The following is a 56,197-nucleotide window of genomic DNA, read 5'->3' as shown; positions in this document are numbered from 1 at the left end:
CGCAGAAAGTGGCAAAGAGGCCATTTCTGCCGGTTATTTCCGCCTGATCCGCAACTATTACCGCTTTGGTTGGGTTATCCCTTATTTGTTCGGTGCTTCTCCGGCTATTTGCTCTTCATTCCTGCAGGGCAAAGAGAGCGCGTTGCCGTTTGAGAAAACCGAATGCGGCATGTATTACCTGCCGTATGCCACGTCATTACGCCTGAGCGATCTGGGTTACACCAACAAGTCGCAGAGCAATCTGGGCATTACCTTCAACGATCTGAACACCTATGTCGATGCGCTGAAGCGGGCGATTAAAACCCCGTCAGAAGAGTACGCTCAGATTGGTTTGATGAAGGACGGCAAGCACCTGCAGCTCAACACCAACGTGCTGCAAATTGAAAACGAACTCTATGCGCCGATTCGTCCAAAGCGCGTGACGCGTGACGGAGAATCGCCGTCGGATGCGCTGCTGCGCGGCGGCATCGAGTATATCGAAGTGCGTTCGCTGGATATCAACCCGTTCTCGCCAATCGGCGTGGATGAGCAGCAGGTTCGCTTCCTCGACCTGTTTATGATTTGGTGCGTACTGGCGGATGCGCCGGAGATGAGCAGCGACGAGCTGCTGTGTACCCGCACCAACTGGAACCGAGTGATTCTGGAAGGGCGCAAACCTGGACTTACCCTTGGTATTGGCTGTGAAACGGCTCAGCACCCACTGTCAAAAGTAGGCAAAGATCTGTTTACCGATTTACGCCGCGTGGCGGAAACGTTGGACGGCATGACCGACAGCCAGGAATACCAGCAAGTTTGTGACCAACTGGTTGCCAGCTTTGACGATCCAGAATTGACGTATTCAGCACGTATTTTACGTTCTATGATTGATAACGGGATTGGTGGCACCGGCCTTGCGCTGGCGGAACAATACCGTCAGATGCTGATTCAGGAGCCGTTGGAGATTTTAACCGCGGATGCCCTGCAGAAAGAGCATGATGCCTCATGGCAGCGCCAGCGGGATATTGAGGCGGCGGATACGGAGTCGTTCGATAGCTGGCTGGAGAAGAATGCCTGACAGAAAAGAAAATGGCCACATACTTGTGGCCAAATATTCATCTCTGAATAACAGGGATGATGATAACAAATGCGCGTCTTTCATATATTCAGACTCGCGTGCGTAAAAATAGTTTCAATTATTTTTAAAAAAAATCATTTTATCGGAGGTGACCAGATGCCGTTGTTGGATAGCTTCACAGTCGACCATACTCGTATGGGTGCGCCTGCAGTCCGTGTAGCCAAAACTATGCACACGCCACACGGTGACACCATTACGGTGTTTGACCTGCGCTTTTGTGTCCCAAACAAGGAAGTGATGCCGGAAAAAGGGATCCATACTCTGGAGCACCTGTTCGCCGGTTTTATGCGTGACCACCTGAACGGGAACGGGGTAGAGATCATCGACATCTCCCCAATGGGCTGCCGCACAGGGTTCTACATGAGCCTGATCGGTGTCCCGGCAGAGCAGCGCGTGGCGGATGCCTGGAAAGCGGCGATGCAGGATGTGCTGAAAGTGAAAGAGCAAAACCAGATCCCAGAGCTGAACGTTTACCAGTGCGGGACTTATCAGATGCACTCTCTGCAGGAAGCGCAGGATATCGCGCGCCACATCATTGAGCATGGCGTCAGCGTCAACAGCAATGATGAGCTGGCTCTGCCTAAAGAGAAGCTGCAGGAGCTGCACATCTAGTTTTGTGCACACAGTAAAAAGGAGCCATATGGCTCCTTTTTTTACGCCTGCGGTATGCTATCGTCATCTTTTGGCTCACGAAATGAACTATGTCCACCAGCCTGAAATTCAGTTTTGCCACGCGGCCGCTGGTTCCTTTTGCCCATGATTACAGCCATGGTGCCTCGGAGCCCTGGCACAGTCACGACTGCGCTCAACTGCTGCATACGCTGAGCGGCGTCGTGCGCGTCGAAACCGGGCAGGGGATTTGGGTGGTTCCGCCGGGGCGCGGCGTCTGGTTACCCGCTGGCACTCAGCACCGCCTGCAAATCATCGGCCACGTAGCGGCGCGCACATTGTTTATTGATCCGTTTGCCCGGGCTGACTTACCGTCGGTTTGCCAGGTCGTGCAGATATCCACTTTACTGCGCGAGCTGATTATCTGCTCGCTCCAGTTACCGGAGGCTTACCCGGCGGGAAGTCGGGCTGAGCGAATTTACGAGCTTATCCTCGATGAAATTCGGGGCACCGCCGCGCTGCCGTTTAATCTGCCCGAGCCGCAGTCGCCGGGGTTACTAGCGCTGTGTCGCCAGATTCAGGCGGAACCCGGTCAGCCCTGGACAAACGCGCTGGCCGCCGAACGGCTTAACGTCAGTGAGAGAACCTTGCTGCGCCATTTTCGTCAGCAAACGGGTCTGGCGTTTAGCGAATGGCTGCGTAGGGCAAGGCTGATGGAGGCGCTTGAGCGTCTTGCCCAAGGGCAGTCCGTGCTGCGCGTTGCCTTGGATCTGGGGTATGAAAGCCACAGCGCCTTCAGCGCTATGTTTCGGCGAACGCTCGGCGTTTCACCGAGCGAGTATTTCTTCTCTGATTAACCCTCGGACAGCGCGTTTAACAGCGCCTGTAGCGACGCGCGCGAGACATCATTATCAATGCCGGTTCCCCAGCGGCTCACGCCTTCCCTGAAGGTGCAGCGGATATAAGCCGCCGAGCGGCTTTCGCTGTGCCTGCCGAGCGTATGCTCATGATAATCCTCAATAGAAAATACCAGGTTAAAACGAGATTTGAGGGCATCGGCTGCGGCGGAAAGTAAACCGTTGCCTTTGCCCTGCAGAGCGATAACGCCACCGTGCGTCTGAACGTGGGCCCACAGCCGGAGTGAACCATCGGCCTGGCTCTCCGTCCGGTAATCCAGCAACTGACGCGGGGCGGTTTGATGCGGGCCGTAAAGTGTGCGGAACAGCTGCCACAGGGCGCTCAGCGTCATCTCGTTGCCCTCCCTGTCGGTTTGCGCCTGAACGTGGCGACTAAAGTCCTGCTGTAAACCGCGCGGCAGCGCCAGGCCGTGGTTTTGCTCCAGCATCCAGGCGGCACCGCTTTTCCCGGACTGGCTGTTGACGCGGATCACGGCTTCGTAGCTGCAGCCAATATCGTTCGGATCAACGGGCAAATAGGGCATTTCCCACCGCGCTGAGCTGGACTCGCCCCGCGCGGTAAAACCTTTCTTAATGGCATCCTGATGCGACCCGGAAAAAGCGGTAAAAGCGAGCTTCCCGGCATAAGGATGGCGAGGGTGCACCGGCAATTGATTGCATTGCTCGACCAGTTCCACCACCTGCTTCATATCGCTGAAATCCAGCTGCGGCGAAATCCCCTGGCTATAAAGATTCAGCGCCAGCGTGACCAGGCAGACGTTCCCTGTACGCTCGCCGTTGCCAAACAGGCAGCCTTCCACCCGATCCGCACCGGCGAGGATCGCGAGTTCGGCGCTGGCCACGCCGCTGCCGCGATCGTTATGTGGATGTACGCTGATGCACACCGCATCCCGGCGGGAGAAATGGCGGCAGAAATACTCAATCTGGTCGGCATAGACGTTGGGCGTGTTCACCTCCACGGTGGCGGGCAAATTGATAATCATTGGTCGATCGGGGGATGGCTCCCAGACATCCGCCACCGCTTCACAAATTTGCAGGGCAAAGTCCGGTTCGGTGAAGCAAAAGGTTTCCGGGGAATATTCATAGCGCCAGCGCGTCTGCGGGTTAGCCTCACACAGTGCTCGCACCTGGCGCGTGGCGGTGACCGCCAACTGAACGATCTCTTCTTTGCTCTGGCGGAAGACCAGCCTGCGGAACAGCGGGGCGGTGGCGTTGTACAGGTGCACCGTGGCGCAGTGTACGCCTGCCAGGGATGCAAAAGTGCGTTCAATCAGGTCGCTGCGCGCCTGGGTCAGCACCTGAATGGTGACATCTTCAGGAATACGATTTTCTTCAATCAGCTGACGCACAAACTGGAAGTCGGTTTCTGAGGCGGCAGGGAAGGCGACCTCGATCTCTTTGAAGCCGCACTTCAGCAGTAAATCCCAGAAGCGCAGCTTGCGGGCCGCGTCCATCGGCTCGGCCAGCGCCTGATTGCCGTCGCGCAGGTCAGTGGAAAGCCAGCGAGGAGCGTGCGTCAGGGTTCTATCCGGCCACTGTCGATCGGGTAACGAAATCGGCGCATGGGCGAGGTATTTTTGCGATGGGTTGGTCAGCATCAGAATTCTCCAGGTCATGTGGTCTGTTTATCCTGGCGAATAATCTGGGCAGGGGCTGGCGCAAAGCTGACAACCTGTGTGGCGAAACCGCCAGGTTGAGGCAAAGAAAAAGGAGCCCGAAGGCTCCTAAGGTTGCTGACAAAGAGGGAAAAAGCGTGGCTTTTCCCTCTTTGTGGTTATCAGCCGAAAATCAATGAATTGATTTTCCTGTTTTATTTAACGAGCCGTCAGGTATTTCTTCTATCGCCAGAGGTTTGCCGGCTGTCTGAGGAGCCCGAAGGCTCCTTTAGGGAGGAATGTCAGTGTGCGCCACCGCCACCACCACCCGCCCCGAAAGGCGGTTTGGCAAACCACACCAGCCCAAGCAGCAGAATAAACACCCCTGCCGAGAACCAGAAAATTTCGTTGGCGGAGATAATCAGCCCCTGGTTGGTGATCTGCTGGGCGATGTAGCCGGAAGCCTGTTGGTGCGACATGCCTAAGCCCTGAAGCTGGTTGTAGGTTTCAACCGAGTTCGGGTTATACGGCGTGACAGACTCCGTCAGTTGCGCATGGTGCAGCGACTCGCGGTTCGTCCACAGCGTGGTGGTTATCGACGTCCCAATCGAACCCGCCAGCGTCCGGGTAAAGTTCGACAGGCTCGACGCCGCGGCAAGGCGCTCCGGCGGCAGGCCAGACAGGGTAATCGTGGTCAGCGGCATGAAGAAGCACGCAACCGCAAAGCCCTGAATAAACTGCGGCCAGGCCGACGCGGCAAAGTCCATCCCCGGCTCAAAGGTATAGGCGCGCCAGTAGAAGCACACCGCATACATAATGAAGCTGAAGGTGACCAAACGGCGCATATCGAGCTTGTGCGCGAAGCGGCCGATAATCGGCGACAGCAGCACCGGGATGACCCCCACCGGCGCGGACGCAAGCCCGGCCCAGGTCGCGGTATAGCCATACACTTCCTGCAACAACTGCGGCAGCAGAACAATCGCGCCGAAGTAGAGCATGTAGGCGAGACTGATACACAGGCAGCCGATGGTAAAGTTTCGCGACTTAAACAGCGACAGGTCGACTATCGGGTTATCGTCGGTCAGTTCCCAGACAATCAGGAAGCTGATGGTGACCACCGCAATCACCGTCAACACGATGATTTCCGTCGAGTTAAACCAGTCCAGCTCTTTACCCCGGTCGAGCATGATCTGCAGGCTGCCGATCCCTAGTACCAGCAAGGCCAGCCCCACGCCGTCAATACGGCGCTGCTCGGTGCGGGTTTCGCGGCCTCGCAGGGCCTGCAGGCTCATCAGCACCACAACGATACCAATCGGCACGTTGATGAAGAAGATCCAGCCCCAGTGATAGTTGTCGCTGATATAGCCGCCCAGAATCGGGCCGCAAATCGGCGCCACGATCACCGTCATCGACCACAGAGCCAGCGCAATGCTGCGCTTGGCGGGCGGGTAGTTGCTCAGCAACAGGCTCTGGGACAGCGGAATCAGCGGCCCAGCAACGATCCCCTGGATAACGCGGAAAAAGATCAGCATCGTCAGGCTGTTCGACATGCCGCACGCCCAGGAGGCGATAGCAAACAGCACTGTCGACCACATGAAGAGCCTGACTTCCCCGAAGCGTTTTGCCAGCCAGCCGGTGATCGGGATTGAGATGGCGTTTGCCACCCCAAACGAGGTGATAACCCACGTCCCCTGGCTCAGGGATGAGCCCAGGTTACCGGCAATCGTCGGGATAGCCACGTTAGCGATGGTGGAGTCCAGCACCTGCATAAAGGTCGCCAGCGACAGGGCGATGGTCATAATGACCAGCTGGGCACCTTCTAGCGGTTTTTGTTGTGCCATACACCCTCCGCTTTATTAACCCGCATTGGCCTGAATAATCTGGTCAATAAGCTGGTTAGCCGGCGTTAGATTCAGCTCACGCGCGTTACTTTCGTAAACCGGTGTGGTGCGGGTCTGAGAGGACAGTACGCTTCCGTCACGGTTGCTGGTATCCACATTCACCAGCGTGGACAGGCCGATACGCAGCGGATGCTGTTCAACCTGTTTGGCGTCCAGTTCAATACGTACCGGCAGGCGCTGAACCACTTTGATCCAGTTCCCGGTGGCGTTCTGCGCTGGCAGCAATGAGAAGGCGCTGCCGGTGCCCATATCCAGGCCGACAACTTTCCCGGTGTACTTCACGTCGTCGCCGTAGATATCGCTGACGATGGTGGCCGACTGACCAATACGCATATGCGCTAGCTGGGTTTCTTTAAAGTTAGCGTCAACCCACATACCGCTGGCCGGTACGATGGCCATCAGCGCCGTGGACGGGCTAATTTGGGCGCCAACCTGCACGGCACGGCGGGAAACATAGCCGGTCATTGGGCTGACGATGGTGGTACGCTGCAGCGCCATCCAGCTGTTACGCACTTCGGTCGCCGCCTGTTGAACTGCAGGCTGCTCTTCCAGTTTGGTGCCGAGAATCATGGCCTGGTTAGCATTGTATTGCTGCACTGCTACATCCAACTGAGCCTGAGCACTGGTGACGGCATCGCGGGCGTGCTGCAGTTCTTCGCGGCCAATCAGGTTGGCGCTGCCCAGCGGAATACGGCGGTTCAGGTCGCTTTGCGCCTGCGCCAGAGCCGTTTTCTGCAGTTCGATATTGGCCTGATATTGCTTGCTGTTGATCATCAGCTGGCGAGTCTGACGCACGCTGGAGGCCAGTTGGGTTTTGGCCTTCTCGAAAGCCTGCTCAGCGTCGGCGCGGTCGAGGCTGACCAGCACATCACCCTGTTTCACAAAATCGGTATTGTCCGCCCAGACTTTGGTGACGCTGCCGGAGACCTGGGCCATGATCTGCACCTGGTTTCCTGCCACATAAGCATCATCGGTCTCTTCAAAGTGACGCAGCACCAAAAACCAATAGATTCCATATGCCACAGCAATAATGACAAAGAGCAAGGTCAACAAGATCAGGGCGCTTTTACGTTTCCCCTTCTTGTTAGCCGGTTGCTGCGGGGCTTGAGTCTCCGCATTTGCGCTCATGCTAATCTCCACCTGGTTATTATTATTTCCGGTCAGCTGAGCCGACCTGTTAGACCTGACAGGCCAGCAAGGAGATTGCTGGCCTGAAAGTAGTTTTGAAATCGGATTGTTGTCAGACGTACAGATGGTGAAAGCTTAGCTCAGAGCTTCAAGAATCACTTTGTCCTCTTCCATCTGGTCGAGGCGGTTGAGCAGCTTACGGGTGATTGTTTCCAGCTGTGTTTTTTCGTCAGCATCCAGAGCGGACCACAGTTGATGCAGGCAGTTATGCTGCGGTGGCAGTACCTGGCTCAGGAATTCGTGACCTTTTTCGGTCAAATGCAAATGCAGGCAGCGGCGGTCATTGTCGCTTTCACGGCGCTCAATCCAGCCGCGTTTTTCCAGCTCATCGGCAATACGCGTGGCGTTGGTGCGGGATGAACCCAGCGCGCAGCTCAGCTCTGAAGGCTGGATGCTGTGATTTTCCTGGGACTCAAGGGTAATGAGTGCCATGAATAAGGTCTCGTTGATCCCCTGCGCCTTCAGCATCTTATTGCGGTTTTCCAGCAGTTTACCCTGCATGTGCATACAAAGACGCGTCAACAGAACTTCCTGGTACGGGAACTCCTGATAACGTTTGGCGCGGAACTTCAGCATTTGTTCTATGGGCGTGAACGAACTATCCATTTTGGCATAACCTCATTAGTTGCAGCCGATATAGTAACGATGGTGACAAATAAAGTAAATGTATTATTTATACGTTTGTATACGTTTGTATACGTTTGGTTGTTGCCACCATCGGCGTAAACCACGCTAAGCCGTAGCCCAGAGTGCTAAGCAGCGTGGGGAGAGAAAATGGGTTTCGAGTGGTATAACGGCGTTTAGCGGCAGCGAAGCCGGAGGCTTTGTGCCTTGAGGACAGGAGAAATGGCAATGGAAACGCTGCTTTCAGACTGAAGAACAATTCCGCCCCGTGGCGGTTGTCGGCTGAAACAGTTGCGGGTCTATCCATATAGGGTGTTAATAAATAACCTGCGTTAATGTCACTCGAATTAGTAAACGGGGACAACCTTAACAGACTGTCCCCGCCATTACATCTTCAATTTCCCTTACGGGAAGCGACAATATTGCGCTAATCGGCCTGCCGCTGGTATCCGCGCCACCACACTACCAAATTTAGTAGGGCGACGCTGGCGCCGGCAATGCACACCCCGTTCCAGCCGGCATGTTGGTAAGCGCTAGCTGAAATCAAAGAACCCGCCGCGCCGCCGATGAAGTAGCTGGTCATGTACCCGGCGGTCAGTCGGTTACGGGCTTCCGGCATCATGCGGTATATCAGGCTCTGGTTGGTGATGTGGACGCCCTGGACGGTGAGATCCAGCACCAGGATACCCACAATCAGAGCGAGGGCTGAGAACTGACCAAAAGCGATCGCGGCCCAGGAGAGCAGCAGCAGCAGCAGGCCAATAGTGGTGGTGTGGTGCCCCTTGCCTTTATCAACCAGCCCGCCTGCGGGCCGAGCGCCGAGCGCGCCAGCGGCTCCCGCAAGGCCGAACAGGCCGATAACCCCTTCGGAATAGTTAAACGGCGGCGAGGCCAGCAGGAATGCCATCGACGTCCAGAGAATGCTGAAGTTGGCGAAGGTCAGGCAGCCGAGCAAGGCACGGGTGCGCAGCAGGCTGTTTTTAATAAACAGGCTAAAGATTGAGGTCAGCAGTTGCGGGTAGTTGAGGTGGCTGTCCTGCTTCACCTGCGGCAGCCCGCGCCACAGGGCCAGCGCCATCAGCGCCATCAGCACGCTGGCAACCCAATAAACGGTGCGCCAGCCGCCAAGGCTTGCCAATAAACCCGCGACGGTTCGCGCCAGCAGAATCCCGAGCAGCAGCCCGCTCATGATAGTCCCGACAACTTTCCCGCGCTTTTCCGGTGCCGCGAGCGTCGCGGCAAACGGCACAAGAATCTGCGCGACCACGGAGAAGAGCCCGGTCAGCGCGGTGCCCAGAATCATCATCCACAGGGACTGGCTGGTGGCGGTGATTAGCATCCCACCGGCTGCCAGCAGCGTCATAAAGACGATCAGTCCCCGGCGCTCGAACATATCCCCAAGCGGCACCAGCAGCAACAGCCCTGCGGCATAGCCGAGCTGTGCAGTGGTAACGATAAATCCGGCCTGATTCACCGAGAGCGAAAAGGCGTTTGCGATGGTGTCGAGCAGCGGCTGCGCGTAGTAGTTGCTGGCAACCGCGAGGCCGGTCGCGACGGACATCAGGACGATCAGCGCCGGGCTGAGTCCGTGAGTATTGTTTTTCATTATTATCTTCAACTTGCCAAAGAGAGGTCTGAATAATAGCGAAAAATGATGACAGCAGAAGCGAAGGCGGGTGTCGGATCGTGCGGTTATTGACCCTCACCCCGGCCCTCTCCCTGGAAGGGAGAGGGAGAATAGAAGGAGAAGAGAAAAGGTGTTTGTCTGTTTCTCCCCTCTCTCCTTTGGGGAGCGGGTCAGGGTGAGGGGCGGTTTATTTCGCCGCCAGTGCCTCTTTCACCCAGCCGTCAAACTGCGCCTGGTGCGCTTTAATCCAGCCGTCGACGTGGCCGTTAATGTCGGCCTCAGAAGACTTACCGTTATGCATCATCGCATTCTGGGCATTGATATCTGCCAGCGGCAATTTCATGACGGCAAACAGCTTCGCCGCCTGTGGGTTTTTCTCGGCCCAGGCCTTGTTGGCAACAATGTGCATGGTGTTCACCGGGAAGCCGTAGTTCGCCCCGTTAGGCAGTTTAGTATCAATATCTTTCTGCTCGCCCGGCAGGGAAGAGAACGGCACCTGCAGCCACACCACGTCTTTGCCTGGCTTCAGCACATCGCTCACCCAGTACGGTGTCCAGGTGTAATACAGCACCGGCTTACCTTCTTTGAAGCGCGCGATAGTGTCGGCCATCATCGCCGAGTAGTTGCCGTGGTTCACGGTCACGGTGTTCGCCAGCTTATAAGCTTCATTCTGGTGATTAATCACCGCCTCGCAGCCCCAGCCTGGCGTACAGCCCATCATGTCAGCTTTGCCGTCGCCGTTGCTGTCGAACAGTTTGGCGATTTTTGGATCTTTAAGCTGCTCGATATTGGTGATGTGGTACTGGTCAGCGGTTTTCTTATCAATAAGGTATCCCTGAGCCGCGCCGGTCACGAAGGTGCCCTCCCGGTAGAATTTCTTGCTCCCGCCCGCAGCGGCGTACATATCATCATGCAGCGGCTGCCAGTTAACGGCGGTGAAGGTGGCGTCGCCGGAGGCGATGGAGGTGTAGCCGACGTTATAGTCAACTTCACTTGGCTTGTTCACGGTGTAGCCCATTTTCTCCAGCGCGCGGCTGACCAGCAGCGTCTGGAAGGTTTCTTCAGCAATGGTGCTCTGTACCGGCTGAACGGTAATGCCTTTGCCCGGCAGGTCTGCGGCAAAAGCGCTGGTGGTAACGAGTGTCGCAAGAGCTGTGGCTAAAATAGCGTTGTGTCGCATCGTTATTCCTTTTTAATGGTGATGGGGCGAGGGGCGACCGAAGCCGCCGCCAGGCTTATTTCATGAAGGGACGGGTCACAAGACCCAGCGGGCCGGTGGTATACCAGCGGCGGTTGCCACGGGAGCGGGAATCGCGCCCAATGGACTGAGTCAGGCGGTCGAGAATAATGGCCAGGATCACGATCCCCACGCCACCGACCGTTGCCAGACCCATATCAAGGCGGCCAATGCCGCGCAGAACCATCTGGCCGAGCCCGCCCACGGCAATCATCGACGCGATAACCACCATCGACAGCGCCAGCATCAGCGTCTGGTTAACGCCGGCCATAATGGTTGGCATCGCCAGCGGGAGCTGCACTTTGAACAACATCTGGCGCGGGCTGGCACCGAATGAGCGCGCCGCTTCGACCAAATCTTCCGGCACCTGCTTAATGCCCAGGATAGTCAGGCGCACGATAGGCGGCAGGGCAAAGATAATCGTCACCACCACGCCAGGCACGTTGCCGATGCCGAACAGCATCACGATAGGCACCAGGTAAACAAACGCCGGGGTGGTCTGCATGGCATCCAGCAAGGGGCGAACGATTTTCGCTGCACGTTCGCTGCGCGCCAGCCAAATCCCGAGAGGCAGGCCGAGTACCATACAAAACAGCAGGGCCGTCAGCACCAGCGCGAGAGTGACCATCGCCTGCGACCAGGCCCCAATCGCGCCAATGGCGACCAGCGAAATCAGCGTGGCAACGCCCATGCCGAGGCTGGACATTTGCCAGGCAATCAGCGCAAAGACGATAATCGCGACCGGCGCGGGCATCCCCAAAAGCAGCTGCTGGAAGCCGCTGAGAATATAATCCACCGGCACGCGAATGCCCTGGAACACCGGGCGGAAATGGGTCACCACCCAGTCGATCCCCTCCGTCACCCAGCTGTCGAGAGGGATCAGCGTTTTGTGGAACGGATCCAGAATATTGAAATGTTCTGGCGCGGCCGCCGGGGCCGAATTCAGCCAGTCAGCGCCTCCGCTGGTGGCCGCATCCGACGCCGGAGCGCCCCATGCGTCTGCAGAACCTGTTGCCTGACTGGTTGCGGCGTCTGTTGCCGCGCTGCCGGTATCCCATGGATTAGTTGCGTCACTCATTGACTTGCCCCCTCACGATCTAATGCCTGCAGCAGCACCCCTTTTGAGATGATGCCCACGTACTGCCCCTCTTCGCTGACCACCGGCACCGCGCACGGAGCCTGGCCGACATGAGAGAGCAGATCGCTCAGCGAGGTTTCGGCGGAAACCGCCTCCGGGGAAGCCAGGAAAGCATGGTCCAGACCTTCGCCCGCTGCCAGTGCCGCTTTTAGCGAATCGGTGGAGACGATGCCAAGGAATTTTTGCCCGCGCTCAATGACATAGCCATATTCGCGGTCGTCATCCTGCAGTAGTTTCAACGCCGAGCGAGGGCCAAAGCCGCTGGTTTTACGCAGTAACCCAGCCGGGCTGCGGCGGGCAATATCTTTGGCGCTAAAGACCTGGCTGATGTCCACGCCGCGGAAGAAGGTGCGCACGTAATCGTTGGCCGGATTATTTAAGATTTCATCCGGCGTACCGACCTGCACCACTTCGCCGCCCTGCATAATGGCAATGCGATCGCCAATACGCATGGCTTCGTCGAGATCGTGGGAAATAAACACGATGGTGCGCTGATGTTTTGCCTGTAGCTTAATTAATTCGTCCTGCATTTCGGTCCGAATTAAGGGGTCAAGCGCGGAGAAGGCTTCATCCATAAGTAATATGTCTGGATTTATGGCCAGCGCACGGGCTAGACCTACGCGCTGACGCATCCCGCCGGACAATTCATCGGGGTAAGCATGGGCATAATTCTCAAGTCCGACCTGACGTAGCGCATCCAGCGCTTTTTCATGCCGTTCTTTGACCGGAATTCCCGCAAGCTCCATACCGAAAGCGGCATTATTTAACACCGTCATATGCGGCATTAAAGCAAAGGACTGGAAGACCATTGCGATCTTTTTTTTGCGCACCTCGCGGAGTTCTGAGTCTGATATTTTGGCAATATCAATGCCGTCAATCAGTACCTGTCCACGGGTGGGTTCAATCAGGCGATTGAGAAGGCGAACCATGGTGGATTTTCCTGAGCCGGACAACCCCATGATGACAAAAATCTCGCCTTCTTCAATGGCCAGACTGGCGTCTTTTACGCCAAGCGATAGACCCGTTTTTTCCAGTAATTCACTCTTGGAAATGCCCTTCTCAATGTATTTGAACGCGCGCTGTGGATGTTCGCCAAATACTTTATATAAATTCTTCACTTCTAATTTAATTGCCATGCAATAAACGGCTTCCTGTATTTAATTTATTTATAGATGATTCCTGATGGAAATAATGACCGGTATATACCCTAACATACTAAGAATCTGAGGCAACCCTCGATTCTGTGATGTCAAAATATCCGCGCGATGAATGTGGGAGAAATTTCCCATGAGCACTGGCCTGAGAGGGAATAAGTGCGGTGGAATATTTTTTGTCAATGAGGTGAATATTCAGCCTGAATTTGGGTGATTCAGGCTGAAATGACAGGCGTATTACGGCTGAGCAATTAAATTAATGACGGCAGTTTTATTCCGGTTAAGCAGCCATTGGGCTTTGTCTTTAAATGTATTATTTTCCCGCCAGGCATGTGCCGCGGTCACCATATTTTCCAGCGCCTCATCGGGCTTGAACGGCTCGATATTGGGGTACGGCCACGAGGTTTGGCTATCGACAAACTGGGCGATGTACAGGTAGCCATTTTGCAGGCGGTGTTCACCGCTTTTGGCCTGCCAGACGTTGACCCCAACTTTTTCACCCAACAGCCCTAACGGGTTCCAGGCATCGAGAATAAAGTTGCTGTAGTGCCAGGAACGCGTGCGCTCAATTTCCGTCACCGGCACGCCTTTGGCGTCAAACTGCACCGGAATGCGCTGGGTGGCAGAAATCAAACGCTGTTTGGCCGCGTCCTTATCCCCCAGCCACAGGGCAATCGCGGCGGCCTGAACGTCGTACCAGGTGCCATGATTATTTTCAGCCGCAGCCTCTTTTTGGCCGTTTTCGCTGGTGGTCAGCCACTGGTAATAATCCCGATACCACTGCCTGAGCGAGCGCCAGGTTTTATCATCCAGCTTGCCGCCGTCGTGCAGCAGCTCAATGGAGTCGATAAGCCGCACAAAGCCGCGTCCGTCGAGAATACCAGTGCCGCGCACGCCTTTTCGCCCGGGAATGGTTTGGGCGTGAGCGAGATTCGGCGTCATCCGGGTTTCCGGCGTGATAAACCAGTTCACCAGCTGCTGGCGGGCTTTATCCGCGTAGGCATCTTTGCCGGATAGCTGCCAGGCCAGCGCCAGATTCCATACGTCATCGGTCATGCTGTTCAGGCGGGCTTTGTCGCTTTGCTTGCCGACGGCGACGGGATTGATCTGGCCATCTTTTCGCACCCACGGCAGGCCGTCGGGGCTTTTAGGATCGGGCCACCAGTAGTCAGAAAAGCTGTAATAGTCGTGAGGATCGCCTGCCGGTGCACCGGGGCTTTTTTGGGTGATGCTGTAGAGCGGATGAATTAGCGCCTGGTCGGCTTTATGCTTAAGGGCTTGCCAGGCGGGCATCAGGGCCGGGTTTTGCTGGCTAATCTCTTGCTTACTGTGCGCCAGCTGTGCCGTGTCCAGCAGCAGCGGGGCGCCAAAGGCTAACGGTGCGCTGCCGCAAAGCAGCGCCAAAACAGAACAACGAAATAACGACATAGGCCACCTCGCAAAATGCTCAACGGCCAGATTACTAGAAATCCCAGTCCTCGTCCTCGGTTTCCACCGCCTTGCCCATTACGTAGGAGGAGCCTGAGCCGGAGAAAAAATCATGGTTCTCATCGGCATTGGGGGACAACGCCGCGAGAATGGCCGGGTTAACTTCCGCCATCTCCGCCGGGAACAGCGCCTGGTAGCCCAGGTTCATTAGCGCTTTATTGGCGTTGTAGCTCAGAAACGCCTTCACTTCGTCTTCCCAGCCCAGTTCACGGTAAAGCGTTTCGCTGTACGCCAGCTCGTTATCGTAGAGATCCATCAGCAGATCGAGGGCAAAGTTTTGCAGCTCGGTCTGGCGCTCGGGGCTCTGCTGCACTAACGCTTTCTGGTACTTGTAGCCGATGTAATAGCCGTGCACCGCCTCGTCGCGGATGATCAGCCGAATGAGATCGGCGGTGTTGGTCAGCTTGCCGCGGCTTGAGTAATACATCGGCAGCCAGAAGCCGGAGTAAAACAGGAAGGACTCGAGAAACACGCTGGCAATTTTCTTCTTCAGCGGGTCGTTGTCCCGGTAATGGCCCAGAATAATCGAGGCTTTACGCTGCAGGGCTTCGTTCTGCTCGCTCCAGTCGTAGGCGGCGTCCACATCTTTGGTCTGGCAGAGCGTGGAAAATATCGAGCTGTAGGAACGGGCATGCACTGCTTCCATAAAGCTGATATTCGACATCACTGCCTCTTCGTGTGGCGTCAGCGAATCGGCCATCAGCGCGGGGGCACCCACGGTATTCTGAATAGTGTCCAGCAGCGTCAGTCCGGTAAACACGCGGATAACGAGCTGCTGCTCCTGCTCGCTGAGCGATTGCCAGGCCGGAATATCATTAGAGAGCGGCACCTTCTCCGGCAGCCAGAAGTTACTGGTCAGGCGGTTCCAGACCTCGAGGTCTTTATCGTCCTCGATTTTGTTCCAGTTGATGGCGCTTACGCGCGTCAGTTGCGTCATTTTCTTTCCTTGTCCTTTAGCCTGGTACTTTGCGTTATAGCGCGCAGGACACGCAGCCCTGCACCTCGGTGCCTTCCAGCGCCAGCTGCCGCAGACGAATGTAGTAGAGCGTTTTAATGCCTTTCTTCCAGGCATAAATCTGCGCTTTATTAATGTCGCGGGTGGTGGCGGTATCGCGGAAGAACAGCGTCAGCGAAAGCCCCTGGTCAACGTGTCGGGTGGCCTCGGCGTAGGTGTCGATGATCTTTTCCGGGCCGATATCGTAGGCGTCCTGGTAAAACTCAAGATTGCCGTTGGTCATAAACGGGGCGGGGTAGTACACACGCCCGGTTTTACCCTCTTTACGGATCTCAATCCGGGAGACAATCGGGTGGATGCTCGAAGTCGCGTGATTGATGTAAGAGATTGATCCCGTCGGCGGGATAGCTTGCAAATTCTGGTTATACAGGCCGTGCTCGCGTACGTCGTCGCATAGCTGCTGCCACTGTTCGCGCCCTGGAATCGCAATCCCTGCTTTAGCAAACAGCGCCCGGACTTTCTCCGTTTTTGGCTCCCACGTTTGTTCGAGGTACTGTCGGAAATATTCGCCGCTGGCATAGCGCGACTGTTCGAAACCGGCAAAACGCTGCTGTCGCTCCCGGGCTAAAGCATTGGAAGCGCGAAGCGCGTGCCAGGTGATGGTGTAGAAATAGATATTGGTGAAATCCAGCCCTTCGGCTGAACCGTAGGCAATGCCCTCGCGCGCCAGGTAGCCGTGCAGGTTCATTTGCCCGAGGCCAATAGCGTGGGAGGCGGCATTCCCGGCTTCAACCGACGGCACCGAGCGAATATGGCTCATATCAGACACCGCCGTCAGGCCGCGAATGGCGGTCTCCACGGTGCGGCCAAAATCTTCAGAATCCATGGTATGGGCGATGTTCAGCGAGCCAAGGTTGCAGGATATGTCTTTGCCCGTTTGCGCGTAATCCAGGTTTTCATCGTAGGTCGAGGCGCTGTTTACCTGCAAAATTTCCGAGCAGAGGTTGCTCATGTTAATACGCCCGGCAATCGGGTTGGCCCGGTTAACCGTGTCCTCAAACATGATGTACGGGTAGCCGGACTCAAACTGGATCTCCGCCAGCGTCTGGAAGAAGTCGCGGGCGCTGATCCAGCTCTTACGAATCCGATCGTCCTCCACCATTTGCTGATAAAGGTCGTTGACGCTGATGTCGCTAAACGGCTTGCCGTAGATTCTTTCCACGTCGTAAGGCGAAAACAGCGCCATCTGCTGATTGGTTTTGGCGAGCTGGAAGGTGATATCCGGAATAGTCACCCCGAGCGACAGCGTTTTAATGCGGATCTTCTCATCGGCATTTTCCCGCTTGGTATCGAGGAAGCGCAGGATATCCGGGTGGTGCGCGTTGAGGTAAACCGCCCCCGCGCCCTGGCGTGCGCCAAGCTGGTTGGCATAGGAAAAAGCGTCTTCCAGCATCTTCATTACCGGGATCACGCCCGATGACTGGTTTTCAATGCGTTTGATGGGCGCTCCGGCTTCACGAAGGTTGGAAAGCAGGAAGGCAACGCCGCCGCCACGTTTGGACAGCTGAAGCGCCGAGTTAACCGCGCGGCCAATCGACTCCATATTGTCCTCAATCCGCAGCAGGAAGCAGGAAACCAGCTCGCCCCGCTGCTTCTTACCGCAGTTGAGGAACGTTGGCGTGGCGGGCTGGAAACGGCCGCTGAGCATCTCTTCCATCAGGCGTGTGGCAAGCGGCTCATCTCCCTGCGCCAGGGTCAGGGCCACCATGCAAACACGGTCCGGGAAATGTTCCAGATATTGCTTCCCATCCCAGGTTTTCAGGGTGTAGCTGGTGTAGTACTTCCAGGCCCCTAAAAAGGTCTGGAACTGAAAGCCGCTGCCGTGCGCTCTGTCGAAAAGTTCAAGGATAAACGGGCGCGAATAGCGGGTTAGCACGGCATCGTCGTAATAGTGCTCGGCCACCAGGTAGTCCAGCTTCGCCTGCCGGCTGGGGAAGCTGACGGTGTTCGGTAAGACGTGCTGTGCAAAGAAGCTTTCCACTGCCTGTTTGTCTTTATCAAACTGGATGTTTCCCTCTTTGTCATAGAGGTTGAGCATGGCGTTCAGGGCGTGATAGTCCACGCTTTCCGTTGCTAAACGGACTGCTTCTGTCGTTGCCAAAATTCGCTTACTCCCTTACGCACGTTGTCGATGTCTTGCGGGGTGCCCAGTAGCTCAAAACGATAGAGGTAAGGCACCTGGCATTTTTGTGAAATGACGTCCCCGGCCCGGCAAAACCCTTCGCCAAAACTGCGGTTACCGCTGGCGATCACGCCGCGGATCAGCGCGCGATTGTTCGGGTTGTTCAAGAAGCGGATCACCTGCGGCGGTACCGCCCCGGCAATGCCGCCGCCGCCATAGCTGGGCACGATTAAAATGTAGGGTTCCGTCACTTCCAGGCGCGCTTTTACCTCCAGGGGAATGCGTAAGGCAGGCAGTCCCAGGCGTTCGATAAAACGCAAGGTGTTTTCCGACTCGCTGGAGAAGTAGACGAGGGTGCTCATGCGCTGGCAGCAACGCACAGGCGATTGATCATATCCGGGCGAAAACCACTCCAGCTTTCGGCTTCGGTCACCACCACCGGCAGCTGACGGAAGCCTTTGGCCCGCAGGTCGTCAGCCGCTTCCGGATACTGATCGAGGTTGATCATGTCGAAGGCAAAACCCCGGCTCTCCATCGCCCGTTTTGTAGCATGACACTGAACACAGTCATCTTTAGTGTAAATAGTAATGCGCATGATTCGTATTTCCCTTTAGAATAATGGAACGCCGCATAAAGTGGACTGCGGGTGGTGTGTTCGTACTGAAAGAAATACTAGATGTTGATTTTAAAATTTGCAACCACGCAAGATATAGTGTTTTTGTGGTTTTTTGTAGGGGGTTGAAAAGTGTAGGGGAAGGGGGATCTTTTTCAGCAGAAAGAGCTTTATCTATGAAAGAACGGTTGAGATTCCGTTCACTTGTAATCCTGTTTCCTCTGCACGTTCAAAGCACGTGAACGTGTCAGGTGGCATTACGCCATGCCCCCTGACAACCCACGGCGCCCGGCGAGCTCATCGCCGCTGAAGCGGTAAACCCACCGGTTATCACCCAAACATTCGGGGTCGTTCGCGATTCGTTCCCGACGATCGCTCTCTTTCGCTGTTCCCGACAGCTCAACCCCGTCAGAGTTGGGTCATAACCGGGGGCAATGAGAGCCGGGAACAAGGGAGTGGCTTGTAGGACTTGCAGCAACGTTAACGTTCCGTGTGGCTGCGGGTATAAAGCGAGGCACGGTTCCGGCTTAAATCGCCTCCGTTTTCTCTCCGACTGGCCAGGGTCCAGCCGTCGGGAACGGCCGGAGGCTGAGAGCGTCGGGAACGCATCTCAGCCGACCCAGGACTAGGATATAAAACGGAGGTCTGCCGCTCACGCGGTCGATTTATTTGGCCGGGAGTCCGGGGTCTTGGGGGAGCGACGGTGGCTCCCCCGAGACGTTCACCGGTACAGTGGCTGCATATCAAACAGGCCTGGAAGTGAACGTAATATTCTCCAGGCTACATAGAACGTGTTTGTGTCTCAAAGACAAAAAACTCTCTTACTGCCGCATTCCAATCGCAACGCGGTTAAACGCATTCATCATGCTGGCCGCCAGGGTCAAATCAACAATCTCCTCGGCGCTGAAAAACTGCAGCAGCGGCTGGTACACATCATCTTCGGCATTGCTGTCGGCAATCAGGGTGAGCGCCTCTGCCCATGCCAGCGCCGCACGCTCTTTCTCCGTGAACTGGTGGCTGACTTTCCAGCCCGCCAGTGAATCCAGCTTCACCTGGTCAACGCCGGATTTACGCAGCGCTTTGGCATGCATCTCCAGGCAATATGCGCAGCCGTTAATCTGCGACACGCGCAGGAAAACCAGCTCGATCAGCTCGTTGCTCAGGGGGCCATTTTCCAGCCCCTGCAGTGCCTGCCGCATCGGTTTGATCACGTTGGGGGAGAGTTCATAGTAAGGCTGACGTAATTCGATCATGGCGTGACTCCTCAGGTTGGTGTGAGGGCAATTTACCACTATGATGGACTATCAAAGAGAGCCATAAATTAACTAAAAAACCAGACCATGAAACAAAAATTTGCGCCGCTTACCGTGGCCTCTCATCCCGCTCAGCCGCGCTACCAGCAAATTGCCCGTCAGCTAAAGCAGGCGATAAACAGCGGTGAACTGGCGGCAGGGAGTCGCCTGCCGTCCAGCCGGACGCTGGCGCTGGAGCTGGGGGTTGCCAGAGCCACGGTTGAGAACGCGTATGGCGACCTGGTGGCTCAGGGCTGGCTGGAGCGACGTGGGCAGGCGGGCACTTTTGTGAGTCCATCGGTGAAGCACGATCCCGGTGGTCAAAACATTTCGGCCGCTCACCCGCAGGGCGCGCCCAGGCCTTTTCAGATGGGGCTGCCCGCGCTGGATCTCTTCCCTCGGGCTATTTGGGCGAGGCTTATGGGGCGGCGTTTGCGGCAGCAAACTCGTTTTGACATGATGCTGCCGGAACCCAGCGGGGAAGCCTCATTGAAGCAGGCGATTGTGGATTACCTACGCTTCTCCCGCAGCATTGACTGCCAGCCAGAGCAAATCTTTATTACCCCCGGCTTCCAGGCTGGTATTGCCCTGATACTCGCCACGCTTGCGCGGCCCGGGGATGGCATCTGGCTGGAAGATCCGGGCTACCGCTTTGTTCGGCCTGATTTTGTAAAAGCGGGGATGGCGATCCGGGCGATCCCCGTGGACGATGAGGGCATGCAGGTTGATTACGGCGTGAACCATTTTCCCAATGCCCGTTTTGCACTTTTGACGCCTGCGCACCAAAGCCCGTCAGGTGTGGCGCTCTCTCTTTCACGGCGACATGCGCTGCTGGAATGGGCCAGTCGGGAACAAAGCTGGATCATTGAAGATGATTACGACAGCGAGTTTCGCTACCACGGCAAGCCCTTGCCGCCGCTAAAAAGTCTGGACAGCCCGCAGAGGGTTATTTATGCGGGGACTTTCAGTAAGTCGATGTTTCCGGCCCTGCGTGTTGCATGGCTGGTGGTGCCTTCCCACGCGGTAGAAGATTTTCAGCGTCAGGCTCGCAGGCAACCCTGTACCGCTCCAATTCTTATTCAGCAGGCTATCGCCGACTTCTTGCGGGAAGGGCATTTCTGGCGGCACTTAAAAAAAATGCGTCAGTGCTACGCCGAACGCCGGTTATGGCTCGAGGAGGCGCTACGTGAGCAAGGGTTTACGGTTGTGCCTCAGGAAGGCGGCATTCAGATGGTGATGCAAGTCGAAGGTGACGAGTTGATCATCGAGGGCAAAGCCAGAGCCGCAGGACTTGCCGTGCAGGCACTCAGCCACTGGCGAATTGAACATCATGGGCCCGGTGGTTTGCTGCTGAGTTTTACCAATATCAGTTCGTATGAAATGGCCCAGCGCTATGCGATTCAACTGCGGTTGGCCATAAAGTAAAAACCCCGGCGGAAGGGGCCGGGGTTACAACGCGCATTTAGTCTCATTTATCGACTGTTAAACGCCTGAGGTTAGCGGCGTGACACCAGCAATGCCCCAAGGACAATACCTACTGCCGCGCCAATCCCCACGCTATGCCAGGGTTTGTCGCGAACATAGGAATCTGCGCAGCCAACAGCATCTCGCGCGGCTTGCGTCACTCGACCCTGATTGCCGTTAATCCTTGCACGGGTCTCTTTCAGAAGCGCTTCGGCTTTTTTACGTGCGGCATCAACTTCATCTTTCGCATCGCTACCGAAGGATTTCAGCACATCTTCCAGCGTATCTGCCAGCTGACTGACATCGTTATTGATTTCGTCTACCTGATCGTCAACGTTATTTTTGTTTGCTCGGCTAGCCATTATTGTCTCCCTTTCTAAGATGTAACGTTAAGTGTAGACCATGGATTTTAGTTATGGGGCGGCACAAAGCCTTTGCCGGCCTTTCTGGACAATTCCGAAAGCGTTGTCAATGCTGCTTATTGTATGGTTGCGATGCAGTAAATGATGACGAGGAAAATCTATGTATTTACGACCGGATGAGGTGGCCCGAGTGCTTGAGAAATCGGGTTTTACCATGGATGTGGTAACGGCAAAAACCTACGGCTACCGTCGTGGTGAGAATTACGTTTATGTTAACCGCGAAGCGCGCATGGGGCGCACCGCTCTGATTATTCACCCTACCCTGAGAGAGCGCAGCCAGTCGCTGGCCGAACCGGCTTCAGAGATGAAAACCTGCGATCACTACCAGCAGTTCCCGCTCTATCTTGCCGGCGAAACGCACGAGCACTACGGTATTCCGCATGGTTTCAGTTCCCGTATTGCGCTGGAAAGATATCTGACAGGGTTATTTGGCGAGTCTGAATAAGTGAACGACTGGCTTTAGGCCAGTCGCCTTTGTACGTTGGGGCTCAGGCGCCCGCTTTCACGCCCATCTGGCCGCTGACGCGAAACAGTCGGCGGCAGAAATCCAGGAAGTAGCCGTAAGCGGCACCCATCATCATCGACACCAACAGGTTCGAGGTCACGGCAGCCACAATCTGGTGCCAGTCAGCGCCCACGCTCCATAAAATCAGCACGTAAACCGGGGACTGGAAAGTCACATAAGCCAGCACGTCAGCCAGGTTTTTCGCCCAGCTCGCCGGGGTCAGGCGGCGCGCGGTACGCATAAAGGCATCGCGGTAGAAGCCATAGGGCCAGGCGATAATAATGTTGACCGGCGCGGCGACCAGGCGGGAAGAGAGCGACTGCTCGAAGGTCATGCCTGAGAGGAAGATCTCAATCATCATGTTCACTACCGAGCAATACACTACCATTGCAAAAATATCTGCGGCGGCATGGCGTAAGCGTGACTCAGGGGAAAACATAATGTTGACTCCGATTTAAAAGTAGTCGCTTGCGCTACTTTTATGGCTAATTATTGGTGTTATAAAACATGTAAATCACTGGGTGTAGAGTATGTCACTGCAATGTTTTCATCAATTAGCTATAAATTTTTATTTATAGGTTTTTTGTCGATAAAGTGCGTTGAAACACACTTTGCCGCTGGCATTTCCTGATTTTGTGGTTCCGTTTTTAATTTCTTATTGATTATCAACGAGATGATTTAATTACGTCTTAATGCACAACATCCCCCAAAAACTCCGGGTTTTAGGGATATCCATCGCGCTTAGAATCGTTATATAATTGTTTATATAGCGAGTGATAAGGAGTCGCTGATGGATAACCATTTTGGTAAGGGCCTGATGGCCGGAATGAAAGCCCGACAGGCCGACAGCGCAGTTAACGTGGAGCGTTTCTGCGCGGATTACAAACGCGGCTTTGTGCTGGGCTTTACTCACCATATGGCCGAGCAGACCGGCGATCGCCAGCGTGCAGCCTGGGAAGCCGGGGTGTTAACTCGTCGCTATCAGCTGGATAAAGAGTCGGTGGCTGACTTTCTGAAAGAGGTCAACGCGGACGTTGTGGTTCGATGTTTCTTTGCGGGTTATGAGAAGGGCTATTGATTGCTGGCCTGGATTGCCGCCGTGCCCGGTTGTTTATGAATGGCGACGACAAGGATAGGGGCACTTTTATTGAGAAGAACGGCGTGATTAACCCCACGCCGTTTTTATTGTTGCTTAGCAAACGCCGAAATCGCCTTCTTCCTGGTACAGCGAAACCGAATCTGCTTTCAGCGTCAGTTGATCCGCACCTAAGGTCGCGGCCGGGACGCAAATCAAATCCTCTCCCTGAACCTCAACCACCTGTAGCTTAGGGCCGCCCTGTTTGGGCTGCACCACATCACCTGGTTTGAACATAGAAAAACCTCTGAATGCTAAGGGAATTTAATGCGGTTTTGCCGCCTGATAACCATAGATCAGAAATCGAGGCGGATAAAGCAAGATACGCTATCGCCGGTTCCACGGCAGCCAGGCCAGTAGACGTGCCATACCGCAAAATCCGCTGATACCTGCGAACAATAAACCGGCTCCAACAAAGCCGGAAAGCAGGAAAAATCCGCTATTAACGCTGTATCCGAGCACGACCCCAAGTAGGATTAACGTCCCCGCCACAATTTGTACCTGTCGCATAATTGGCAGAGGCTGGCTTTTATCCTCCAGAATCTCCTGCCCGCCTTTTTTCCATGCTTCGAGGCCCCCGGCCAGCAGCATGACCTGGGCCGGTTCGGCAAGCGCCGCCAGCTTTTGGGCATGCTGAGAAGAACGCATTCCGGACTGACAGTGGAAAATCACCACGTCGTGAGGATCTAGCGGCCCCAGCCTGGCGCCGTTTTCAATGGCGGAAAGCGGCATCAGATGCGCCTCTGGAATGTTCTCACGGGCATGTTCATCCGGCTCGCGGATGTCGATCAGCGCGGCACCGCCGGCAATGAGCTTTTTCGCTTCTTCTGGCAAGATGGATGAAATAGTCATGATGTTCCTCAGGGGCAGTAAATGGTTTTCAGCGTCGCGATCACTTCGCGTACCGCGCTATTTTTGATGAAATAGAGCACACGCTGAGCATTACGCTGGTGCTCTATGAGCCCTTCATCCTTCATTTTCGTCAGATGCTGGGAGGTCGCTGAGGGGCTCAATCCTGCGGCGGCAGCAAGTTCTCCTGCTCCGGTGCCTGGGGAGTCGAGCAGCAGGCAGAGGATCAGTAAACGCCGGGGATTGCTCATGGCTTTTAGCAATTTGGCGGCTTCGTCCGCACTAGACTGAAGCTGGGAGAGTTCAGGTGTCATGATTTTTACTTTAGGTAACTCTAAATTTAGTAAATGCTAAATTAAATTTTCAACAAAGGAAAGAGCGTGCGGGCAATTCTGGTACGGCATGGCGAAAGTGAGGGGAATCAACAAGGGATTATTCAGGGAAGGCTGGAAAGCCAGCTCACGGCGCGGGGGCTCCGGCAGAGCTTTGCGCTAGCTGCCGAGTTGGCCGATTTATCCGTCCCCCATATTTACACGTCACCGGCGCTGCGTGCACAGGGCACGGCTAATGTGCTGGCCAGTGAATTGCGCAGCCAGACAACCGTGGATGAACGTCTACAGGAACGTGATTTTGGCCCACTCCAGGGGCTAAATATTATCGAGGCGCAAAAAACACATCCTGAGCTGTTTAATACCCTTCTATCGGGCGAGCCGCACCGGGTGACTCCTGAAGGGGAGTGGCTGGATAACGTTAGTCGCCGTCTGTTTTCCTGCCTGAACGATTTGAATGAACGCCACCGGAACGACACGGTGATTATTGTCACTCACGGCCATGCTTTGGAAATTGTCATCTGGCAATTGAAAGGCGCTTTAATTACCGACGATCTCAGACAATATGGACATCAAAACTGCAGTTATAGCATCATGAATATTGAAGGTGAATGTATCAAATTGGTTAAATGGGGAATTGCGACGCATTTACGTGATATTAAATAGACTTTGCTGGGGCTTTTTAAGCTTATTAATGGCTTATTTGTTGCACTGAAGGCAGGGTTTTTATTCGTGTTTTTTTGATAACTAAATTGATTCTTTGCTTTCAAAAACAAAATTAATGCTCACTTGCTAATAGGATTAATCTGTAAGCTGTTGTTTTTGATTATTTCACGATTATATGTGTTCAATGGTTTTAAGATTAATAAAAACAATCGGTTACTCAGTATTTTTTGTCTAAGATTATCAGTTTTTATCCTCGATCAAATTCCCCTTATTATTAATTCCATGCGTCAAATCAAATTGTAATACAATTTAATTTTGCTTAAGTCTATTTTTGTGGTGTTAAAATTATTAACCAAAATAAACTTCTTTCATGAAATACATGGCCCTGAAAGGTTAATTTCATCATCGTTTTGGTGTTTTTGTAATTACATTAAATTAACACCGGAAACATTTTTAGTGATTTTATCTTTCGTTTGAAAGTTGTTTTCGTTCGTCTTTTAAAACCCGAAGGTAATTTTAAATAAATTGTTGCACGCCTGTTTCTGATATTTCGAATCAACAGACTCCGCAGAGTTAAAGAGGATGCAAATGCCCCGTATATTACAGAACCCCGGCAAGCGACGCTTGATAGCCACCGCTATCAGTGCCGCCTTATTAAGCGCTATTCCACAGCTAACGTTTGCCGCAGATGGCCAGACCGGTGGCCCGGCGACCTCTTCTGACAGCGCTCAGGGCGGCGGTGGCGGCACAATGGATACCACAACGGGCATCGGCGGCAACGGCGGCGACGGTGGTTCCGGTGAGCGTGGGCAGGGGAGCAGCCAGGGGGAAAATGGCGGCGCAGGAAGCGTAAATGGCGTGGATAATTCACTCCCTCCTGGCACCGCTACCGGAGGTACAGGCCAGCAGCCAGACGGGACAGCCACCAACGGCAGCGGTTCTGCCGGCGGCGGTGGCGGTGGCGGCTCAGCCGGGTCGGTGCTGAACAGCAGCAGCGGTAGCAATAGCGGCGATATCACAGGCGGAAATGGTGGTCGGGGAGGCAACGGCGGCAGCAATACCACGGACGTGGCCGATGCGGGCAACGGGGGTAACGGCGGTGACGGTGGTGACGGTGGCGCTGGCGTGCTGATCACCGGCACGGGCAGCTATACCAACGGCGGTTCTATCACCGGCGGCGATGGTGGTACCGGGGGTAACACCGGAAGCGCAGCGGCAAACGACCAAACGACGGCGGGAGAAACGCTCCACGGCGGCAGCGGTGGAGCAGGCGGCGCGGGCGGGGATGGCGTCATGTTGACCCTGGGCGGGAACGTCACTAACACCGGAGAAATTACCGGTGGGCGGGGTGCCACGGGCGGCCTGGCGGCTAATGCCGACACCAAAAACAATGCTAATGTGATCGGCGTTGGCGGGAGCGGCGGTGAGGCGGCTGAAGGCGGGAGCGGGGTCTCGCTGAGCGACACCAGTACGATAACTAACAGCGGCAGAATCTTGGGCGGCGGCGGCGGCGACGGCGGTAACGGCGGGGCGGTTGAGTCTGGCCAGGGAACAGGCGTTGTAGGTTATGGTTCTGCAGGCGGCAACGGCGGCTGTGGGATTACGGTTAAAGGCAGCGGCAACGTCATTAATAACAATGGCGGCCATGTTATCGGTGGCAACGCCGGGACAGGTGGCGGCGGTAACTCTAACAGTTCCGGGGATAATCTCAGCGGTGGTGACGGCGGTGACGGCGGGAAAGGCGGCAGCGGGATCGAGCTTGAAGGCGGCGGCAGCGTCAGCAACTTTGGTGAAGTGACCGGCGGGCTCGGCAACCGCGGCGGCGGTAGCGGCAATTTAAGTACCTCGCAGGGCGGTGACTCCGGTGCCGGGGGCATTGGGATTGAAATCAACGGCGGCGGCGATGTTATCAATGAATCCAGCGGCGTCGTCACCGGCGGTAAAGGTGGGGATGATTCTGCCGGCGGCGGCGGCGTAGGTGGCGCAGGTGGTGATGCAGTCTCCATTGTCGGAACCGGGAACGTGACTAACCACGGTGCGTTTGTGGGCGGTAACGGCGGTGCGGGGGCGAACGGTAACAGCCCGACGTCCGACGGCGGAACCGGCGCAAAAGGTGGGAACGGTTTGTCCATCGAAGGCAACGGCACGCTGACCAACGACGCTGGCGCCAGTATTACCGGCGGGCTCGGCGGTACCGGTGGCGGCAGCGGCGGTGATACCAGCCACGGCGGCAGCGGCGGTACCGGTGGCGCAGGTGGGGCTGGGATCAGTATTACCTCCGGTGGCGGCAGCGTTGTAAATACCGGTACGATTTCGGGCGGTAACGGCGGTGAACCCGGTACTGCAGGCGGAATAAACGGCGTTGGGGATATCGGTGTCGGCGGAGTCGGGATCAGCGGCAGCGATATGACTATCGTCAACAGCGGAACCATCAGCGGCGGGCTGGATTTCAACGGGCAAAACCGCTCGCAGGCCATTCTGTTTACCGGCGGAACCAACTCCCTGGAGCTGCGCGATGGCTATAACGTGCAGGGCACCGTGCAGGCTATCGGCGGTGATGGCACGCTTATTTTGGGCGGTGATGCCAATAGCCAGTTCGATGCCGCCAATATTGGCGACAGCATCCAGTATGAAGGGTTCGAACATTTCCATAAAACGGGGGCAAGTACCTGGGTGCTGAACAACACTACGGTTGCCTCAACGTCCTGGACTTTGTATGACGGCATTCTGCAGGTGGCTGAGAACGACGCGCTGGGGTCAGACACCAGCCTGCTGACCTTTGCCGGCGGTACGCTGCAATTAAGCAATAGCTTTGATTTAGAGCGCCCCATCACGCTGGAAAACGCGGGTGGGACGCTGGACACTCAGGGGTTCAATACGACCATCAATCAGGGCGTGACCGGCAGCGGGGCGTTGACCAAGCTTGGCAGCGGGGCGTTGACCCTGACCGGGGACAGCACATACACCGGCGCGACCACGCTGGCGGAAGGGAGCCTGGACGTGACGGGATCTTTGGTCAGCGATGTTACGGCTAAGAGCGCGACCCTGCTTTCCGGGACTGGTGGCATCGGCGCAGCCACGCTGGAAACCGGCAGTACCTTAACCGTCGGCAGCCCGCGGCAGGCGAACGACGATGCAGCCAGTTTCACTGTGAACGGCGATCTGAATAACAGCGGGATTGTGAATCTTTCTCGCCGTGCCGATATCGTCGGTAACACACTGAATGTCGGCGGCGATTATACAGGCGGCACCGACAGCCAACTGAACGTGAATACCGTGTTGGGGGATGATGCATCTGTCACTGACAAGCTAGTGATTCAGGGGGCGACGTCTGGTTCAACCGTGCTGGCGGTCAACAACGTTGGCGGCCAGGGGGCTGAAACTCAGCAGGGGATAGAAGTGGTGACCGTGGGCGGCAGCTCTGCGGCGGGGGCGTTTGCCCAGTCCGGGCGTATTGTTGCCGGGGCATGGGACTACAGCCTGGTGCAGAAGGGGCAGAATTGGTATCTGACCTCTATGAGCAATCTACCTCCGGAACCGCCTGTTGATCCTGTGATACCACCAGTCGACCCGGTTACACCACCAGTCGATCCTGTGACACCACCAGTCGATCCTGTTGGGCCTACGGCACCACCGACCCAGCCCGATCCGGTGCCGGTTTATCGGCCTGAGGCGGGCAGCTATCTGATAAACCTGACGGCGGCGAATACGCTTTTCAACCTGACGCTAGACGATCGCGAAGGTGCCACCGAATACCGTGCCCCGCTGGATGAACGCGGCATGTCCCGCAGCACTTTCTGGCTGCGTCAGGAAGGCGGGCAGAACCGCTTCCACACCGGGGAAGGCCAGGTAAGCTCCAGCGCCAACCGCTACGCTGCGCAGCTGGGGAATGAATTCCTGCACGGCACCAGCAATCAGACCGATCGCTGGGGCGCGGGGCTGATGGCAGGCTATGGCAACGTGCAGGGCAACTCACGTTCAAATTTGACCGGCTATCGCTCTGAGTCCGAGCTGGACGGTTACAGCGTCGGGGCTTACGGCACCTGGTACCATAACGCGGTTTCCCGCGAAGGCGTCTATGTTGACGGCTGGGTGATGTACAACTGGTTTAACAACCGCGTCAGCGGTGACGATTTGCCGAATGAGGATTACAAGAGCCGCGGCTTCACCGCGTCGCTTGAAAGCGGCTATAACATGCTGCTTAGCGAAAGCGAGCGTCAGGCCGTCTATCTTGAACCTCAGGCGCAGCTGACCTGGATGGGCGTTCACAGCGCTGAACATACGGAAGCTAACGGCACTCGCGTGCAGGACAGCGGCCAGGGTAACCTGCAGTCTCGCCTTGGCGTGCGGTTATACCTGCGCGGCCACCGCACAGAGGACGACGGCAAAGGGCGTGAATTCAAGCCTTACGTGGAAGCAGACTGGCTGCATAACACCAAAAACTTTGGCGTGAGAATGGGAAATAAGCTGCTCAATGAAGAGGGGGCCCGCAACATCGGCCAGCTTAAACTTGGCGTGCAAGGGCAGATTTCCCATGATCTCAACATGTGGGGCGGCGTCGCGCAGCAAATCGGCGATAAAGGCTACCACGACACCTCCGCGATGATTGGCGTGAAATACGGGTTCTGATTCAACCCAAAAACGGCCGGGATAATCTGGCCGTTTTTTCATAAAAAGACTATTTGTTCCCCCTCTTTTTCATTTTTCTTTTTATTATTCAATCAGTATCTCTCTCATAGATAATTCCCATCTAAATAATCTACTTAAAAAATAAATCCGTCTGGCTATGCTACACAAGTGCCTACAGCGCTGGTGCATTTCTTTTTTCTCATCACGACGCGGAAATATATTGTTATGGCCACATTCGACAGAAGAGATTTTATTAAATCGGTCCTTGCAGCAGGGGCCGGAATAGCGCTCACCCCAGCTCGTGGTTGGGCCAGTTCGAGGGTAACACCTGAAGCCACAATAATTACGGCCAACGGCTGGGTACCTAATAATGCAAAGCTGCCGGTGCTGCATTACAGAAACGTAGTGATGCAGGGCGATATTGCCTCGCAAATGGAGGCCATCTTCGCGGCGAATCAGTGGTTTCCGCAATGGCGTAACGGGGTTTATGACTACCACCATTATCACTCCACGGCACATGAAGTTCTGGGGTTTGCAGGCGGTACGGCTCGCCTGATGCTGGGGGGACCAGAGGGGCATGAAGTTACGGTTAATGCCGGAGATGTGGTGCTTTTACCTGCCGGTATCGGACATTGTCGGCTGTCGGCTAGCGACGATTTTCTGGTCGTTGGGGCTTACCCGGCAGGGCAAAGTTTCGATATTTGCCGGGAAGCACCTACAGCCGAAATGAAGACGCGTATGGCCTCCCTGTCGTTTCCAAAAAACGATCCGGTGAATGGGCTGGCACCAGATATTACCACCTACTGGAAGGCGTAATGCCTTTAATTTTCAGTTAATTAATTTTTTACGGGAGTCTCTATGCAGTATGTCAATCTGGGTCAGTCCGGCCTGCAGGTTTCGCAGTATGTGCTCGGCACCCTGACTTTTGGCGGTGATTTTGGTTTTGATCGGGCCGGAAGCGTTGATGTGAAGCAGGCTGCCTCGATGATCGCGCTGTCCCGCGACGCGGGGATTAATGCGATTGATACCGCCAATCTGTACTCTTTTGGCCAGGCGGAAAGCATCCTTGGCGAGGTTTTACTGGGGCAGCGCGATGACTGGCTGCTGTTCAGCAAAGCACGGTTTCGCATGCATGAAGGGCCGAACGGCAGCGGTGCCTCTCGCCAGCATCTCATTCCTCAGGTGAATGAGTCCCTCCGTCGCCTCAAAACGGACTGGCTGGATTTCTTTTGGATTCATGGCTGGGACGGTGTGACGCCGGTGGAAGAGACGCTGGAAGTCATGGATTCGCTGGTCCTGGCCGGTAAAATTCGTTACTGGGGTGTGTCTAACTACAGCGGCTGGCAGCTGGCGAAAACCAAATATCTTGCGGAAAAACTGGGCTATACCGCGCCGGTTGCCCAGCAGATTTATTACACTGCGGAAGGGCGTGATGCCGAATATGAACTGCTGCCCGGCGGTAAAGAAATGGGTATTGGGTCGATGATCTGGAGCCCGTTGGGTGAAGGCTTGTTGACCGGGCTTATTGACCGGGAAACGCCGCCGCAGGATGGAACGCGCCAGGGATCGACCTGGACCGAGCCACACATCAGCGATCGCGAACGGTTATACCAGGTGATCGACGTGCTGAAAGAGGTTGCGGCGGAATGTGGTAAAACCGTTCCACAGGTCGCATTGGCGTGGGTCAGGCAGCGTCCGAACGTAGATACTCTAGTTTTAGGGGCGCGTAACGAAGCGCAGCTCAAGGAAAATATTGCCTCTATCCACCTGACGCTGACGGAAGCACAGATGTTGAAAATCGAAGCAGCGGGGCGCCCGGCGGCCATTTATCCGTTCTGGCATCGTGCCCAGCTGGCATTAGATCTGCCGTCTCCGGCGGAAAAAACGTATCTGGAAGGATGGCGCGAAATTCAGGGATTGTAGGTTGCAGGGAGGACTTTGTTGTTCATGAGAGGCCATTGGCCTCTCTTTTCTGCTCTGGGATTTAAGTCAAAAAATGATGCAGCCATATAAGAAATCAATGTTAACGCTGTTTGCGCTCTATTTTATTAACGGTGTTATTTTCTCGACCTGGGGCGTCTTTATTCCCTGGCTGAAACAGGCCCATCATGTGAGTAACAGCGTCTTGTCTGTCGCGCTGTTTTCGATGTCGTTAGGCGCGATTCTGGCGATGAAACGGCTGGGGTTATGGGTCTCATCGCTGGGGGCCCAAAAGGCTATTGGGACGTTCAGCGTACTCTACCCCTTAAGCTTATGGCTGGTTTTTCTGAGTCCTTATTTCGCTGTTTCCTGCCTGCTGCTGATGGTTTTTGGCCTGTCTCTGGCGGCACTTGACGTGGCAACTAATGTGGAGGCCACTGCGGTGGAACGCGCCAGTGGACATAAATTTATGTCGAAGCTACACGGCATGTTTAGCCTTGGAGGGATAATCGGATCGTTGGCAGGATTGTTGTCGCATCACCTCACATTCTCTTCGCTTTACTCTCTGTCAGTCATGCTGATCGCGGCCACGATAATCTCTTTGCTGCTCGCCAGAACACTGCCAGAAACGGTTCCCCCTAAGAAAGAAGAGAAAGCTGAAGAAAAGACTACCGGCAGTAAACTGCCGCTTTGGATATTAGGGCTGTTGGCCTTTCTGGCTTTGCTATGTGAGGGGGCCATTTACGACTGGAGCACGCTCTACATGCAGGAGTTTCTGCATCCAGAACAGAGTCGGGCTTACCTTGGCTACGCCTTTTCCTCCGTGGGAATGACGGCAGGGCGTTTTAGCGGGGATATGTTACGTCGTGCCGTGCGTGAGAGAACCCTGCTGTCGCTGATGGCCTCGGTTGGATTTATCGGGATGAGTATCGTGCTGCTCTCTTCTTCATCGGGCAATGCGCTGATGGGTTTTTTACTGCTGGGGCTGGGGGTTTCCACCCTCGTACCGCTGATGTTTATTATCGTCGCCTCGCTGGGGGAAGGCGATGCCAGTCAGGAGATTGCACTTGTCACCCGCATGGCCTACACCGGCATGCTGCTGGGGCCGGTGATTATTGGGGCGTTGAGCGGCTGGTTTGGGCTACAGCTCTCTTTGTGGCTGGTGGCTCTGCTGTTGGCCGGTATTGCGCTGGCCGCCAGAACGTTGCGAATATCTGTCCCGCCAACGGCAGCGGGTTCCTGACGGGCCGGGGCGTTCAGGCTTCCTCACCCTCTGGATCCAGAATATCCAAAAACTCTTGTACGGGGCGGTCGTGAACCTTCAGGCTGCCCGGGGTGTCACTTAGCCAGACCACGGCCAACTCCCAGCATAAATCCGCGTTACTGATTTTCAGTCGCGCCAGCTTGTCGCCCCGGGCCAGCACCACCTCTTCCGGCAGCAGTGCAACCCCCATTTTCCGCTCTACAAGGCTCAGTAGCGTATCAAGATCGCTTACTTCAAAGGTGATTTTTCGAGTTAAGCCCTGTAGCGCAAAGCATCCGTCGTTGACCTTTCGTGTCCCCTGGCCTGACTCAAAATCAATAAATGACAGGCCGGCCAGCGCCTCCATCGCGATGGTTTCCCCTTCTGCGGGCAGGCCAGGAAAATCGTGGGCGAAGGCCAGCACCATTTCATCGCAGGCAATGATACGCGAGGCCAGCCGGTCAGAGACTTCCTCCACCGGCATAATCGCGAGATCGATTTGCTGGTTTTGGATTTTTTCATTCAGTCTTTCAGAAGAGCCCTGGCAAAGCTTGACCTCGAAATCGGGAAACTTACGGATAAATGTTTCCAGAAGTTCCGGTAAATCAATAAACGGCGGCACGCTTTGCACCGTGCCAATGGAGAGCGTCCCGGTTTTCAATGACACAATCGCCTCCACTTCCTGCACCGCCTTATCCACGTAATGGCCGATGGTGTGGGCATAGTGCAAAAACACTTTTCCGGCCATCGTCAGGCGGACTTTCCGCGTGGAGCGTATAAACAGCGGTGTCCCCAGCTCTTCTTCTAGTTGCTTGATGGAGGTGGACAGCGCCGACTGCACAATATGCATGCTGAGTGCGGCGCGGGTAAAATTTTCGTGTTCCGCAACGGCAATAAAATGCCGAATCTGGCGCAGCTCCATCATTTATCTCCAGTAAAGATTAATTCAATCTCAATAATGAATTTTACAGATTAACGATACGCTGAGAAAATAGATTTCGCAATGGATATTTATCGTGCCCAAAATAGCTATTCATTGGTTAATTTCCTTTTTATTACGTTGATGAATTATCGTCGGTTATAAACCTCTGCTTTATGAGTTTTGCTTTATTAATCTAATGCGAACTTGTCGTTGATATTTTTCTTCACCATGAGGAATGCGTTATGAATTACAGTGCTGCACCATCTCGTTACAGCAATAATATGCAATACCGTAAAACGGGAAAAAGTGGCCTGGCGTTACCGCTTATTTCGTTGGGGCTGTGGCAAAACTTCGGCGGTGTAGATGTTTTTGAAACCGGCAGAGCCATTCTGCGTCATGCTTTTGATAATGGTATTACCCACTTTGATCTCGCCAACAACTATGGCCCACCAGCGGGATCGGCGGAAGAGAACTTCGGACGCTGGATGGCAAAAGACTTTGCCCCTTACCGTGACGAACTTATTATTTCCACCAAAGCCGGGTGGGATATGTGGCCAGGTCCTTACGGTGGTCCAACGGGCACAAAAAAACACCTGATTGCCAGCTGCGAGCAAAGCCTGAAGCGCATGGGACTGGATTATGTCGATATTTTCTACAGCCATCGCGTGGATGCCGATACGCCGCTTGAGGAAACAATGGGGGCGTTGGTACAGCTGCATCGCCAGGGCAAAGCGCTTTACGTGGGAATATCTTCTTACTCCCCAGAGCTGACTCGCCAGGCGGCGCAAATTCTGGCTGAAGAGAAAGTTCCGCTGTTCATTCACCAGCCGAACTATTCAATGCTGAATCGGACCATTGAAAACGGGTTGCTGGATACGCTGGCAGAGATCGGCAGCGGCTGCATTGCTTTCTCCCCGCTGGCTCAGGGCATGCTGACGTCGAAATACCTGAATGGTGTGCCGCAGGGCGCGCGTGCGGCCGGAGAAGGCTCTCGGGTGGCTGGCATGTTAAATACGGAGAACCTCAATAAGATCCGCGCGCTGAATGCCGTGGCGGAAAGCCGTGGGCAAACGCTGGCGCAAATGGCGATTGCCTGGGTTCTGCGCGACGTTCGTGTCACCTCCGCGTTGATTGGTGCGCGTACCGTGGAGCAGCTTGCGGACTCGCTAAAGGCGCTGGATAACCTGGCGTTCAGCGTTCAGGAGCTGGCCGAGATTGACACTCATGCCACCGAAGGCGGCGTGGACTTATGGCGTGTCTCTTCGCAAATTAAATAAGATTATTTCACTGACTCACGCCGCTATTGTGCGGCGTTTTTTTATTCTCAACTTACCGTGCTGCGGGCAGCGTCACGCCAGGCTTTGGGCGACAGCCCGGTTTCGCGCTTGAAGGCGTTGCTAAAAGCGCTTTCGGAGGTGTAGCCGAGGGACTGGGCCACCATGGCAATTTGATCTGCCTGTTCGCGCAGCGCTTTCTCCGCCAGCCGCATACGCCACTGGGTAAGATAAGCCACAGGAGTAATGCCCGATACGTTACGGAAATACTCCGCAAATGTGGTGCGCGACATGGCACAGGCTTTGGCGAGATCTTCCAGGCGCCAGTTACGAGACGGATTAGCGTGTATAAGCTGCAGCGCCGGGGCAAGGCGAGCATCACCCAGCGCGCGCAGCAAACCTGCCGGCAGCGAACTGCTGGTTTGCAAATGGGCACGCAGGATCTGAATAAACAGCAACTGCGAAAGCTGTGCGGAGGCGAGCTGGGTGCCGGGCTGGGCCGTTTCTCTTTCGGCAATCAGCTGATCGAGCAGCCAGCGGAAAGACGTCGCCTGCGGGGATGCGGCCGGGATGTGAATCCACTGTGGCAACACCTGAGCAAGCATCTGCCCGCGATTGGGATCCAGCAGGACGTGTCCACCCATATACTCAAACTCTTTCCCTTCCCCCAGAGCGGCGTAGTTCCGCTCTCCGGCCTTAAAAACGCTCATGGCATCGACCGGTTTGATTTCCGGTGAGCTGGCGACAATAAACGCCCGCCTGGCATTCAGCAGGCCGACGTCGCCAGTGCAAAAATGTATCGGTTCCGCGTGGCCTTCGAGCATCACCCAGCAACTGCCTTTGACGATGGCGAAGAACTTGATTTTATCCGGCGGGGGGAATTGAAGCGCCCAGTCGCCGCCCGCGGTAAAGCCGCCGGTGACCAGCGACTCTGCGTCGGCAAACTTGAGGATTTCAGAAAACGGGTCGGTGTGCATTCTCGTACTATCACGCAAGTAGAACGGACTATCAAGCATTCAAAATCCGACTGGCTGGTTTTATTCTGCGCAGCAAATGAACGTATACCGCCTGCTTGCCAGGCCACAGAGGACAGAAGCATGACACAAGATCGCGTATTAGTTACCGGCGGAACCGGATTTATTGCCCAGCACTGCATCATTACGCTGCTGGCTAAAGGCTATGAGGTTCGTACCACCGTGCGTTCCGCTGACCGTAAAGCAGAAGTGCTCAACAACCTGAAAGAGGGCGGCTGTGAACCGGGCGATCGTCTCTCCTTTTTCGTTGCAGATTTAATGGCAGATGAAGGCTGGGCTGAAGCGATGGCCGGGTGCCGCTACGTAATGCATGGCGCATCGCCGACGCCTTCCGGCAACCACGCCACCGACGAAGACTGGATCAAACCTGCGGTAGACGGCAACCTGCGAGTGCTCCGCGCCGCAAGCTTTGCCGGGGTTAAGCGCGTCGTACTCACCTCAGCCTTTGGGGCCGTTGGCGTCGGGCACCCGGCAAGCCATCGCCGTCCGTTTGATGAAACGGACTGGAGCGACGTGTCCGGCAAAGTGTGGCCCTATCAGAAATCGAAAACGCTGGCGGAAAAGGCCGCCTGGGACTTTGTGGAGAAAGAAGGGCGTGGCCTGGAGCTGTCGGCGGTGAATCCGGTGGCGGTGATGGGGCCGGTATTGGGGCCTGATTTTTCCCACTCCACCCGGCTGGTAAAAAACATGCTGGATGGGCAAAAAGGCAACCCGAACATCAACTCTTGTTTTGTGGACGTGCGCGACGTGGCCGATTTGCACTGGCTGGCGATGACGCACCCGGCAGCCAACGGCGAGCGCTTCCTTGCCAGTTCCGGCCGCAGCCTGTTGATGGTGGAGGTGGCGAAAATTCTGCGCAAACACCTCGGCGAAGCCGCCAGCAAAGTTTCTACTCTGGCATTGCCCGACTGGATGGTGCGCCTGGCGGCGCACAAAAATCCGGGCATGAAAGGATCGCTGACTCTGCTGGGCGTGGACATGAACGTGACCAATGCGAAAGCGGTGAACCTGCTCGGCTGGGCACCGCGTTCCCCGGAGGAGGCGATTGTCGCCACCGCCGAAAGTTTTATTCGCCTGGGCTTACTGGAAAAATAAGCGCTACCGCTTCGCGCTTAGCAGCAGCGCTGACAGTGAGGCGATAAGCCCGAAGAGTGACATCAGCAGCCACGCAGTGTGGTACTGCTCGCTGGCAACGGCGCTGCCGGACACGGCCACAAACACCGCCACGCCTATGGCGGCCCCAATTTGCCGCGAGGTGTTAATGATCCCGGTGCCGGTGGAATATTGCTGCGCCGGGAGCGCCGCCGTGCCGCCTGCGATAAACCCCGTCTGGCCGATACCCGCTCCGGCTCCGGTCAGCATCAGCGCAGGCAGATAGGCCAGCAGATAGTCCGGTTCGGCGCTAAGGGCGCTGTACCACCAGAGACCGGCTATTACATACAAAATACCGGCGGCGATGGTGAGTTTGTTAGGGGAGAACCCCGTTCTACCCGCGATCAGCGAGGCAACCACGGCGGTGCCGGGACCGAGGCCAAAAGCGGTGCCAGCCTCAACGGTTGGCCAGTGCCAGACCTGGGTCAAAAACAGGCTGCCGCCCAGCAGCATGATGGCAAAACTCATGTAGAAAAAGGCCATGCCCAGCGTGGCGAGGGTAAATGCAGGCACGCGGAATACCCGCAGGTCGAGCGCCGGGGCGGGCTGTGTCAGGCAGCGACGAACGAACAGCGTCAGGAAGACGAACGCCCCGCCCAACACCGTCCAGAGCCTGGCGCTGGCGAAGCCCCAGTCGCTGGCCCAAGAGATCCCGGCCACCAGTAGCGCAAGCCCCACAACCAGCATCAGCGAGCCGAGAATATCCGGGAAACGGCGCTTTACGACCTCCGTTTCCGTCAGATGCTTACTCAGCCACAGCGCCGGGATCGCCACCGGCAGGTTGATCAGGAAGATCAATCGCCAGTCGATATTTACCAGCGCTCCGCCGAGCATTGGGCCTAGCGCGGCGGCAACGGAGCCGGTTGCGGCCCAAATCCCTACCATCTGCTTATGGCGCTCTTTTGGGTACGCCGCCAGCAGCAGCCCCAGACTGGTGGGGATCATCAGCGCTGCGCCCAAACCTTTCAGGCCCCGCGCGCAAATGAGCGAGATTACGTCCGGGGCAAAAGCGCAGGCCACACTCGCCACCGAGAACACCGCCAGGCCTGCTTTGAAGGTACGTTTGCGGCCATATATATCCGCCATTCGGCCAGCGGGCACCAGAAACGCCGCGAAGGCAATGGAATAGGCGCTGATCACCCAAGACAGCGCCTGGTTAGTGGCCCCGGCAAAGCTATCGCGAATAGCCGGGAAAGCGAGGTTGACGACAAACAGATCGAGCGACGACAGCACGCTTCCCGCGCCAATCACAATCATGACCCAGGCGGACACTCGCGCGCTGGCCTGGCTGACGGACGGTGAATCCGTGGAATGAGACATACTCTGCTCCGAAGGAAAGAAAGACCTTAAAGCGCAGAAGTATGAAAACGTCAGCGGCGGCCGTATTGGATATCTGAAAAATGAGCGCTAACAAATTGTGCGGGCGTGATGCCGAAACAGCCTTTAAAGCGGCGAATCAAATGGCTTTGATCGAACAGGCCAACGGCGGTGGCAACGTCTGCAGCAGATTGGCCCGCGCGGAGCATTTGCCTGGCCGCATCCATGCGGACTCTGTTGAGGTAGGCGTGCAGCGACAGGCCATAAGCGGCACGGAAAAGCTGGTTCAGGCGAACACGGCTCAGCCCGGAGGCCTGCGCCATATCTTCAGTGGTCAGCGTGGAAGCAAAGCTGGCGTGAATCAGTTCTCTCACCCTGGCGATTCGCGGCTCGTGGCATTCTTCCTGTAGCGTAAAACGGCGAGTGGAATAGCGGCTCAGTAGTGGTTTTAACGCGTCAATCAGCGTCACCTCCAGCGCTAAGCTGTCCTGCTGTTGAAAAAGTGTGCGGTGAAGGGTTTGCAGCCCGGCCACGATATCCGGGTCGCTTAACACCGGGCTGGTAAAGCAAAGGCCGCGGTTGGGATTCAGTTCCAGCTCATGAGCAATGCCGTCCACAACCCAGGGCTGCACGTAGAGCATGCTATAGGTATAACCCTGCTCGGAGTAAACGCTGCCGTCGTGGGCATCCCCCGGATTTACAATCATCGCGCTGCCTGCAGGTGCGATGATTGATCCGCTGGCCAGCCCCACTTTCGAGGCTCCGACGTCCAAAGTGCCGATCACAAAGTAATCGTGGGAATGGCGTTCGTAGCGGTGCTTATTAAAATGGGCGTGCAGGCCCTGGAGCCCCTGTGACGGCGCCGCGACAAATTGCGTCCACTCGTTGGCGAGAAGCTCCATATGACCTCGCTATTTGAACGGCTGCTGGGCCGCCGCGCCAGGCGTGTGCTGGTGGGCATAAACCTGGAGATGGCAGTATGCCGCCCGATAAAGCGGCACGTTCAGGCCGTTTCGGGTGGCGCGGGTAATCATGTCGCCGACAATGTCATCACCTTCCAGGCGTGGCGCATTGCTGGCAATGTCGCGCCTCATCGATGCGGCCCAGGCGGATTGTGGATCCAGCAGGCGTTTTTCGATGCTGGTGATTTCCGCCTGCGGCAGCGCATAGCCTTCTGCTGCGGCGACGCTCAGACTCTCCGAAATCGCCTGTTTCATCAGCACCTCGCCGTCCTGTGTCGCCATGATATCTCCCACCGTGCCGCGCATCAGGCAGTTCATCAACGCGCCGGAAGCCAGCATCACCCATTTGTTCCAGAGCGCCTGCATAATGTTTTCTGACTGCACGCGCACACCAGCGGAAGAGGCTAACAGTGCGTAAATCGCTTTTGCTACATCAAGCGTGGCTGGCGACCTTGCGCCGACAACAACCTGATCCGCCGCACCCATCTGCTTGATCTCGCCGTTGGCGTTGAGCGTGGTGGCTATATAAGCCGCGCCGCCGAGCACCCGGTCACGGCCAAAACGAGCGTCGAGTTCGTCGTAAACCGAGAGGCCATTGAGGAAAGGCAAAATGGCGGTCGAAGGGCCCACGGCGGGGGTAATGTCCTCGATAGCCGCCTGCAGATCGTACGTTTTGCAACTGAGCAAAATCAGATCGTAGTCGGGCTGGAGGCTGTCCCGGGTGACCGTATTAACCGGGGCGTTGAAATCGCCCAAACTGCTTTCCAGCCGCAGCCCTTGTTTGGCCAGCAGTTCGGCCCGTTTTGGCCGAACGAGAAAAGTCACGTCAGCGCCGGCCTGAATCAGCCTTGCGCCGTAATAACCCCCGATTGCACCTGCCCCAACCACCAGTATTTTCATCACTTTTCTCTCTGTGCTTTACAAGCCGACCTAGCTTTCGCTGGGTTCGGGGGTTCTGATTCGGCCCGCCGAACGCCAGCGGGTGAGGTCGTCGGCGCCTGGCCCCAACTCCACCATCACGTCCTGCGGTGAAACTTGCTGCCCGGTTTCGACATCCACAAGGGCAACTTTCACTTTATGGCCGCTGCTGCCGTCCACCATGAAAAGCGACGGCCCCACAAGGCCCGGGATATTCCACTTACTGCCTATCTGCATCATGCTCAGCAGCACCAGCCCTATATCCCGCCCTTTTTCGGTAAGCAAATATTCGTAGCGATCCGGCCTCGTCTGGTAGCGCTGACGGGTAATCAGCCCTTGTTCTTCAAGTGCTTTTAGCCTGTCAGATAGCGTGGCATTGGTGATGCCGCTTGAGCGGCGAAAATCGTCGTAGCGGCGGAGGCCTAAAAACAGGTCCCGCATGATCAGCATTCCCCAGCGGTCGCCTAAGGCTCCCATCACGCAGGCGATAGAGCAGGTCATACCTTCAAAACCTTTCGAGCGCATAGCGTTCCTTATTTTTCATCAACGTGGGCCCGGCAACAGTGTATAGCCGGATTTAAGCCACCGGCTAATCGTTAAGCTGCTGTTGATCTTTTTATTGTTACTCTTATTATAAGAGTTAATGGCGGAAGGGCAAGTTTTAAACAGTCCGACGCCAGAGAACAGTCGCTCATTAACTCAGGTAACCTTGATGAAACCTACTCGTACCCTTACGAAAATCAGTCTGCTTTTAAGCCTTTTGTTGGCCGGTGCCGGGCTCTCCAGCCCCGTATTTGCAGCCCCCGCGGCTCCCTGGGACACTCAGCTCAACCCGGCGGCACATCAGGCCAATGCCGTATCCAATGACTACAAATTTCGGGATGGCGAAACGCTGGCTCAGGTGAAACTGCACTACGCCACGCTCGGGAAAGCGCATCGAAATGCGCAGGGAGAGATTGATAATGCGATCCTCGTGCTGCACTGGACCGGGGCGGACAGCCGGGCGCTGCTGAGCCCTGTCTGGACCAAATCCCTTTACGATCCGGGCCGCCCGCTGGACTCGAGCCGCTACTATCTGATTTTTGCCGACAGCATTGGCCATGGCCAGTCGAGTAAGCCGAGCGACGGCTTAAAGGCTAAATTCCCCAACTACGATTACGGCGATATGGTTGATTTGCAGCACAAGCTGGTGACCGAAACGTTGGGCATTAAACATCTGCATGCCGTGATAGGGATGTCGATGGGGGGCATGAACGCCTGGCAGTGGGCGGTGGCGTACCCGGATATGATGGACGGCGTTATGCCGGTGGTGTCGCTACCGATCAAGGTCTCCGGGCGTAATCTGCTATGGCGCAGAATGATCGTGGACTCGGTGCGAGCCGATCCGGCCTGGCACAACGGCAATTATACGCAGGCGCCTGAGAGCTGGCTTCAGGGCTACAACATCCTGCGAATGATGATCGACAGCGCGCCGGATCTGCAAAGAACGATCCCGGACGGGGCCGCGGCGGACAGGTTCCTGGCGAACAACCGTTTCACCGCCAACCATATCGACACCAACGATGTGATTTATTCGCTCAGATCCTCCTTCAGCTATAACCCGGAGCCTGACCTGAACAAAATCACCACCAAACTGTATGCGCTGAACTTTTCGGATGACGAGTTCAACCCGGACAGCCTGCGTGTGCTGGAAACTGAAGTGCCGAAGCTAAAACAGGGCCGCTACGTGGTGCAGGCAGGCACCCCAACATCGCCGGGGCATTTCACCATGACGCGCCCGGATCTGTGGGCTAATCACGTCGGCGAGTTTATGCAATGGATTGGCGATAAACGAGTTAAGCGTCCTGCCAGTAGGGCGGAGAGCCAAACTTCGCCATAAAAAAGTCTATCGCGGTGCGGGTGTTGAGCGACGGAAAACGCCCGCCGGGGTAGAGCATATAGAGTGAATGGTCGGTGGCGCTGTAGGACGCGGTGTAATCCGTCATCATCGGGATAAGCCGCTTGGCCCGTAGCGCATCGCTGATTTGCCAGTCCGGGAACAGCACGATCCCTGCGCCATCTTCTGCCGCTTTCACCAGCATCTCAGCATTGCCAGAAACGATTTTAGGCTCCGGCGTTAGCTGTATTCTTTCTTCTCCCTGTGTGAAATACCAGCGCTGAAGCCCCATTAGACCGCGGTAGGCCAGCAGTTTATGGCTGTGCAACTCTTCGGGCTTTTGCGGTGTGCCGTAGCGTGCGAGATAGGCCGGGCTGGCGACCAGATAAGCGCGCTGGCGGGTAATAAAACGTCCGTGCAGCGAGCTGTCCTGCATCGGCGAGATACGAAGCAGCAGATCGGTGCCGTCCGCCAGCGGGTCGATGTAGTTATCGGTCAGGTTTAGCTCCAGCCGCAGCGCCGGATAGCGTTCGCTGAATTCAGCAATCCACGGGGCGATATGACGTAGGCCGAAAGACACCGGCGCGTTGAAGCGAAGAACGCCGCCGGGCTGCTGGCGGCGCTCGCCAATCTGGTTTTGCGCCTGCTCAAGCTGGCTCAGCATTTCCCTGAACGCTGCAGCGTAAATATTCCCCGCTTCGGTGGCGACCACGGCTCGCGTGTTGCGGTAAAGCAGCTGTGTCTCCAGCGATTGCTCAAGCTGAATTACGGTGCGGGAAACGGAAGAGGGGGAAAGGTTCTCCTGGCGGGCCACTTCTGAAAAGCTGCCTTCGTTGATGACGGCAAGGAAGAGGCGCATTGAGCGCGCGTTTATTTGGCTCAGATCTTTCATTTGTGCAATTTCCGCAAAAGTCCTTAATGGATTATACGGTTTTTCGCTACGTCCGGCAGCGTTATCCTCCCCGGCAAGTAACGATGTCCGGTTTCGCCGGGCAAGCACAGAGAGGATGGTATGAGCAATACAGTTTTAGCTTTTGACAAAGCCGTACGTCAGCGTTTTTCATCCAGAGCGTTTCTGCCTACGCCGCTGACAGAGGCACAAATTCGGGATGTTTTGCAGGATGCCCAGCATTCTCCATCCAACTGCAACACGCAGCCGTGGAACGTCCATATTGCCTCCGGCGCAACCAAAGATGCGCTGCAAAAGATGATGATTGAGAACGATACGGCGGGTAACGTCACGCCAGATTTCAGCTTCAGCTATGACGATTTTCACGGAGATTATTACGAGCGCAGCCAGCGCCAGGCGAAGGTTTATTACGATGCGCTTGGTATCGCCCGGGACGATAAAGAGAAGCGTCGTGAAGCGTATCTGCGTAACTTCAACTTCTTCGGTGCCCCACACGTAGCGTTCCTGTTTATGCCCTCGTTTGGCGACAACGTGCGCGTGGCGTCCGACATCGGCATGTACGGGCAGAGCTTCCTGCTGTCTTTGGCAGCGCGCGGTTTTGCCGGCATTCCGCAGACGCTGCTCGGCTTCCATGCCGATGCGACGCGTAAAATTCTTGGCGTGTCGGACGATTATCGCCTGCTGTTCGGGATCTCCTTCGGCTATGCCGACCCGAATGCGCCTTCTGCTCAGGTTCGCATGTGGCGCCAGAGCGTGGACGACAGCGTGACGCTGCATAACTAGCGGCTGAGCGGACGCTCTTTTTTCATGCCGATGACCAGGGCCAGTAGGATCGCCGCCAGCGAAAGCGCGCTGGCGAGATCGTGTACCTGGCCAAGAATCAGCGCTGAGCTGAGCATAGCGAAGACCGGGATCAGCTTCAGGGGTGTTTAAAAAAGCGTGAGGCAAATCCCCCACGCATATTTTGCCAGAGAGTATCCCTAGAGATGCTTCACCATAAAAATGCTTAGCGGATCGGGCTGGTAGGGGGGAAAAGCCTCGCATACCGAATAGCCGCAGTTTTGGTAGAGCCTGATGGCCGGCTGCTGATGAATACCGGTCTCCAGCCGCAGCACGGCACAGCCAGCCTGACGAGCTTCAGTCTCCAGTCCGGCGACTATCGTTTCACCCAGCTTTAAGCCACGGGAAGACGGTTTAATAAAAATCCTTTTTAGCTCGCCTTCGCCGTTATCTTGTAGCAGGAGAGCGCCGCAGCCGACGGCCTCGGCCTGCTGATTATGCACCAGCAGGCAGCGAATGTTGCCTTCTGCAACGGTGGTTAATTCAACGCAGTGATTGCTCTCCGCGGGGTAGAGCTGTTCCTGGAAGGCATCCAGTTCGGCAACTAGCGCCTGCAGTTCAGGGGCTGCGGGGGAGCAGGGGGTAATAGTGAACATCGTAATCCCTGAGTCGTTGTTTTTTCAAAGTATAGCGATGGACGAAGCGGCTGACTCATTCGATCTTCTTATGAGTGACTCTCGGATTTCGGGTATAAAAAAGCCGCTTTCGCGGCTTATTGTGCAGAGACGGCTAATTATTCAGTAACCTTTTTCTTCAGGTCAGTTGCGCCTTCTTTGGTCTTATTCCAGCCTTTTTCAGCACCTTCTTTGGTTGCGTCCCAACCCTTTTCGGTGCCTTCTTTGGTTTTATGCCAAGCCTTCTGGGAGCCTTCGCTTATCTTGCTCCCCGTGCTGTCACTCTTCCCTTCGGCGGCGTGTTTAGACTTGAGCTTAAGCTCTTCGCCTTTGTTCTCTGCCTCGTGCAGTTTCTCTTTGGCGGTGTTCGCGCCTTCATGTGCCGCGGCGACGGTCTCATCGGTTGCATGTGTGGTGGTCGCGGCAAAAACAGGGGCAGCCAGCAGAATTGCAGATAAAGCGATGATCGTTTTTTTCATAATATCCTCAACAAACGTTATCAGTCCTTATGACCGTGAATAAGCCTGGCACAGCGAAGCGGATGTTGCCTTAGGTAATATTCCTAAATGATTCAGGATGTTCACGGCTGGTGGATATATTCTGCTGAATAATCCACCAGAAGAGGTGGTTATGGGTGGCGAATAAAGCGCCCAATCCGCTGCCGGAGCAGGCGATTCTCCTGGCGCAGGCGTTCGTTCTCCTCCAGCAGGGTGAGCGCCACGGCGATGCCCGGCCAGTCGAGTTCTAATTCTCGTCGTAACCGCAATGCCCGCTGCGCTATGTTGATCGCGTGGTCGTCAAACTGCCACGGTTTGACCTCAAAATCGTAAGGCTCGACGACGCCAAGACCGACGATCTCATTGAGTTCATCCTCCTGAATGCCGGTGTGCAGACAGAACTCGGTGATGGTAAAAGTGACGGTGACGTTAGCCATTATTTTTCCCCCAATCTTTGCGCGGATTGAACGCCGACTGGGCGTCTGCCAACTGTTGCCAAAGCGCCGCAGCGTTTTCATCCGGCTTAGGCGGCATCACGATTTTGATCACCGCGAACAGGTCGCCGGTGTGCTGTTTGCTGACCAGCCCTTTGCCCTTGATACGCAGTTTCTGCCCGGCCTGGCTGCCGGCAGGAATGGTCATCAGAATGCTGTCTTTGAGCGTAGGAACCTCGACTTTTGCCCCCAGCGCGGCTTCCCACGGGGCAAGCGGTACCACGACTTCAAGGTTGTGGCCGACAATGTCGAACAGCGGATGCGGCGCGATATGAATCACCAGCCACAGGTCACCGTTTGGCCCACCATTTTCACCCGGTGTGCCCTGGCCTTTGAGCCGAATGCGCTGCCCGTCTCCGACGCCTGCCGGGATTTTTACATTCAGCGTTTTCGGGATTTCCTGCTCGACGATACCAAACACGTTATAAACCGGCAGCTTGTAGCTGATGGTGCGGCTGTGTTCGGCCAGCGTCTCTTCGAGGAATACGGCAACTTCGATTTCTAAATCGTGGCCGCGCGCGGCGTGCGGCTGGTGAGAATGCCTGGCCTGCTGGCCGAACATAGACGAGAAGATATCTTCGAAGTCCTGGGCGTTGTAGCTTTGCTCGCCGCCCTGGTGGAACTGCTGATTAAACTGCGGGTCGTTGCGGTGCTGCCACATCTGGTCGTACTCCGCGCGGCGCTGCTCGTCGCTCAGCACTTCCCAGGCTTCCGCCACTTCTTTAAAGCGGGCTTCTGCGTCGGGCTCTTTGCTGACGTCGGGGTGATATTTGCGCGCCAGGCGGCGGTAGGCGGTTTTGATGGTTTTGAGTTCGTCCGTCGGTTTCACGCCCATGATGGCGTAATAATCCTTTAATTCCATAGCGTTATCTCGCATAAATCGGTGCATGCAGAACAGAACGTGCGGAAAAGTGTCGCCGATAAGTATAGGCCCGTTGCGGGAAGGTGGGGCGATGAGAGTAGGATTTTTGTCGATGCGATTAACGATCGGGCCGGGCGCTTTTATCCAAAATCAGGCTTTATTGCGCTGGTGGGGGAAAAACGCTAATTCACTTTTTTATCCGCCACGTTCGATTGAGAAATTAGTTGAGCATGGAAAAACGATCTATTTGATCGCCCGCCAGTTTCAGACTTACTGAATTGAAATTTAGTGCACTTCCTTCTATGGTCTGAGATCGGAGAATGATCGCGTATTTTCCGGGCACCTGCCTCTGGAATATTTTAATAAAGACTAAAAGGAATCTCGTTTTTGAAAACTTATCATATCGCTACCCTGGCATCTGCTTTTCTGCTGGCCGCCTGTGCTGGCCCGCAGTCGGCAAAAACATCGCAAATTAAAGACCTGAGCGCTCCGCAAAGCATCGCTTTTGCCGGGAAAACTTACGGGCAATCCTTCACTCGCTCAACGCCGCAGCAGGCGGTGTGGGAATACACCACCGACGGTGAAAAAGCCGAAAACTGGCAGTGGACCCGGCTGATTACGGTTAATCAGATCAAACTCAATGCCCCGCTTGACCGCTGGATGCAGGCGACGGCGGTGGAGTTAAACCGCACGGTGCCGAAGCCACATTTCGATATAGCGAAAAATGGCGACGTGGCCGAGGTTCGGATTATCTATCTGCCGAAGCCGGGGGACGCAAAGCAAAGCGGCTACGAGTCTGACGTGTGGCTCGCCCGTGAGGCCTGCGGCGGCATCGTCAACCTGCAGTTTGCCCGCCAGTATCCCGCCGACGTGAAAGTAAGCGAAAACGACATGGTGAAGCGTATTAAGGCGGATAACGACAAAGATATGGCGGCATTGCAGGCGTTAAACTGGAAAGCGGAGTGCCGCTAACCCGGGTCCCCGGTCAAATCAGGCCGGGGCATTTTATTAAACCTCAGCTGCATGACTTATTATTCAGCATGGCAAAGACTTGAATTAATTTACCGGCCTGCCAAAATTCATTTATTGAATAGTTTACTCTCGTAACTTATTGAAAATGAGCTTTCGATTATTTTGAGCTGGGTCCCAGGGAAAGCTCAGATTGCTTCAAAAAAAACCTGACATTTGTTATATTGTGCTGATTGCTTATTCACCTAAGCGGTGCCAAAAAGAACAAGATCCACCGCGACCCAGGAAAATGAAATGTTAGATTACCGCTTCCCGACAGCTTTGCAGATGGTTCTCAGCGTAGCGATGGCGGAGCAAATGGGTGAACGTTCGACCAGCGCAATCCTCGCCTACGGCCTGGAAGCCAACCCGAGCTTTATCCGTAAACTGATGGTTCCCCTCACGCGCGACGGCATTATTGTCTCTACGCTGGGGCGCAACGGTTCCATTCATCTTGGCCGCCCGGCCGAAGAGATAACCCTGCGAGATATTTACCTGTCGGTGATTGAAGACAAAAAGATTTGGGCTTCCCGCCCGGACGTGCCTGCCCGCTGCGTGGTGAGCGCCAACGCCTGCTGGTACTTTAAAACGATTGCGGAAGAAGCCGAAGAGGCGTCGCTGGCGGTGCTGGCTCGCCATACCGTGGCCAGCGCGCTGGAGAAAGTGAAAAAGAGCGATACCAGCGGCTGCCAGCCGGTGCCTGAGTTAGAGGCGCTGTACAAAAAAGGCCATTAAGCGTCGCAGCCACTTTCCGCAGAAATAAAAAAACCGCCTCTTTGAAAGGCGGTTTTTTATTGGGCTAATCAGGCAGTTTTTACACCGCCTGATTTATGGCATTCACGCCTCGACTGTTTTTGCCTGGGTTTTGCCGCGCGTAACGAGCTTACGCAGCGTGACGTAGAACACCGGCGTCAGGAACAGACCAAACAGCGTCACCCCTAACATACCCGAGAACACCGTCACCCCGGTCACGCCGCGCACTTCTGCCCCCGCGCCATGGCCCAGAATCAGCGGGATAGTCCCGGCGATAAAGGCAATCGAGGTCATCACGATAGGGCGCAGACGCAGGCGGCAGGCTTCCAGAGCGGACTCCATAATGCCTTTGCCCTGCATCTCCAGCTCGCGGGCGAACTCGACGATCAGGATGGCGTTCTTACAGGCCAGGCCCATCAGCACCACCAGCCCGACCTGGACGAACACGTTGTTATCGCCCCCGGTCAGCCAGACGCCAAACAGCGCGGACAGCATGGTCATCGGCACGATCAGGATCACCGCCAGCGGCAGCGTCCAGCTTTCGTACAGCGCGGCGAGCACCAGGAACGCCAGAAGTACCGCCACCGGGAATACGATCATCGCCGTGTTGCCCTGTGTTGCCTGCTGGTAGCTCAGATCCGTCCATTCGATGTTCATCCCGTTCGGCAATACCTGGCCGGACATGGCGGCCAGTTTAGTCATCGCCTGTGCGGAAGAGAGCACGCGTGGATCGGCATCGCCGATGAGATCCGCCGCCGGGTAGCCGTTATAGCGGATCACTGGATCCGGTCCGTAGGTGGTGGTGATTTTCACCATGCTGCCGATCGGCACCATTTCACCCTGGCTGTTGCGGGTACGCAGGTTGCCGATGTCTTCCACGCTGTCGCGGAACTGCCCGTCGGCCTGAGCCATCACGCGCCAGGTACGACCAAACTCATTGAAGTCGTTCACGTAGGACGAGCCCAAATAAGTCTGCAGCGTGCCGAACAGGTCGGTCAGCGACACGCCCTGGGCTTTGGCTTTGTCGCGGTCTACCTGCACATCCAATTGCGGCACGTTCGCCTGGTAGGTAGAGATCGGGAAGTGCATCCCCGGCGTTTGCATGATCGCGCCGGACATGGTGTTCACCGCGGTTTGCAGCGCCCCGTAGCCTAAGCCCGCCCGATCCTGGATATACAGCGAGTAGCCAGACCCCTGGCCCAGACCCAGAATTGGCGGCGGCAGAATTGAGAAGCCGAAGCCTTCCTGAATTTGCGAGATTTTGGCGTTGATCTCGGCGTTAATTTCCGCCGCGGTATGTTTGCGCTCACCGAACGGCTTCAGGCCGAAGAACACCGTGCCGGTATTCGGCGTGTTGGTGAACTGCAGTGCGTTGAGGCCAGGGAATGCCACCGCGTAATCCACGCCTTCGGTGTTCATCCCGATTTCGCTCATCTTGCGGATCACTGCGTCAGTGCGCTCCAGCGAAGAACCTTCCGGCATCTTCACGCCGCCGATCAGGTAGAGCTTATCCTGGGTCGGAATAAACCCGCCCGGCACGGTTTTGAACATCACTCCGGCAGCACACAGCAGCAGCACGTACACCGCAAACACCGCACCACGGCGGCCAAGGGTTTTACTCACCAGTCCCTGGTAGCCGTCCGAACTGCGGTGGAAGAAGCGGTTGAACGGGCGGAACAGCCAGCCGAACAGGCGGTCGATCAGCCGGGTAGGCATGTCCTTCGGCGCGCCGTGCGGCTTCAGCAGCAGGGCCGCCAGCGCCGGGGAGAGCGTCAGGGAGTTAATCGCCGAGATCACCGTCGAAATGGCGATGGTCACCGCGAACTGCTTGTAGAACTGCCCGGTTACGCCGGAGAGGAACGCCATCGGCACGAACACTGCGCACAGCACCAGGGCGATAGCAATAATCGGCCCGGAAACCTCGCGCATGGCCTGATGCGCCGCCTGCAGCGGGGCAAGCCCTTCTTCAATGTTACGCTCGACGTTCTCCACCACCACGATGGCGTCATCCACCACGATGCCGATGGCGAGCACCAGCCCGAACAGACTCAACGTGTTCAACGAGAAGCCAAGCAGATAAAGAATACTGAACGTCCCCACGACTGAAACCGGGACGGCAATCAGCGGGATAATCGACGCGCGCCAGGTTTGCAGGAACAGGATCACAACCAGCACAACCAGCACCACCGCTTCCAGCAGGGTTTGCACCACCGCCCGAATGGAGTCGCGGACGAACACAGTCGGGTCATAAGGTGCCGCCCACTTCATGTCTTCCGGGAAGCGTGTGGACAGCTCGGCCATCTTGGCGCGCACGGCGTTAGACAGATCGATGGCGTTGGCGCCAGGGGCCTGGAAGATACCGATCCCGACCGCATCTTTGTTGTTCAACTGGGAGCGCAGGGCATAACTGCCTGAGCCCAGCTCGATACGCGCCACGTCACGCAGGCGAACCAGCGAGCCGTCCGGGGCGGTTTTCAGGATGATGTTGCCGAACTCTTCTTCGCTGTGCAGGCGGCCCTGGGCGTTAATGGAGATCAGGAAATCGCTCGCTTTTGGCAGCGGCTCTGCGCCGAGCTGACCGGCAGAGACCTGCACGTTCTGCTCCTGCATCGCCGTGACCACATCGGAGGCCGTCAGGCCACGCGCCGCCACTTTGTTCGGATCCAACCACACGCGCATGGCGTATTCGCCGGAGCCGAAAATCTGGATCTGCCCGACGCCCGGCAGTCGCGCGAGTTCGTCCTTCACTTTCAGCGTGGCGTAGTTACGCATGTACAGCGAGTCATACTTGCCGTTCGGCGAGAACAGATGCACCACCAGGGTCAGCGTCGGCGACTGTTTCTGGGTGGTGATGCCGAGGCGGCGAACGTCTTCCGGCAGGCGAGCTTCGGCCTGGGAAACACGGTTCTGCACCTGAACCTGCGCCTGATCCGGATCGGTACCCGGGCGGAAGGTCACGGTCGTCACCAGCACGCCGTCGGAGCCAGCGACTGATTTCATGTACATCATGTTTTCGACGCCGTTAATCGCTTCTTCCAGCGGCGTCGCCACGGTTTCAGCGATCACTTTTGGGTTGGCGCCAGGGTATTCCGCCCGTACCTGCACGCTTGGCGGCACGACGTCCGGGTATTCACTGATCGGCAGCAGCGGGATCGCGATAAGCCCCGTAATAAAAATCAGAATCGACAGCACCGCGGCAAAAATCGGCCTGTCGATAAAAAAGCGGGAAAAGTCCATGCGTCGGATTCTCTGGTAAGGGATCAGTTAACGGCAGCGCTGGTAGCGGCCATGGCGACAGGTTTCGCGTTCACCGGCATACCCGGCATAAACACTTTCTGCAGCCCGTCGACGATGACTTTATCGCCAGGGCTCAGTCCCTGTTGCACGATGCGCAGCCCGGCAGCGAGGCGGCCCGGTGTGATGTCGCGGCGCTGGGCCTTGCCGTCTTTATCCACGATGTAGACGTATTTTCTGTCCTGGTCGGTCAGCACCGCTTTGTCGTTGATCAGCAGCGCCTGGAACTCCGCGCTGCCCGGCAGACGAACGCGGGCGAACAGCCCCGGCGTGAACTGACGCTGGGCGTTATCCAACAGGGCGCGCATGCGGATGGTGCCGGTGCTGGCGGTGAGCTGGTTGTCGAGGAAATCCACGGTACCCTGATGCGGGTAACCTTCTTCGCCGGACAGGCCAATTTCAACCGGCAGGGCTTTATGGTCGCTGGACGCGCCCTGGCCGGTGCGGGCGAGGTTCTGGTAGTGCAGATAGGTGGATTCATCCACGTCGAAGTAGGCGTAAACCGTCTTCTGGGAGACCACGGTGGTGAGCACGCTGGCGCTGTCGCCCGCTGTGACCAGGTTACCGCTGGTGATCAGCGCGCGGCTGGCGCGGCCGTCGATCGGGGCGGTGACTTTGGTGAAGTCGAGGTTTAGCTGCGCCGCGTCAACCGCTGCCTGGGCCGCACGAATATCGGCGTCAGCCTGGGTGGCGGCGGAGCGGCGCTGTTCCCACTCTTCGCGGGAGATCACGTTGGTGCCGATCAGCTTGTCGGTGCGGCTGGCTTCGCTGCGGGCGAGGCTGGCCTGGGTTTTGGCTCTCATCAACGCCGCCTGCGCCTGCTCCAGCGCGGCGCGGTAGGTTCTGTCGTCGATAGTGAACAGGACTTCACCTTTCTTCACTTCCTGGCCGTCGGTGTAGTTCACTTTGTCGATGTAGCCGGAGACGCGGGGGCGGAGCTGAACGCTTTCCACCGCTTCGATGCGGCCGTTAAAACTATCCCACTGGCTAACGGGTTTCACCACCACGTCGGCAACGCTCACGGCTGGTGCCTGCGGCACGGCGTTTTGTGCGACTCCCCGGTCGCATCCGGCGAGCAGCGCGGCAAGCAGTACCGGCCCCAACACGCGCAGATGAAGGCTAACCCAATGTTTTTGCAGGCTCATTATTCTTATTCCGATAGTTGAAGTCGGCCGGGCAAGACGCAGCGGAGGGTGCCGCGCCACTTCCTTTGTCCGGGCTGACCTGAGGCCGTTTGTGTCGCTCATCGGCACAAAATGTGTATCAATTACGAATACAGTATCGCGGCGATTGTAGGAAGGCGTAGAACTAAGTGCAAGAATAATTGTTGCACTTTATGTGCTATTTGTGCCATTCGAAAAAGGCCCATTTGTAACGAGGATTTAATGTAACAATAAAACTTGCAATTATTGTCAAAGCAGGTCAGATTTAAATGCAACTGATAAAGATGCTTTTAACAAACCCGCAGGGGAGAGAGACAATGAGCACCGATGCCTTCATGCATGATTTACTCGGCTGGATTGATAACCACCTCGACAGCCGCCTCGACATCAATACCGTTTCCGAGCGGGCAGGGTACTCGAAGTGGCACCTGCAGCGGATCTTCAAGCAGCACACCGGCTACAACCTGGGCGAGTACATTCGTGCGCAGAAACTGAAGAAATCCGCCGAGCGGCTAAGCCGCACCGAAGAGCCGATCCTGAACGTGGCGATTTCCCTGGGCTTTGACTCGCAGCAGTCTTTCAACCGCAGCTTTAAGCGCCAGTACGGCATCGCGCCGGGCGTGTGGCGCCGGCAGCTGGCGCACACTGGGAACCGCTATGGAGCCTGAGGTTTTCTGCATGCGGGAAATCCGCTTTATGCTTGGTTACACCCGACGATAAACCCCGGCAGTGACACCGGGGTTGGCGTCACCCTTTAGACTCTGCGCGGCTTCGGCGCGATCACGTCCTCGATAAACGCTTTGACCTGCTTCTGCCTGCGGGCGGAAAACTTACACACCTTGCGCAGCGTCTGCATGATCTCCGGCTCTTCCTCCGGTGGCTGAGGCTCTTTGGTCGTTAATATCAGGCAGCCCGGCAGAACCCGCACCTCCACGCTCGTGCCCGTATCAAAACCCGCTTCCGCAAGCCAGAACCCATTTAGCGTTATGGCGGGTGAGGGCTGGAATTTTTTCGAATCTCGAATGTAGCCCACAGTATAAGCCCTTGTTGTTGTGGGGATGTGCTTCTCTGGCTTACTATGCTTGTCAGTCATGATCAACTCCCTAAAGTTGGTTGTGATTAGCGGTTAGGGCGGGTTGCCGCCTGCCTTAATCGCGCTTCTTTTGGTTTCTTTTCTTACTGCTCTCTTACTTCTGCTCTTACTGCTTTTGGTTTGTGCTTTCTGATTGCTTCATGCGGGAATTATACCTTGCTGGAGGGGTTGGCTGAGAGAATGGGAAGATAAATGGAATGTGCCTCCCAAAAAATGGTAGGGGGAAAATATCTTTTATTTGTTTAGTATTTCTTCTCTTTAGCTGTTGTCGGTTATTGATAAAAACCGGTGTGCTATTGGTTATTCTGTTGCTAACAGATCTGAATAGTTACTCCATCGTCCCCGACGAAGCGCATATGTTGGCTGATATTCGCGATGAATCAATGCTGGCCTGCCTAGGGATACAAACCAGCACTTTAGTTAAACTGCCCTAAAATAGAGCCCGGATAATGCGTTCTATCTCTCTTATTTTATTTCTATGTGTTAAGAGAGGTAGGTATTTTTTTTGGTACTTGTGGATAAGTAAGGTAGTGAGGAGTAGCGGTATTTAAAAAAGAAATACAGACCTGCTTTGTTCATTGCTTTACTGCTCTAACTAAGATATTGGACGCGAGAGTTGTCTGATTTGCTTTAACGAAAATATATAGTTATCACTACCATTAAGGTCGCTAAAATGAAAGAGCAAGATAAAAAAGAAATAAAGGAAATCAAGAGAGAAAATAAAGATGGATATAATCAGGTAGGAAAAAGTTCTATGGCTGATGCAATGGCATTGGCCGCTTCAACCGTTGCTTTATCGAGCTTGTCAAGAGTATCTGAGTTTTTTAGTTCCGGAGTTGTTGAAAAATTTGCTACCGGAGGATTCAAAGATATTGAGATTAAAGTTAAAGGACAGTCTCAAGCAACTAAAGCTACAGTGTTAAAGAATTTGAAAAATAGTTTTAAAGAAGAAAATTTGGTTCTTGTATTGGGTGCTGGTATATCATTGGAATATAAGATACCCGCGTGGAATGAGCTATTAAAAAGATTATTGGCGCGAGCATTAGACGAAAAGGATGAAAACCAAAAAATGGTTTCTGTATTGTTTAATGAGGTTTTTGGACCAAATGCGTTAATAGCAGCAAGGTATTTAAAGCTACAGTTTGATGGAGTTGACACTAAACTAGAAAAAGAAATAAAGCATGTTCTATATGAATATTATGACGATACTGAAAGTCAAAGTCTAAAAGCCATTAAAAAGCTATGCATATCTGCTGGCAAGTCACCTGGCTTAGATTCTGTTATTACATATAATTATGATGATATTTTAGAGCAGACACTAACAAAGGCAGATGTTGGGATAAAATTTAAAGTTATATCTAAGACCGGACAGCATGCGAAGAATGATGAGTTACCAATATATCATGTTCATGGTTTCCTTCCATTGCAGGGGAATATAGACTTTGATGATGAGTTAGTCCTATCTGATGAAAGTTATCATAGGCAATATATGGATTTGTACCATTGGAGTAATATGGTTCAATTAAATAAATTCAAAGATGGTAATTGTTTGTTTGTTGGGCATTCTTTTACTGACCCAAATCTGAGGCGATTACTCGATACTGCTAAAAATCTCAGGGGTAATGAATCCAAACCTCACTTTCTAATCAAACGCAGGTATTCAAAGGATGATATAATTACTAACATTAAAAAAATTATAAATGGTCATGATCTAAATTTTGAGAGAAAACTGGATATCGATGAAGATGCCATTGCTACTTCATTACTACAAACAGTACATAAATTTGAGGAAATAGATGCAAACTCATTTGGAGTAAATGTTATATGGATTGATTCTTATGATGAGATTTCTCCAATACTGAATGAGCTAACGCAGTGATTAATTATAAGATTTGTGTCAATAATGTTACAAATTAGCTTCGTTTTTCTTAAAGCTTCAGGCCAAACTCCGTCGAACTTGTGGTGGTATGGCCTGAGTTCCTTCATGCATCTATATTAAAACGTCCCATAGAGTGTGCGGAAGTGGCGTGGAGAGTATTGCGCGTGAAATAGAATTATAATTAAAATGGATGTAGCTCAAGCACGCACTTCTGTTCAGACCAGAATCGGTGTGCTTAATGCGTAAATTTCTTATCGGGCTAGCCTTAATGTCATTATATATAAATTTCATTGCGACCTGCCATCCGATATTTCACTTATCGGTTATATGCTACACCTTCAAGGAAATTATTCAAGATATACTCCTCCATAGGGCTTGCACCTATCGAAGCTGATAAGCCTATAATATCTTCAATAGACTTTAAATGATCAATAACGTAATGAAGAGTTAGGTATTCGCTTTCGAATCTTATATTGTTAGCAATCGATATTTTTTTCGTGAGCATACGAGGTAGACCTGTAAGTATCCCTGCAAAACGG

At 55.2% G+C, this 56,197-nt stretch carries 54 protein-coding genes (1 of these 54 cut by a window edge); 20 read left to right on the top strand and 34 right to left on the bottom strand.

Going from position 1 to position 56,197, the window contains the following annotated elements; translation table 11 throughout:
- The 3 genes from gshA to ACR6JA_RS12895 all read left to right on the top strand — a co-directional run.
- On the top strand, positions 1-1,054 hold the 3' portion of the coding sequence (gene gshA / locus ACR6JA_RS12905; protein ID WP_008458250.1) for a glutamate--cysteine ligase. Its footprint begins 503 nt before the window's first position; the window shows 1,054 of its 1,557 coding nt (coding positions 504-1,557); the start codon falls outside the window, past its left edge; the stop codon is at positions 1,052-1,054.
- Positions 1,055-1,210: 156 nt separating this feature from the next.
- On the top strand, positions 1,211-1,726 hold the full coding sequence (gene luxS, locus ACR6JA_RS12900) for an S-ribosylhomocysteine lyase (protein ID WP_008458247.1): 516 nt from the start codon (positions 1,211-1,213) through the stop codon (positions 1,724-1,726).
- Between the two features lie 89 nt (positions 1,727-1,815).
- On the top strand, positions 1,816-2,580 hold the full coding sequence (locus ACR6JA_RS12895) for an AraC family transcriptional regulator (RefSeq protein WP_213716803.1): 765 nt from the start codon (positions 1,816-1,818) through the stop codon (positions 2,578-2,580).
- Here ACR6JA_RS12895 and leuA read toward each other — a convergent pair.
- The 14 genes from leuA to ACR6JA_RS12825 form a co-directional block, all read right to left on the bottom strand.
- Entirely contained in the window at positions 2,577-4,238 is a 1,662-nt protein-coding gene (leuA, locus tag ACR6JA_RS12890) for a 2-isopropylmalate synthase (RefSeq protein WP_494493808.1), read from the bottom strand. The genes ACR6JA_RS12895 and leuA overlap by 4 nt on opposite strands.
- A gap of 299 nt (positions 4,239-4,537) precedes the next feature.
- Positions 4,538-6,076 (bottom strand): multidrug efflux MFS transporter permease subunit EmrB, encoded by a 1,539-nt coding sequence (gene emrB / locus ACR6JA_RS12885; RefSeq protein ID WP_312745904.1) that lies wholly within the window; start codon positions 6,074-6,076, stop codon positions 4,538-4,540.
- Positions 6,077-6,091: 15 nt separating this feature from the next.
- Entirely contained in the window at positions 6,092-7,264 is a 1,173-nt protein-coding gene (gene emrA / locus ACR6JA_RS12880) for a multidrug efflux MFS transporter periplasmic adaptor subunit EmrA (RefSeq protein WP_008458242.1), read from the bottom strand.
- A 135-nt stretch (positions 7,265-7,399) separates the two neighbouring features.
- The gene (gene mprA, locus ACR6JA_RS12875; protein ID WP_213716801.1) at positions 7,400-7,930 is read right to left on the bottom strand and encodes a transcriptional repressor MprA; all 531 of its coding nucleotides are present in this window, start codon (positions 7,928-7,930) and stop codon (positions 7,400-7,402) included.
- A gap of 445 nt (positions 7,931-8,375) precedes the next feature.
- Complete coding sequence (locus ACR6JA_RS12870; RefSeq protein ID WP_008458239.1) at positions 8,376-9,554, bottom strand: MFS transporter; 1,179 nt, start codon at positions 9,552-9,554, stop codon at positions 8,376-8,378.
- A gap of 208 nt (positions 9,555-9,762) precedes the next feature.
- Positions 9,763-10,755, bottom strand: a complete 993-nt coding sequence (proX, locus tag ACR6JA_RS12865; protein WP_008458237.1) for a glycine betaine/L-proline ABC transporter substrate-binding protein ProX — start codon at positions 10,753-10,755, stop codon at positions 9,763-9,765.
- Between the two features lie 55 nt (positions 10,756-10,810).
- Positions 10,811-11,890 (bottom strand): glycine betaine/L-proline ABC transporter permease ProW, encoded by a 1,080-nt coding sequence (gene proW, locus ACR6JA_RS12860; protein WP_166879014.1) that lies wholly within the window; start codon positions 11,888-11,890, stop codon positions 10,811-10,813.
- Complete coding sequence (gene proV, locus ACR6JA_RS12855; RefSeq protein WP_008458231.1) at positions 11,887-13,086, bottom strand: glycine betaine/L-proline ABC transporter ATP-binding protein ProV; 1,200 nt, start codon at positions 13,084-13,086, stop codon at positions 11,887-11,889. The genes proW and proV overlap by 4 nt, the downstream gene beginning before the upstream one ends.
- A gap of 255 nt (positions 13,087-13,341) precedes the next feature.
- Positions 13,342-14,532: an alginate lyase family protein gene (locus tag ACR6JA_RS12850; RefSeq protein ID WP_494493622.1), complete on the bottom strand. Its 1,191-nt coding sequence runs from the start codon at positions 14,530-14,532 to the stop codon at positions 13,342-13,344.
- A gap of 34 nt (positions 14,533-14,566) precedes the next feature.
- On the bottom strand, positions 14,567-15,529 hold the full coding sequence (nrdF, locus tag ACR6JA_RS12845) for a class 1b ribonucleoside-diphosphate reductase subunit beta (RefSeq protein WP_213716797.1): 963 nt from the start codon (positions 15,527-15,529) through the stop codon (positions 14,567-14,569).
- Positions 15,530-15,563: 34 nt separating this feature from the next.
- Positions 15,564-17,708 carry a class 1b ribonucleoside-diphosphate reductase subunit alpha gene (gene nrdE, locus ACR6JA_RS12840; RefSeq protein WP_494493621.1) on the bottom strand — a complete coding sequence of 715 codons (2,145 nt, stop codon included), beginning with the start codon at positions 17,706-17,708 and terminating at the stop codon, positions 15,564-15,566.
- Entirely contained in the window at positions 17,681-18,091 is a 411-nt protein-coding gene (nrdI, locus tag ACR6JA_RS12835; protein ID WP_008458227.1) for a class Ib ribonucleoside-diphosphate reductase assembly flavoprotein NrdI, read from the bottom strand. The genes nrdE and nrdI overlap by 28 nt, the downstream gene beginning before the upstream one ends.
- Positions 18,088-18,324, bottom strand: a complete 237-nt coding sequence (gene nrdH / locus ACR6JA_RS12830; RefSeq protein ID WP_008458226.1) for a glutaredoxin-like protein NrdH — start codon at positions 18,322-18,324, stop codon at positions 18,088-18,090. Before nrdH ends, nrdI begins: the two co-directional genes overlap by 4 nt.
- 839 nt (positions 18,325-19,163) lie before the next feature.
- Positions 19,164-19,595, bottom strand: coding sequence for a carboxymuconolactone decarboxylase family protein (locus ACR6JA_RS12825; RefSeq protein WP_008458225.1), 432 nt, complete (start codon positions 19,593-19,595; stop codon positions 19,164-19,166).
- A gap of 87 nt (positions 19,596-19,682) precedes the next feature.
- On the opposite strand from ACR6JA_RS12825, the gene pdxR reads away from it, so the two are divergent.
- Complete coding sequence (pdxR, locus tag ACR6JA_RS12820; RefSeq protein ID WP_494493620.1) at positions 19,683-21,059, top strand: MocR-like pyridoxine biosynthesis transcription factor PdxR; 1,377 nt, start codon at positions 19,683-19,685, stop codon at positions 21,057-21,059.
- A 71-nt stretch (positions 21,060-21,130) separates the two neighbouring features.
- On the opposite strand, the gene ACR6JA_RS12815 is transcribed toward pdxR, so the two are convergent.
- Positions 21,131-21,460, bottom strand: a complete 330-nt coding sequence (locus ACR6JA_RS12815; RefSeq protein ID WP_213716793.1) for a DUF883 family protein — start codon at positions 21,458-21,460, stop codon at positions 21,131-21,133.
- Between the two features lie 160 nt (positions 21,461-21,620).
- Here ACR6JA_RS12815 and ACR6JA_RS12810 point away from each other — a divergent pair, with 160 nt between their 5' ends.
- Positions 21,621-21,965, top strand: a complete 345-nt coding sequence (locus ACR6JA_RS12810; protein ID WP_008458222.1) for a DUF2002 family protein — start codon at positions 21,621-21,623, stop codon at positions 21,963-21,965.
- A 43-nt stretch (positions 21,966-22,008) separates the two neighbouring features.
- On the opposite strand, the gene ACR6JA_RS12805 is transcribed toward ACR6JA_RS12810, so the two are convergent.
- The gene (locus ACR6JA_RS12805; RefSeq protein WP_494493619.1) at positions 22,009-22,464 is read right to left on the bottom strand and encodes an L-alanine exporter AlaE; all 456 of its coding nucleotides are present in this window, start codon (positions 22,462-22,464) and stop codon (positions 22,009-22,011) included.
- A 351-nt stretch (positions 22,465-22,815) separates the two neighbouring features.
- On the opposite strand from ACR6JA_RS12805, the gene ACR6JA_RS12800 reads away from it, so the two are divergent.
- Entirely contained in the window at positions 22,816-23,103 is a 288-nt protein-coding gene (locus ACR6JA_RS12800; RefSeq protein ID WP_008458220.1) for a DUF2623 family protein, read from the top strand.
- 114 nt (positions 23,104-23,217) lie between these two features.
- Here the strand turns inward: ACR6JA_RS12800 and ACR6JA_RS12795 are convergent, their stop codons facing one another.
- From ACR6JA_RS12795 to ACR6JA_RS12785, 3 genes are all read right to left on the bottom strand, one after another.
- Positions 23,218-23,397 carry a GDFGVC terminal motif YodC-like protein gene (locus ACR6JA_RS12795; RefSeq protein WP_008458219.1) on the bottom strand — a complete coding sequence of 60 codons (180 nt, stop codon included), beginning with the start codon at positions 23,395-23,397 and terminating at the stop codon, positions 23,218-23,220.
- A 90-nt stretch (positions 23,398-23,487) separates the two neighbouring features.
- Positions 23,488-24,012 carry a rhodanese family protein gene (locus ACR6JA_RS12790; protein ID WP_494493618.1) on the bottom strand — a complete coding sequence of 175 codons (525 nt, stop codon included), beginning with the start codon at positions 24,010-24,012 and terminating at the stop codon, positions 23,488-23,490.
- 8 nt (positions 24,013-24,020) lie between these two features.
- Positions 24,021-24,323, bottom strand: a complete 303-nt coding sequence (locus tag ACR6JA_RS12785) for a metalloregulator ArsR/SmtB family transcription factor (protein WP_213716789.1) — start codon at positions 24,321-24,323, stop codon at positions 24,021-24,023.
- Positions 24,324-24,389: 66 nt separating this feature from the next.
- Between ACR6JA_RS12785 and ACR6JA_RS12780 the strand changes: the two genes are divergently transcribed.
- From ACR6JA_RS12780 to ACR6JA_RS12760, 5 genes are all read left to right on the top strand, one after another.
- Positions 24,390-25,004: a histidine phosphatase family protein gene (locus ACR6JA_RS12780; protein ID WP_213716787.1), complete on the top strand. Its 615-nt coding sequence runs from the start codon at positions 24,390-24,392 to the stop codon at positions 25,002-25,004.
- A 588-nt stretch (positions 25,005-25,592) separates the two neighbouring features.
- Entirely contained in the window at positions 25,593-29,633 is a 4,041-nt protein-coding gene (locus tag ACR6JA_RS12775; RefSeq protein WP_494493617.1) for an autotransporter outer membrane beta-barrel domain-containing protein, read from the top strand.
- A gap of 225 nt (positions 29,634-29,858) precedes the next feature.
- Positions 29,859-30,449 (top strand): cupin, encoded by a 591-nt coding sequence (locus tag ACR6JA_RS12770; protein ID WP_494493616.1) that lies wholly within the window; start codon positions 29,859-29,861, stop codon positions 30,447-30,449.
- A 42-nt stretch (positions 30,450-30,491) separates the two neighbouring features.
- A complete protein-coding gene (locus tag ACR6JA_RS12765) occupies positions 30,492-31,556 on the top strand; it encodes an aldo/keto reductase (protein ID WP_494493615.1) in 1,065 nt (354 codons plus the stop codon).
- Between the two features lie 73 nt (positions 31,557-31,629).
- Entirely contained in the window at positions 31,630-32,796 is a 1,167-nt protein-coding gene (locus ACR6JA_RS12760) for an MFS transporter (RefSeq protein ID WP_494493614.1), read from the top strand.
- Between the two features lie 13 nt (positions 32,797-32,809).
- On the opposite strand, the gene ACR6JA_RS12755 is transcribed toward ACR6JA_RS12760, so the two are convergent.
- Positions 32,810-33,721 (bottom strand): LysR family transcriptional regulator, encoded by a 912-nt coding sequence (locus ACR6JA_RS12755; RefSeq protein ID WP_494493613.1) that lies wholly within the window; start codon positions 33,719-33,721, stop codon positions 32,810-32,812.
- 239 nt (positions 33,722-33,960) lie between these two features.
- Here ACR6JA_RS12755 and mgrA point away from each other — a divergent pair, with 239 nt between their 5' ends.
- Positions 33,961-34,995, top strand: a complete 1,035-nt coding sequence (gene mgrA, locus ACR6JA_RS12750) for an L-glyceraldehyde 3-phosphate reductase (protein WP_213716573.1) — start codon at positions 33,961-33,963, stop codon at positions 34,993-34,995.
- 47 nt (positions 34,996-35,042) lie between these two features.
- On the opposite strand, the gene ACR6JA_RS12745 is transcribed toward mgrA, so the two are convergent.
- Positions 35,043-36,008 (bottom strand): AraC family transcriptional regulator, encoded by a 966-nt coding sequence (locus tag ACR6JA_RS12745; RefSeq protein ID WP_494493612.1) that lies wholly within the window; start codon positions 36,006-36,008, stop codon positions 35,043-35,045.
- An 81-nt stretch (positions 36,009-36,089) separates the two neighbouring features.
- Here ACR6JA_RS12745 and ACR6JA_RS12740 point away from each other — a divergent pair, with 81 nt between their 5' ends.
- Positions 36,090-37,121 (top strand): SDR family oxidoreductase, encoded by a 1,032-nt coding sequence (locus ACR6JA_RS12740; protein ID WP_213716569.1) that lies wholly within the window; start codon positions 36,090-36,092, stop codon positions 37,119-37,121.
- 3 nt (positions 37,122-37,124) lie between these two features.
- Here the strand turns inward: ACR6JA_RS12740 and ACR6JA_RS12735 are convergent, their stop codons facing one another.
- From ACR6JA_RS12735 to ACR6JA_RS12720, 4 genes are read right to left on the bottom strand one after another with little or no spacing between them, the layout of a single operon-like run.
- Entirely contained in the window at positions 37,125-38,498 is a 1,374-nt protein-coding gene (locus tag ACR6JA_RS12735; protein WP_494493611.1) for an MFS transporter, read from the bottom strand.
- Positions 38,499-38,548: 50 nt separating this feature from the next.
- Positions 38,549-39,397 (bottom strand): helix-turn-helix transcriptional regulator, encoded by an 849-nt coding sequence (locus ACR6JA_RS12730; protein ID WP_494493610.1) that lies wholly within the window; start codon positions 39,395-39,397, stop codon positions 38,549-38,551.
- 9 nt (positions 39,398-39,406) lie between these two features.
- The gene (locus tag ACR6JA_RS12725; protein ID WP_494493807.1) at positions 39,407-40,357 is read right to left on the bottom strand and encodes a 2-dehydropantoate 2-reductase; all 951 of its coding nucleotides are present in this window, start codon (positions 40,355-40,357) and stop codon (positions 39,407-39,409) included.
- Between the two features lie 30 nt (positions 40,358-40,387).
- On the bottom strand, positions 40,388-40,900 hold the full coding sequence (locus tag ACR6JA_RS12720; protein ID WP_494493609.1) for a winged helix-turn-helix transcriptional regulator: 513 nt from the start codon (positions 40,898-40,900) through the stop codon (positions 40,388-40,390).
- A 187-nt stretch (positions 40,901-41,087) separates the two neighbouring features.
- On the opposite strand from ACR6JA_RS12720, the gene ACR6JA_RS12715 reads away from it, so the two are divergent.
- Positions 41,088-42,254: an alpha/beta fold hydrolase gene (locus ACR6JA_RS12715; protein ID WP_494493608.1), complete on the top strand. Its 1,167-nt coding sequence runs from the start codon at positions 41,088-41,090 to the stop codon at positions 42,252-42,254.
- On the opposite strand, the gene ACR6JA_RS12710 is transcribed toward ACR6JA_RS12715, so the two are convergent.
- Positions 42,211-43,143: a LysR family transcriptional regulator gene (locus tag ACR6JA_RS12710; RefSeq protein ID WP_213716557.1), complete on the bottom strand. Its 933-nt coding sequence runs from the start codon at positions 43,141-43,143 to the stop codon at positions 42,211-42,213. The genes ACR6JA_RS12715 and ACR6JA_RS12710 overlap by 44 nt on opposite strands.
- Positions 43,144-43,263: 120 nt before the next feature.
- Here ACR6JA_RS12710 and ACR6JA_RS12705 point away from each other — a divergent pair, with 120 nt between their 5' ends.
- Positions 43,264-43,944: a nitroreductase gene (locus tag ACR6JA_RS12705; protein ID WP_213716555.1), complete on the top strand. Its 681-nt coding sequence runs from the start codon at positions 43,264-43,266 to the stop codon at positions 43,942-43,944.
- A 197-nt stretch (positions 43,945-44,141) separates the two neighbouring features.
- On the opposite strand, the gene ACR6JA_RS12700 is transcribed toward ACR6JA_RS12705, so the two are convergent.
- From ACR6JA_RS12700 to cbpA, 4 genes are all read right to left on the bottom strand, one after another.
- Positions 44,142-44,597 (bottom strand): GNAT family N-acetyltransferase, encoded by a 456-nt coding sequence (locus ACR6JA_RS12700; protein ID WP_213716552.1) that lies wholly within the window; start codon positions 44,595-44,597, stop codon positions 44,142-44,144.
- A gap of 137 nt (positions 44,598-44,734) precedes the next feature.
- Positions 44,735-45,094: a KPN_00521 family repetitive protein gene (locus ACR6JA_RS12695; RefSeq protein ID WP_213716550.1), complete on the bottom strand. Its 360-nt coding sequence runs from the start codon at positions 45,092-45,094 to the stop codon at positions 44,735-44,737.
- 149 nt (positions 45,095-45,243) lie between these two features.
- On the bottom strand, positions 45,244-45,549 hold the full coding sequence (cbpM, locus tag ACR6JA_RS12690) for a chaperone modulator CbpM (RefSeq protein ID WP_213716547.1): 306 nt from the start codon (positions 45,547-45,549) through the stop codon (positions 45,244-45,246).
- Positions 45,542-46,468, bottom strand: a complete 927-nt coding sequence (gene cbpA, locus ACR6JA_RS12685; RefSeq protein ID WP_494493607.1) for a curved DNA-binding protein — start codon at positions 46,466-46,468, stop codon at positions 45,542-45,544. Before cbpA ends, cbpM begins: the two co-directional genes overlap by 8 nt.
- A gap of 91 nt (positions 46,469-46,559) precedes the next feature.
- Between cbpA and ACR6JA_RS12680 the strand changes: the two genes are divergently transcribed.
- The 3 genes from ACR6JA_RS12680 (at position 46,560) to oqxR (ending at position 48,211) form a co-directional block, all read left to right on the top strand.
- On the top strand, positions 46,560-46,745 hold the full coding sequence (locus ACR6JA_RS12680) for a hypothetical protein (protein ID WP_494493606.1): 186 nt from the start codon (positions 46,560-46,562) through the stop codon (positions 46,743-46,745).
- Positions 46,746-46,855: 110 nt separating this feature from the next.
- On the top strand, positions 46,856-47,440 hold the full coding sequence (locus ACR6JA_RS12675; protein WP_213716543.1) for an HI_0983 family protein: 585 nt from the start codon (positions 46,856-46,858) through the stop codon (positions 47,438-47,440).
- A gap of 291 nt (positions 47,441-47,731) precedes the next feature.
- Complete coding sequence (gene oqxR, locus ACR6JA_RS12670; protein ID WP_008458195.1) at positions 47,732-48,211, top strand: efflux pump transcriptional repressor OqxR; 480 nt, start codon at positions 47,732-47,734, stop codon at positions 48,209-48,211.
- 102 nt (positions 48,212-48,313) lie between these two features.
- Here oqxR and oqxB read toward each other — a convergent pair whose 3' ends face one another.
- Both oqxB and oqxA read right to left on the bottom strand, forming a co-directional pair.
- The gene (gene oqxB, locus ACR6JA_RS12665) at positions 48,314-51,466 is read right to left on the bottom strand and encodes a multidrug efflux RND transporter permease subunit OqxB (RefSeq protein WP_494493605.1); all 3,153 of its coding nucleotides are present in this window, start codon (positions 51,464-51,466) and stop codon (positions 48,314-48,316) included.
- Between the two features lie 23 nt (positions 51,467-51,489).
- A complete protein-coding gene (oqxA, locus tag ACR6JA_RS12660; RefSeq protein ID WP_494493604.1) occupies positions 51,490-52,668 on the bottom strand; it encodes a multidrug efflux RND transporter periplasmic adaptor subunit OqxA in 1,179 nt (392 codons plus the stop codon).
- A gap of 335 nt (positions 52,669-53,003) precedes the next feature.
- Here oqxA and ACR6JA_RS12655 point away from each other — a divergent pair, with 335 nt between their 5' ends.
- Positions 53,004-53,354, top strand: a complete 351-nt coding sequence (locus tag ACR6JA_RS12655; protein ID WP_061278075.1) for a helix-turn-helix domain-containing protein — start codon at positions 53,004-53,006, stop codon at positions 53,352-53,354.
- An 86-nt stretch (positions 53,355-53,440) separates the two neighbouring features.
- Here the strand turns inward: ACR6JA_RS12655 and symE are convergent, their stop codons facing one another.
- Positions 53,441-53,779 carry an endoribonuclease SymE gene (gene symE, locus ACR6JA_RS12650; RefSeq protein WP_494493603.1) on the bottom strand — a complete coding sequence of 113 codons (339 nt, stop codon included), beginning with the start codon at positions 53,777-53,779 and terminating at the stop codon, positions 53,441-53,443.
- 673 nt (positions 53,780-54,452) lie between these two features.
- Here symE and ACR6JA_RS12645 point away from each other — a divergent pair.
- A complete protein-coding gene (locus ACR6JA_RS12645) occupies positions 54,453-55,658 on the top strand; it encodes an SIR2 family protein (protein ID WP_494493602.1) in 1,206 nt (401 codons plus the stop codon).
- A 316-nt stretch (positions 55,659-55,974) separates the two neighbouring features.
- Here the strand turns inward: ACR6JA_RS12645 and ACR6JA_RS12640 are convergent.
- The coding region (locus tag ACR6JA_RS12640; protein ID WP_494599141.1) for a hypothetical protein at positions 55,975-56,197 on the bottom strand (223 nt) is incomplete at its 5' end.

Source organism: Cedecea sp. B1(4) (assembly GCF_059414925.1).
This window is presented reverse-complemented; position numbering and strand designations above follow the sequence as displayed.

Excerpts from the sequence above, each read along its gene's own strand:
- luxS (WP_008458247.1), top strand. The coding sequence starts at position 1,211 with ATGCCGTTGTTGGATAGCTTCACAGTCGACCATACTCGTATGGGTGCG.
- ACR6JA_RS12895 (WP_213716803.1), top strand. The coding sequence starts at position 1,816 with ATGTCCACCAGCCTGAAATTCAGTTTTGCCACGCGGCCGCTGGTTCCT.
- leuA (WP_494493808.1), bottom strand. The coding sequence starts at position 4,238 with ATGCTGACCAACCCATCGCAAAAATACCTCGCCCATGCGCCGATTTCG.
- emrB (WP_312745904.1), bottom strand. The coding sequence starts at position 6,076 with ATGGCACAACAAAAACCGCTAGAAGGTGCCCAGCTGGTCATTATGACC.
- emrA (WP_008458242.1), bottom strand. The coding sequence starts at position 7,264 with ATGAGCGCAAATGCGGAGACTCAAGCCCCGCAGCAACCGGCTAACAAG.
- mprA (WP_213716801.1), bottom strand. The coding sequence starts at position 7,930 with ATGGATAGTTCGTTCACGCCCATAGAACAAATGCTGAAGTTCCGCGCC.
- ACR6JA_RS12870 (WP_008458239.1), bottom strand. The coding sequence starts at position 9,554 with ATGAAAAACAATACTCACGGACTCAGCCCGGCGCTGATCGTCCTGATG.
- proX (WP_008458237.1), bottom strand. The coding sequence starts at position 10,755 with ATGCGACACAACGCTATTTTAGCCACAGCTCTTGCGACACTCGTTACC.
- proW (WP_166879014.1), bottom strand. The coding sequence starts at position 11,890 with ATGAGTGACGCAACTAATCCATGGGATACCGGCAGCGCGGCAACAGAC.
- proV (WP_008458231.1), bottom strand. The coding sequence starts at position 13,086 with ATGGCAATTAAATTAGAAGTGAAGAATTTATATAAAGTATTTGGCGAA.
- ACR6JA_RS12850 (WP_494493622.1), bottom strand. The coding sequence starts at position 14,532 with ATGTCGTTATTTCGTTGTTCTGTTTTGGCGCTGCTTTGCGGCAGCGCA.
- nrdF (WP_213716797.1), bottom strand. The coding sequence starts at position 15,529 with ATGACGCAACTGACGCGCGTAAGCGCCATCAACTGGAACAAAATCGAG.
- nrdI (WP_008458227.1), bottom strand. The coding sequence starts at position 18,091 with ATGAGCACCCTCGTCTACTTCTCCAGCGAGTCGGAAAACACCTTGCGT.
- nrdH (WP_008458226.1), bottom strand. The coding sequence starts at position 18,324 with ATGCGCATTACTATTTACACTAAAGATGACTGTGTTCAGTGTCATGCT.
- ACR6JA_RS12825 (WP_008458225.1), bottom strand. The coding sequence starts at position 19,595 with ATGATCGAATTACGTCAGCCTTACTATGAACTCTCCCCCAACGTGATC.
- pdxR (WP_494493620.1), top strand. The coding sequence starts at position 19,683 with ATGAAACAAAAATTTGCGCCGCTTACCGTGGCCTCTCATCCCGCTCAG.
- ACR6JA_RS12815 (WP_213716793.1), bottom strand. The coding sequence starts at position 21,460 with ATGGCTAGCCGAGCAAACAAAAATAACGTTGACGATCAGGTAGACGAA.
- ACR6JA_RS12810 (WP_008458222.1), top strand. The coding sequence starts at position 21,621 with ATGTATTTACGACCGGATGAGGTGGCCCGAGTGCTTGAGAAATCGGGT.
- ACR6JA_RS12805 (WP_494493619.1), bottom strand. The coding sequence starts at position 22,464 with ATGTTTTCCCCTGAGTCACGCTTACGCCATGCCGCCGCAGATATTTTT.
- ACR6JA_RS12800 (WP_008458220.1), top strand. The coding sequence starts at position 22,816 with ATGGATAACCATTTTGGTAAGGGCCTGATGGCCGGAATGAAAGCCCGA.
- ACR6JA_RS12795 (WP_008458219.1), bottom strand. The coding sequence starts at position 23,397 with ATGTTCAAACCAGGTGATGTGGTGCAGCCCAAACAGGGCGGCCCTAAG.
- ACR6JA_RS12790 (WP_494493618.1), bottom strand. The coding sequence starts at position 24,012 with ATGACTATTTCATCCATCTTGCCAGAAGAAGCGAAAAAGCTCATTGCC.
- ACR6JA_RS12785 (WP_213716789.1), bottom strand. The coding sequence starts at position 24,323 with ATGACACCTGAACTCTCCCAGCTTCAGTCTAGTGCGGACGAAGCCGCC.
- ACR6JA_RS12775 (WP_494493617.1), top strand. The coding sequence starts at position 25,593 with ATGCCCCGTATATTACAGAACCCCGGCAAGCGACGCTTGATAGCCACC.
- ACR6JA_RS12770 (WP_494493616.1), top strand. The coding sequence starts at position 29,859 with ATGGCCACATTCGACAGAAGAGATTTTATTAAATCGGTCCTTGCAGCA.
- ACR6JA_RS12765 (WP_494493615.1), top strand. The coding sequence starts at position 30,492 with ATGCAGTATGTCAATCTGGGTCAGTCCGGCCTGCAGGTTTCGCAGTAT.
- ACR6JA_RS12760 (WP_494493614.1), top strand. The coding sequence starts at position 31,630 with ATGATGCAGCCATATAAGAAATCAATGTTAACGCTGTTTGCGCTCTAT.
- ACR6JA_RS12755 (WP_494493613.1), bottom strand. The coding sequence starts at position 33,721 with ATGATGGAGCTGCGCCAGATTCGGCATTTTATTGCCGTTGCGGAACAC.
- mgrA (WP_213716573.1), top strand. The coding sequence starts at position 33,961 with ATGAATTACAGTGCTGCACCATCTCGTTACAGCAATAATATGCAATAC.
- ACR6JA_RS12745 (WP_494493612.1), bottom strand. The coding sequence starts at position 36,008 with ATGCTTGATAGTCCGTTCTACTTGCGTGATAGTACGAGAATGCACACC.
- ACR6JA_RS12740 (WP_213716569.1), top strand. The coding sequence starts at position 36,090 with ATGACACAAGATCGCGTATTAGTTACCGGCGGAACCGGATTTATTGCC.
- ACR6JA_RS12735 (WP_494493611.1), bottom strand. The coding sequence starts at position 38,498 with ATGTCTCATTCCACGGATTCACCGTCCGTCAGCCAGGCCAGCGCGCGA.
- ACR6JA_RS12730 (WP_494493610.1), bottom strand. The coding sequence starts at position 39,397 with ATGGAGCTTCTCGCCAACGAGTGGACGCAATTTGTCGCGGCGCCGTCA.
- ACR6JA_RS12725 (WP_494493807.1), bottom strand. The coding sequence starts at position 40,357 with ATGAAAATACTGGTGGTTGGGGCAGGTGCAATCGGGGGTTATTACGGC.
- ACR6JA_RS12720 (WP_494493609.1), bottom strand. The coding sequence starts at position 40,900 with ATGCGCTCGAAAGGTTTTGAAGGTATGACCTGCTCTATCGCCTGCGTG.
- ACR6JA_RS12715 (WP_494493608.1), top strand. The coding sequence starts at position 41,088 with ATGAAACCTACTCGTACCCTTACGAAAATCAGTCTGCTTTTAAGCCTT.
- ACR6JA_RS12710 (WP_213716557.1), bottom strand. The coding sequence starts at position 43,143 with ATGAAAGATCTGAGCCAAATAAACGCGCGCTCAATGCGCCTCTTCCTT.
- ACR6JA_RS12705 (WP_213716555.1), top strand. The coding sequence starts at position 43,264 with ATGAGCAATACAGTTTTAGCTTTTGACAAAGCCGTACGTCAGCGTTTT.
- ACR6JA_RS12700 (WP_213716552.1), bottom strand. The coding sequence starts at position 44,597 with ATGTTCACTATTACCCCCTGCTCCCCCGCAGCCCCTGAACTGCAGGCG.
- ACR6JA_RS12695 (WP_213716550.1), bottom strand. The coding sequence starts at position 45,094 with ATGAAAAAAACGATCATCGCTTTATCTGCAATTCTGCTGGCTGCCCCT.
- cbpM (WP_213716547.1), bottom strand. The coding sequence starts at position 45,549 with ATGGCTAACGTCACCGTCACTTTTACCATCACCGAGTTCTGTCTGCAC.
- cbpA (WP_494493607.1), bottom strand. The coding sequence starts at position 46,468 with ATGGAATTAAAGGATTATTACGCCATCATGGGCGTGAAACCGACGGAC.
- ACR6JA_RS12680 (WP_494493606.1), top strand. The coding sequence starts at position 46,560 with ATGAGAGTAGGATTTTTGTCGATGCGATTAACGATCGGGCCGGGCGCT.
- oqxR (WP_008458195.1), top strand. The coding sequence starts at position 47,732 with ATGTTAGATTACCGCTTCCCGACAGCTTTGCAGATGGTTCTCAGCGTA.
- oqxB (WP_494493605.1), bottom strand. The coding sequence starts at position 51,466 with ATGGACTTTTCCCGCTTTTTTATCGACAGGCCGATTTTTGCCGCGGTG.
- oqxA (WP_494493604.1), bottom strand. The coding sequence starts at position 52,668 with ATGAGCCTGCAAAAACATTGGGTTAGCCTTCATCTGCGCGTGTTGGGG.
- ACR6JA_RS12655 (WP_061278075.1), top strand. The coding sequence starts at position 53,004 with ATGAGCACCGATGCCTTCATGCATGATTTACTCGGCTGGATTGATAAC.
- symE (WP_494493603.1), bottom strand. The coding sequence starts at position 53,779 with ATGACTGACAAGCATAGTAAGCCAGAGAAGCACATCCCCACAACAACA.
- ACR6JA_RS12645 (WP_494493602.1), top strand. The coding sequence starts at position 54,453 with ATGAAAGAGCAAGATAAAAAAGAAATAAAGGAAATCAAGAGAGAAAAT.